Consider the following 55,237-nt stretch of genomic DNA (forward strand, 5'->3'; position numbering starts at 1 on the left):
GGTTGCTGCACAAGATCGCTGAAGAGTCCGAGCAAGGCATCCTCGTAACGGCAGACTGGCGGGCCCGTCCCTCAAAGCCGGCAACCGGGCCTCAGCCTGTTAACGTCAAAACGCCTTAGAACTTGCGATGGTTGGAGATAATAACAGGCCTTGGACGGAGGAAGACGATCGCCGGCTGCTTGAACTGCGAGACAGCGGGAGGTCTACACTATCGATATCCGTGGCTATGAGACGGTCGGTCTCTGCAATTAGAAATCGCCTGTGTATCGTCCGAGCCCGGGCTGCCCGGGCGAAATCCAGTTCAAGCCATATTGAGAGATGATGCGAAGCTCGTCGTTCGAACCCTGCATCCCGACCCGCGCCACCAAGGTCCCTACCTCCAAAAGCTGGCTCCATGAGGTCAAGCATGACGGTTACCGGCTGATCGTGCACCGCGAGGGCAAGCGCGTGCGCCTGTTCACACGGAACGGTTTCGACTGGAGCGACCGCTACCCGCTGATCACCGAGGCCGCGCTGCGCATCCGGTCAACGTCCTTCGTCCTGGACGGCGAAGCCGTGTTGCTTGGTGTCGATGGGATCTCCGATTTCGACGGCCTACACAGCCGCAAGCACAATGACGAAGTGCAGTTCTATGCCTTCGATATGCTGGTGGCAGACGGTGATGATATCCGCAAGCTACCGCTCACCATGAGGAAGACAAACCTCGCCCGACTCCTGGCGCGGCGTGTGGACGGCATCTTCATCTCCGACTTCGAGCGCGGTGAAATCGGCCCAGAGCTGTTCCGGCACGCCTGCATGATGGGGCTTGAGGGTCTGGTGTCGAAGCTCGCCGATCGACCGTACCGGCCGGGCCGGTCACCCAACTGGGTAAAGATCAAAAACCCCGCCTCTCCCGCTATGCTGCGGGCCAAAGATGCGTTCTCCTGAGGACGACAATCTCGCCGGCGCGATCTCAACATGAGTTCCATGCAGTGCGCGCATAGTGCTCATCAAAACCTGTCACGTTAGGCGAACGTACCTCGATGCGCTGGAGGAATTGCTAATCCAGGCCTAAAGCCCTCGTCGCCAAGCAATCGTATTTCAGGCTTGGCGGCGGGGTGTAACTAGAAACGGCTTTGTGTTGAACCGTTCGTCCCGATTTGAACAATCGCACCGATCCCACGTTTTAATAAGAGAGATGCTGGAACCGGTGCCGTGCCGTCAGAAAAGAAACGTGTCGAACTCCAAAGGGAGATCATGCGGTACCGGCAAATAGCGAGCCGGATCGCAGACGAAGAGTTTGTACGTCGCATCAATGAGCAGATCGCAGAAATGGGGCGGCAACTCCGCGAAATTAATGAGCAAGGCACCGAAGAGGGTTAGACAGGAAGTCGAAGTGGAGGTGTTTTGGAAACACCGAAATGAATACGAATGGCATCTGCGCGATGCAGAGAAAGAAGTGATCGCCAAAGGCCTAGCCAATAGCTATGCCGCCGCTCAAGCAGCGGGTGCAAAGCAGGCGAAACGTCTAACAAAGAAGAGGTAAGGCGTCTCAATGGGCGGCATCTTACGATAGTCTCGCAGAACTAGCCGACCCTCAAATTCTCCGCCGACATTTTTCCTCGGTTTTCCTGCACTTCATAACTTACCTTGGTGCCTTCGTTCAGATTGCTGAGGCCGGCCCTCTCCACGGCCGAGATGTGGACGAATACGTCATTGCCCCCGCCGTCCGGCTGAATAAAACCAAAACCCTTAGTCGCGTTGAACCACTTCACCGTACCTGTCGCCACGTCCGCTCTCCCATTGCAAAACAATGCAGGCACCCTAGTTCGGACGCCCCGTACCGCACAAGAGCAACGGCCCCAGTGCGGGCTAGCGCTGGGGCCGTATATGCGCGGCTGGGGCAGCAGGAGCCAGCGCAGGTTCGCAGGCTAATGTTCGGTTGCTGAGAAGACAAACCTATTCGATTCCGCAATGCAAACGGCCCCGGCGCGGAGAACGCCAACGCAAAGGCCGCCAATGGGATCTCCCGGTCAGGGCTGAGGAATCTACCGAGAGCGTCGGGCGCTCAGGAGTTCCATAGAAACGGCCCCAGCGTGCGCGCGGGCGGACACTGGGGCCGACATTTCCTCGAATGATGCTCGGGGGGACGTTGCAGTCACTCGGTCGTGCACAACTAAGCGATCCGGTCAGGAATTGTTCCGCTCCCTTTAGGGGGCGGCTCAATCGCAAAGCCCGCCGGCGCGAACCGGCGGGCTCGACCCCACGGAGCGGCCTTATCCGCCCATGCCCTTGAGCGCTGCGACCGCGCTTCGGAGCGCCGTCATATGCCACCATCGCGTATCGGTACTTAAGTCCTCATCGATGGCATACTCAATAAGCGCAGCTGCGCCGACCGGCGTGGCCGGGCGTATTGGCCAGCCGCTGCACATGTTGCCACTCCGCGTCTATGGCACGGTCGCGCTCGTCGCGGAGCCTGGCGAGCCCGGTACGCTCGTCCCAGGCCCGTCCGGCCTCTATTTTCGCTTCGTAGCGCGCCTTGGCGTCGAGATACTCCTGTTCGACCGTGGCCGGATCGATTTCGCCAGCGTCCAACAGGGTTTGCCGGCGAAGATCAATCTCACCGGCGCCGATGTGGTAGTTGCGCCAATGAATCAACTCTATGGGGCGTCGGCCGTACCGCTCTTCTGAAGGCCGGGCTCGATCTCGCGATGCGCGCGGTTGGATGGCTTCACGAGTTCGCCGCAAAGGAAACGGCCCCAGCACTCGGGGGCGGGGCTGGGGCCGCCTTGGATTGGTGCCGGAGGCGGCTCCGGCACGGAACCGAAACCTTTGGCCTGACCCCAAGGTTCCTAATTTTCGTTAGTGGGTCATTTTTTGCAGTAACTGAACCTTGTCTTGCGGCATGAGGGCATGATCGTGGATGAAGGCCCCTTTCGGGAAAACGACATCATGATCGCGACGATCGCCGCTTGTTAGCCTGGATGATCACGCTTGCTCTACGTACCGCTTTTGGCGGCTGAATTCCCATGCACCGACAGTAGCGTGCTCACAAAAACTCAACCATCAAAGCGCCTCCGGAGAGCACTAGGGCCGCTTCGGGGGTCGTCTGCTGGCACTACGCGCCGGGCTCCTCTTTGGTCTTTTGCGGAAGCTCGCCACGATTCTCGGCAGTCTCTTCCGGATCGCCGGGCTTTTTCCCGGCCATATTGCCGGGGTTGTAATGGAACTTACCTTCAGGGTTTTCGCCGGGGTGTTTCACATTTGGATTTCTTGTATTGTCGTCGGCCATCAGGCGTTCCTTTGAAGGAGGAACAACGTTCAACAGAACTGCTCTGGTTACGTTCCTAATACGAGTGGCCTGTTTCGACCCTTAGTGGCCAGTTTTGAAATCGCCAGCGGCCTGATTTACGTTGTTTACTACTTCGCGATGTGAGCTGTTTTGACCAGTATGTCGGCTGCCGGACGTGCCACGATGGGCAATCACATAAGGCCGCCTCAGTTGGCGGCCTCTTTCTTTGCGTAGTGTTGCGCTCCGCGATGAACTTATTTCGCATCCGGCCGTTGGGGCTCTGGCAGCCCAGCAAACGGGTAGTACGGAGTGCGGACATGCCTACAGCAGGTGTATCTACTAACAGCGTCCCACCAGTTTGCCCGCGTTGCCCGACATGCAACGAAAAAATGACGTTCCTGTCGGTTAGCCCGACCTGCCAAAGCGTGATCTATGGATTTATATGCCGTAACGACGGAGATCGTCTGAGTTGGGAGAGCCTTCAATCCCATCAGCCGAAAGCGGTTGCAGTTGCGGGGCCTCTTTCATTTTGACGCTGTACTGCGCAGCATCACCCAGCTACACGCTGACATCGATTGACGATTTGCCCAACCAGACATACCGCGCTTCAATAGTGCATGCCCGAACTCACCCGCCGCCCTCATCCCGAGCGCTCTGATTGCTGGCACGTCTACTACGGCGACGTTCGCGGTTCAGTCGGGGCTGCCGATCCACGCCAAGCAGTGGCGTCAGTTCCTTCATTAACTTTTCCGGGGTGAGCAATATTGACCACTGTGCAGGCTGCCGGACATGCCAGATTACCTGATCACCGCTCGGCCTTCGGCTTCCATCGGTGACTGAGAGTGTGTTGCGCTCCCGCCCGACCAAAGAGATGCACATCACTTGCCCCAACCTTATGCCCGTCCTGAACCGTCGCTGATCCCAATTGAGCGGCCCCGCTGCCCCCAATGTTTCAAACGAATGATGCTTACGAGGATCAGCCCAGCCTCCGAGGGCTATGACAGCCGCACCTTCGGGTGCGCCAATTGCAATCACACAATGACGCGCACCGTCCCGTGCGATCCGATGTCGGACAAGTCGGGCTGGCAATACAGCAACCTCAAAGCCTCGGAGTGAGCTATGCAGCGCCGCCGTTTCAGCCACAGCTCGACACTTGAAGAACGTCTGATCGATTTGGCTCGACGGGTTCGGTCTGACGTGGAGACGCTTGCGCCATGCAGCGAGCGCGACGAATTAGTCCAGAAGCTTCGGCAGATTGAAACGGCACTTGATATGAGCGAGTTCCTGTTATCCACTAGCTCCAATCGCCCGTAAGGCCGCCCAGCTGGCGGCCCTTTTCATTTCTGGGGCCGCAGAGAAGCTGGCCCCAAGGGCGGGAAGCTCGCTGGGGCCGGCCCACAGTAGTTTGAAATTTCATTCTAAGTGGTCTTTTTATCGTGGAGTAAAATTGTGAGTGACGTGCAAGAATTTAATAGGTTGGCCGTCGGCGTTCGCTTCAAGATCAGTGAACTCGGAGCTACTCGATTGCGATCGCTGGCCGGCAAGACAGGGATCGTGGTCGAGGTTTTTCGAAGCAATACAGGCGTCACCGTGTTGTTCGATGGTGCCCACAGACCAACTTGCCTGCACAGGGATTTTATCGCTCCGATTTCGCGGTAACGCACGGCTCCCGCACGAGCGGTAGAACTACGGACCTTTGTCTTGCCGTCATCTGCTTAGGTGATTGGTCCGTTGCCACTTTTTGGCCAGCCCTTTTTGATCTCGCGAGCGCCGCGATTTGACCGCGCTCTGTTCATGCTCCAGAGTGAGTAGTCCCGGAACAGAAAAAGGCAGCATTGCGCGGCTTCCTTCCTGACGAGCCGCGCAACGCGCCGATGGTCGTTAGACCAAACCTCAATTACTGGGTGCTGTTCTTAGGAATTGCCGGGCTTCCTGCTCCGCAGATTTCTCATCGGTCGCCGCTAGGTCATAGCGGGCAAGCGCGGTGCCGCTGATGTCCACGGCGCAGGCAATCGCTTTGCCGGCATCCCTTCCAGTGTGGGGAACGAATCAGCAGCGTTTCGCTTGGATCCCGGTTCTGTTGCGTAGGAGTTTTTGTGATGCGTACCCCCTCGATCGTGCCCGACGATCAGGCTCAGACCATCTATCTGGTTGCCAATGACTTCGGCAAAATTGGCCGCGCCTGGTGCGAAGCCGACTATGAAACGACTGATCTTGAAACGGTCATCCTGCTCACCGGCCAATACAGCAACCCGATCCGGGTCGTGGCCTTCAACACTGGCGAGCGGTGGTCCGAAGACGTTTCCGAAGATGTCGCGCGTGTGCGATCGAAAAAGTCCGTGTGGAGCTTATCAGCGTTGGCAACTCCTGCTAGGGCTTCGCGCAACGCGTTCCGGCGATTGCGAAGGACGCTGTCCGATGTGGAGCCGTGTGAGCTGACGATGACGTAGGCCCCCCTCATCGGCGAGTTCCTGAACGACAGGCCGGATAGTGCGTGCGCCCGCGGGCCGCATCTCGGTGAGGATGGCGGCTCTCGCCATATCCGGCGTCTTAACCTGGAAACCTGTGGAGGGACGAGGGAGAGCAAGGCGGGCCACTTCGAGCCAAAAAAATTCGAGGACCATTATGAGGCGGCCTTGCAAGAGCTTTTAGAGAAGAAGCAGAAGGGGCTGCCGATCACCGCGTCCAAGAAGGCCGCTCCGAACAACGTCTTCAACTTGATGGATGCACTCACGGCCAGCATTAAAGGCAGCACCCGCACCCCCGCCGCCGATGCGAAGCCGGCCAAGGCAGCCAGTAAGGCAAAAGTGGCCAAGCCGGCCAAGCGAAAAGCCGGTTAATCTGATCCCAACCGCCAGCGCTGACGATGAATAGGTTTGCACCCTGCCTTCCGACACGCGCCACGGCGGTCCCGTCGAGCAAGAACCGGATTCATAAGATTAAGCACGACGGGTACCGGATGATCGTCCAACGGGACGGCGCCCGCGTGAGGCTATTCCACTCGGAACGGCCACGACTGAACCGGCCGGTACCCCTTGATCCAAGAGGCGGCGCTGCGCCAGAGGTGCGTTTCGTTTGTCCTGGACGGGGAAGCGGTGCTGCTGGGTGTCGACGGTCGCTCGGACTTCGACGGCCTCCACAGCCGCCCCGACGCCTGAGGTTGGGTTTTCAGATCAAGAAAAAACCCGCCGGTTAGGGCGGGTTTCCTTCGCGAATCTTGTGGATCTCAGTTCAATGCGAAAAGCGTGAGCATCGGTATCCAGCTCCCGAATTTAGAAACGGCCCCAACCGGGGGGCCGCCAACCCGAAGGGTCCGGGTTTTCCTCCAGCAGTCGGGGGGCTACCTTGGCTGGCTGGAAGCTTCAGATATGACGTCCCGACAAGTCCGATTGTTCAAAGCTTAATAGAGGTCGCTCGGAGTACCCCTTTCGGCGTAAGAACGGAGCCCGGCAAGATCGCGGTACTAGTCAGGGCCAACGCCGCTGCTGGGGCCGCTTTTTTCGCGAAGCTACTGGTTGACGGCCACGACGTTGAGCTGTGGCTGGGGTACCAAGAAGATTGCCACCTTCCGCCGTCTCGAGAGCAGTACGCCGTCGATGAGTTAAAAGATAAGGCGCTCTGCACGGATCAAGCCTTCCCAATCGTTGAGGAGGAGTACCCCTACGGCCTGTGCGAGGTCATCGAAAAACTGCGCAGGAAATCTCTCAATTGAAGGCCGCCTCAGTTGGCGGCCTCTTTCATTGATCCCGCTTCAGCCTCCGCTTTCCCCAATGATGTTCTTGGCGTCGGGATTGAATTCCCGCACCCTCGTGTCGGTTGCAGCGTCCAGCCGGGCCCGTCCATCAAGGGTGCGTCTTCGATCCGTGACCTAGGTCACAGCGATCTGCGAACTAATCTGACATTTCGTTCTCGATCAATGGAACCCACAGTGGAGCTTTAGGAGAGGAGCGGTCGAAAATGGACATTATCGCCCGAAAGAACGAAATCGCCCGAGAGAACAAATCACCGCACGGCAACGGCGACATGGCGGTCTTGCGAGACGATGAGCTTGATGCCGTCACCGGCGGAGTCGGCAAGACCCTTGGAGCAAAAGCCAAAATTATAGACGGCCGGTTTACATGACCCTTGGTTTGCCCGCATTGAGCGCACCGCTTCCAGTCGGTTAAGCGGTGGGTGCGCATGCGTTCCTATGCGAACTTCTCGGCGCCGGCGTGAATTTCACGAAGGTTCCGGACTCGTCAGCAACAGCCGGCCGCGCGAGACGCGAGATCACTTGGTTAATGAAATGCTCTCCGGCATGCTCGATTAGCGTGACCAATTTTACCCACCCTTCACGTCGGTTGGTTAGCCTATCTCCAAATTACAGGGGCTACGGCAATGAAATCTAATTCGAGAAATTCGTTTGGACGGAGTTTGCTTCGGAAGTTTGGCGCTAGCAATCAGGGCAACATCGCAGTTCTGTTTGGGATCGCCGCCGTCCCGATCATCAGCTTCGTCGGCGCCGCGATCGACTATACCCGTGCCAACAGCGCCCGGTCGTCGATGCAGGCTGCCATGGACTCCACCGCCCTGATGCTGTCGAAAGACCTGGCGGACGGAACCATCAAGGCCTCGGACATCAACACCAAGGCGCAGGACTATTTCAAGGCGCTCTACACCAACACCGATGCCAGGGAGGTGACGGTCACGGCGGAATATACCGCCAACACCGGCAAGGGCTCGACCATCAAGATCAATGGCTCCGGCAACGTGCCCACGGAGTTCATGAAGGTCGCCGGCTTCCCGAAAATCGGCTTCGACACCAGTTCAACCTCGCTCTGGGGCAACGTGCGCATGCGCGTGGCGCTTGCGCTCGACGTCACCGGATCGATGAACGACGCCGGCAAGATGACCGCAATGAAGCCGGCCGCAAAGGCCTTGATCGATCAGATCGGCGCCCTCGCCAAGAACCCGGGAGACGTCTACATCTCGGTCATTCCGTTCGCCAAGGACGTCAACGTCGGTGCCAGCAACTACGAACAGTCATGGATCGAGTGGAGCGAGTGGGAGGCTGCGAACGGCAAGTGCAGCGGCAAGAACTCCGGGAACTACCCTACAAGAAGCTCCTGCGTGGCTGCCGGCAGGACCTGGACGGCGAAGAGCCACGATAACTGGAACGGCTGCGTGACCGACCGTGATCAGGACTACGATACCAAGAACACGACGCCGACTTCCGATCCCGCAACCAAGTTTTACGCCGAGCAATACGATGCCTGCCCCGCACAGCTGCTGCCTCTGACGACCGACATGGCCTCAGCCAAATCCAAAGTTGACGCGCTGACCCCGAACGGCGGCACCAATCAGCCGATCGGCTTCGCTTGGGGATGGCAGTCGCTCACCCAGGGCGCGCCGCTCCATGCACCGGCCGAAGATGCCAATTATACCTACAAAAAGGTGCTGATCGTGATGTCCGACGGTTTGAACACCCAGGATCGCTGGCCGTCATACGGTAACGGCCAAGTCCAATACAACGGCGCCATCGACGCCCGTCAGAAGATCCAGTGCGACAACATCAAGGCCGACGGCGTCATCATCTACACGATGCACGTCAACACTAACGGCGATCCGACCTCCTCCGTCCTGCAGTATTGCGCCAGCGGCTCGGACAAGTTCTCTACCGTGACGTCGTCGAGCCAGATCGCGACAGCCTTTAGCGCGATCGGTACGTCGCTATCCAAGCTGCGCGTCGCGAAATAACCGCAGCAAGCGAAGCAAATAAAGCGCCCGGCGCCAAATTGCCGGGCTTTTTTTTTACCGCAGCCACCCAATAGTAGGGGCAGTTCAGCTTCACAATTAGGCTATCAGCGATTTAAGCGAAAGCTTTAGCTTGTAAGCTCGATTGCGAACAGCCGAAATTGTTCGGCATAGTTCCGAGGCAATGATGCTTTCGTTGCAGCCAGCTAGGATCATGTCACGGATAAGATTATCCTCTTGGATAGTCCATGGCGGATGAGTCGAACGTCTTGAAGCCACGCAAATGGGCGTTCTCGATCCACGATTGGCTTTCCACGAAATTCTTAGTATCTCCGCACGCCGTCGAATTGCGCGCGTAGTCCTATTTAAATATAGAGCAATAGTCAGAGCGTCCTTGCCTGAGCAGATAAGAGTTTTGAGCAATGCATCTTCCGACTCCGGCCAGGCCCTCCCGGATCTAGACCTTAATCCCATGATATGCTCCGCTGTATGTCCGTATTCCCAAGGCGTTAATAGAGATTTACAAGACCTCTGGTCCTTCGGAGGTTAGCATCACCCTGTAAGCGAGGCCCGTTCTACACACGCTTAGGCCACTATCGCAGCCTGCCAACAATCGGAACGTTGGGGATAGGGGCGGCGGGTGAGTTCGGGCATGCGCTATTGAAGCGCGGCGCAGTGCTCCTACTGCAAATTATCAATTCCCTGGGGATCGGAACAGCGGCAGGCTACTCCAGATCGCGTCACCGACTCAGTGCGGTCCGCTTCGACTGTGGAAAGGCGATGGCAGCCATCGTCATCGGCCCGCCGCGACTCAGGTTTGCAATCTGCCGGCGCATTCCGCGCTGATGGAGCGGAGCCATGGAGATCGAGCGCTTAGCCGGAAAACATCGATAGGCGGCAGTCAAATTTCCAATTGGGTACTCGTTCTGGCGGCTCTCGTCATAGTCTGGATTATCTACTCATTCGCCGCGCGCTAAGGGCACTGTCGGTAAGAATGAAAGGGGCCGCCAAGTGAGGCGGCCTCCCACGCGAGACCCTTTTCGTGCGACTTTCCAACGCGCGCGCGACGCATTGCAAACCTAGCAGTGGCCGCCGCCGCCGTAAGCGGATTCCTTGCCACTGAGCCACACGGACCAGCATCCTGTCACTGTGTTGAGCTGGACACTGACTTGGCCTGGAAGGCGGATTTGAACGCGCGAACCGCCGCTCACCAGATCGAGTTCGGCAACATTCAACTCACGGATTTCGGTGGTGTTCATTTCAATCTCCTGTTTTTCGTGAAGAGACCATTCCCTTCTCAAGCCGAGTAGTCGCAGGAGTGCCGGTCGTGAACCTGTTCCCTAGGTGACAGGTCGCAATCCCTAGTGTGAGCGAGGTCACCGAGCGCGCGCCATGGTGAGCATGGGACCGGCGTTGGGTGCTGTCCTAATTAGAACACTCACATTCCGAATTAGGACACAGGATGGGCCATATCGAATGGTGAGTTTCTGGGCATCGTGCCCCGCCTTGGAAGGGGCGCGATATGGAATGGGGCCCCAGCCAAGCCCCGGCTGGGGCCCTTTCGTTTGGGCATCCGCAGAGGGGAATTAAGACATGAAGGTTTCGCGGCGCCGCAGAAATGCATCCGTCGCGGCAGGTCACTTTTTCCTCGCCTTCTTCAGAAAACTTTTCCGCGAATAAATGGCGCCGATGGAGCGCTTCATTTTCAGCGCGATCAAGGTGACGGCCATTCCGGAAACCAATAGTTTCCGCAGCTGATCGTCATCCGTAAATGTCCAGGGGCGGCCTGCTGGACGGGGACCGCTCATTTCCCCTTCGCCTTCAGCCCCACTTCGCGTGCTATCCGCTCGGCCTTTAGCCGCTCCCGATTTTCATCGAAGGACTTCTTTGCCTTCTCATGCTCGCTTGTGGCCGTTTTTGTCTCGACCTTCTTGAAGGCCTTTTCGGCCTCCCGCTCTGCAGCTGTTGTTATCTTTCGCTTCATCACTTCTTCGCCTTCAGCCCCAACTCTACAAGCCGCCGTGGGTAATTAGCTCGGCCCGGCTCGGGTTGCCTTCCACGATAAAGCCTCCGATGCTGACATCGACAAATCGTCCATCGCTCAATCTGAGTTGAGCTCCGCTCGCACTTTGCGCATACGTCAAAACGGCCGGACCGGCTTCGACCCAACCTTCCGCGCGTAAAATGGTATCAACCTCAAAGAGGGTAATTTCATACTCGACGGGCGATTCTTCAGCGCCCTTGACGAACAGCGTGCCCGTTCCGCGAAATCGGGTGGCGTCTGTCATTTCGTCCTCGCCCACAGTACAACAGGGGCGCGCATTGCAGCCCGTCCCAACTCAGTCAAACGGATCTCGGTTCGCGGTTTCATTCCGCGAAGTTCTATCCAACCATGGCGCCGTACCCGATCGAGCATACCAGGGCCAGCCGGCACAGGTAGGTGAGCCACCACCTTCCATTCAGTCAAACTGAGATGCTGCATCACCGCGCGTTGGCTCATGTTGGCGGCGACCGGAGTGTCTTTGGTCATTTGGTCTTGCTGTTGAGCCCCAGCTCCACAAGCCGGCGGATGGCTTCGGGGCGCTCGAGTTTCACATCCTGACGGGCGATCCACTCGTCAATTGAGCGCATTTCATACTCGGTCCACTCGGGGTTTGGACTGGTTGCTAGTGCCTTCTGTGCCATTCCTCCAGCAGCGGCTACGGCAGCCGTGATTTTGGCTTGAGTACTTTCCTTCATCGGGTCTTCGCCTTCTTGACTGGCTTCTCGCCTGTGTCTTTCGCGAGGATATTCAGCATGCGGCTGAGCGCCTTGTGAGGACCTACCTGATTGAGCCCGAGTCTAAATCGACGGCTCCGATACGGAGGATTGAAGCGAGGCCCCGCCGGTTCACCCCCGGCGGGTTGTTCTTGGTTTCACCAGTCAATTGCCATGCTGGAGACGATCAACGGCTACTATGAGTTCGGGCCGCGCAAGCACCTCAACCAGCCTATCCAGGAGGAGTTCGTTATTGTGCGGTCGGGGTTCGAGATACTCTTCAAGGATGCGCTGGGCTTCGCTGACAGCTTCGAGCGCTAATTGCTGGTCGGTCATCCGCAACTCCCACAAACAAAGGCTTTTAAGCAAAATAGTTGCAATTGGTTCCCCGCCAATTAACCTGACGCGCGGGCCTTACCTTGCGCTACGGTATTGGCCCTGCGGAAGTTAAAGGAACTGCACGCCGATCATCTTCCCTCGTCGCCAGATGACCTCGCAGAGCCGGTGCCTTCTGCCGCCCTCATTAAATGCTAGTTCAAACCGGCTCGGCACCTCGGACGGTATTTCCGGTAGGACCTTGGCTCCGTTCTTCGATACGTCCAAGATTTGACACGCTTGGTTTGCACGCCCTGTGAACACGATCCAAGCCGATAGATGGCGGACCCGCCGAACTTCCCGCAAATGTTTCTTGGGCGCTCGCATCGGGAAAGTGTGCGACTTTAAGATTGCGAAGAGTTTAACGATTTTTGATCAAGGAATACGCCAGGCCATCGGCAGCAGAGGCGAGGCCCTTATCCTGGCGAAGGGAGAGTTCTTTCGCGAGAGTGATGCGTAAGGAAACCCGCCGGGGGCAGTTACCGGCGGGTTTTTCTTGCCCGCACAAACCGACCATTATACGAGGCTGACAACGGCGAGGACTAATTCGGGGCCGAAATCGCTCGATGCCAGCGCGATCAATGTTCCGGCACAGACGGCTAAAATGGCGGTGACTGTGAGAGCAATCATTTTGAAAATCCCCTGTTGTCAGTGACGAGGAGACTGCTCCGGCTTCGTTTCCGGACGACTGCGTGGGGGAAGGCAATCGGTTTCGTTCACCGAGACGTTAACTCCCGTAGGAAAGTCTCGCCCGGGGTGACGGGACGCAATCAACGTGATCGGGAGGGCCGTTAAAAGGGAGAGGAACAATTCCTGACCGGATCGCTTAGTTGTGCTCGACCGAATGGAAGCAACGTCCCCCCCGCGCTTCATTCGAGGAAATGTCGGCCCCAGTGTTCGCCTGCCGCGACACTGGGGCCGTTTCTTTGGAACTCTTGAACGCCCCAAGAACGACTCGACGCTCCCGGTTGTCTCTCCTCAGCCTGCCACCGGGAGAAAACCCCCGTCCCCCGCGCCGGGGCCGTTTGCGCGATCGCGGCCCATCGAGACCTGACACCGATGGTGCGCAGGCGGGGGATTAGCGGTGCCGCGCTTCGGCTTCCTGCGCCATCTTTATCCAGTCTCCCGCCAGCTTCAGCCAGTGCTCTTGATCGAGCGGGTTTTTCGCCCGGTCGGCCTGATCGCGGCATTCGTCGGCTAGCTTGCGAAATCTGGCGGCGTCCTCGGACATGCCGGCGAGGATACAGGATTGTCCGGTTTCGCCAAATGAGGCGCCCCTTACGGATGCTATGCGGGTTTAGGAACCATGCGGCCATCGTGTATGCCGTGCGTGATGGCGTGGTCGCTGGTCGCTCCCGCCGCCAGCCGAACGATCAGATGGGGTCCGCTCTCCAGCGACCGGGCCACGGTTTGAAAGGCGTTTGGCCTTTTCCGTGGCCTCGCTGTCATCGGCGCAAACCATCGGCTCGTATCCGATGAAATGCCCGTCCTCGCCTACGATGTAAGCGCGATACTCTGGCATCAACGGGGCGCTTGCAGGCCGGGCGATGTTAGCCATTGCTGCATGTGGGCGGCAGTTTCGGCCTGCCGGGCTTTGCGGATTAACCGCTCCCGTTCGAAACTTGGACGGGTGCCTTGAGCCTGCTTCCGCAAGCGCCGCGCCTCTTCGATTAGGCGCTGATCTAGTGGGGCATCATGTTGGATACGGCGTCGTTGCATGGCGCTGCTCCATTCCTGAGGAAGGCGGGAGCGCTACGGTGCGTTCTCATCACCGATAGAAGCCGAAGGCCGGGCGGTGATTGGAACAGTCTGGCATGTGTTTTGGCCGACATACTGGTCAAAACAGCTCACCCTCGCGGAATCGTTAACAACTCAAATCAGGCCGCGGTCGCTTTTTTGCACCCGTTTCACAGCCAAGCCATCGATCCACCAGGAACAGCAGCGCGGTTATGACGATCACGGCCAAGACAACGGTGCCGAGCAACAACAACGGTGAAGAGCAAGCCTCTGCACACACGCCAAACAGCCCTCTGAAAGAACAAAGCGCGAAGCGCGATGTTGCGTCCGTGTTGCGTGGAACGGTTGGGAAGGGTTGGTAAGCCGTTGATTTCGTTAGTATGGCCTTGCAGCGTCTTGCAACACCAGAACAGGCAAGAGAACGGAGCCATAACGGGCAAGAGTGCTTATTCGCCAAGCACTTATAATGGCGCACTCGGAGAGATTCGAACTCCCGACCCTCGGAATCGAAATCCGATGCTCTATCCAGCTGAGCTACGAGTGCCTGTAGCCCGCCCGATTATCAGACTTGTCCGGGCAGGGCCAGCAGCGGAACGTTTAGTAACAGGGGTGCCGGCCGCCCTGGCCGAAGTAGGCGGCCGCGCCCTGGCGGCAATAGTTGGTCGAGGGGCCGTCATAATAGGCAAAAGTGCCGGGCTGGGCGCCGGGCCCGTAATTGTGCTGGTAGCTGATCGGATAGGGCAGCGGCCAGTGATGGCGGTGGTGGCGATTATGGCGGGCGTCCGCCAGGCTCGGCGCCAGGGCCGCGGCGGCAAAGAGGGCGGCGGCGATTAAAAACTTGGCTTTGGGCATTTTGATTCTCCGGAAGATCCCACCAGGAAACTAGACGTTTTTGGCCGGTCCGGGGGCCATTTTACGCAAAACGATTGGAAAAGCTGCGGAAAATTGGCCGAAGCTTGCCCATTTTTGGCCCCTAAAGGATGCTTAACGAAATCCCAACACAGTCCGGCCAAGGTTCTGCGGTGTGGTTCGGACTTCAAGGGCCACCCTCCGCTTTGACAAGGCTATCCGGTTCCCGATCGACCCATGCGCATCACGTCCCTCGCCCTGCTGTCCCTCTCGGTTCTGGTCGCGACCCCGGCGCGGGCCGATCTGCACATCACGCGCGACCATGGCGGCTACGTCGAGGAATACAAGGTCAAGTACAAGCGGATCCGCGACCGCAAGGAACGCGTCATCATCGACGGCATCTGCAACTCGGCCTGCACACTGGTGTTCGGCATCGTGCCGATGAACAAGATCTGCGTGACGCCGAAGGCGAGCCTCGGGTTTCACCTGGCCTATTACGACAAGGCCTTCACCTTCGGCATCAAGGTCACAAGCTCCGACGGCACGTCGGACCTGATGTCCTATTATCCGGATACCGTGAAGGACTGGATCCGTCGCAATGGCGGGCTCACCACCGAGATGAAGAAGATCAAGAACGGTGGCGAGCTCTGGAAGATCGTCGATCCCTGTCCCGAAGCGTTTTGAACCGAGCACAATCGCGCCGGCTCCGCGTCATCAGCACTCCCTAAAACGTCACCACGCCACGGATCGATTCCCCGCGCTTCATCAATTCGAATGCGTTGTTGACGATCTTCGGCACGTCGGTGCGGCCGCGCGTGGCGCGACGGATCCGCGCGATCAGTCCTTGCCGCATAGCATATGATCGGGCACTACGCTTCCGCAAATGAACCGTGACCTTGAAGATCTTGCCGCGCGGGCGGCGCCGGCGATTTTCGTCGTGCTGTGGAGCACCGGCTTCATCGCTACCAAATACGTCGTCAACAACGCCGATCCGTTGACCTATCTCGCGATCCGGATGGCGCTGGTGGTCGTTTTGATGGCTGGTATCGTCGCGATCGCGCGGCCACGCTGGCCGGATCGGATCGGCATCTTCCACAGCGCCGTCGCCGGCATTCTGGTGCACGGATTCTATCTCGGTGGCACCGCGATTGCGATTGCGCATTCGATTCCCGCTGGGCTGTCCGCGCTGATCCCCGGCCTGCAGCCGATCCTGACCTCGACCATCGCCAACCGCTGGCTCGGTGAGCGCGTCACGGCGATTCAATGGGCCGGACTCTTGCTCGGGCTCGCGGGCGTGGTGCTGATCCTGCACAATCGGCCGATGAGCGGCGACGCGGGTTGGGGGTGGCTTGCCTCCGGCGTGTCGCTGATCAGCATCACGCTCGGCACGCTCTACCAGCGGCGGTACTGCAACGCGATCGACTGGCGTGCGGGCAATCTCGTGCAATACATCGCGGTTACGATTTTCTTCGGGCTCGGGGCATGGCTGTTCGAGAACAATGTGGTGCATTGGACCACGGAGTTCGTGCTCGCGCTGAGCTGGCTGGTCGTGGTGCTGTCGATCGGATCGATCGGGTTGTTGTACTGGCTGATCCGCCGCTCGGCGGCGACGTCGGTGGCGAGCCTGTTCTATCTGGTGCCGGCGGTGACGGCGCTGATGGCCTATGTGCTGTTTGGCGAGCAGCTCGATGGAATCGCGCTTGTCGGCATGACCGCGTGCGCGGCGGCGGTGTTTCTGGTCAACCGGCGCGCTGCCTGAGGATGTTTAGCGATTGCGAATGCTCGCATAGGCCGCGAGCGCGCGTTCACGTCCCTTCTTGTGATCCATGATCGGCTGCGGATAGGTCTTGCCGAGTTCGATGCCGGCGCTTGCAAGTTCGAGCGGTGTCGCGGTCCAGGGTTGGTGGATCAGGTCATCGGGCAATTGGTTCAGCTCCGGCACCCAGCGCCTGATGTAGACGCCATCGGGATCGAACTTCTCGCCCTGCAGGATCGGATTGAAGACGCGGAAGTAGGGGGCGGCATCGGCGCCGCAGCCGGCGACCCACTGCCAGTTGGCAGGATTGCTGCCGGCATCGGCATCGACAAGCGTGTCCCAGAACCATTGCTCGCCCTCGCGCCAGTCGATCAAGAGATGCTTGACGAGAAACGAGGCCACCACCATCCGCACACGGTTGTGCATCACGCCGGTGTGCCAGAGTTCGCGCATGCCGGCGTCGACGATCGGATATCCGGTCCGCCCGCGCTGCCACGCGCGCAATGCCTTGGTGTCACCCTTCCAGGGAAACGCGTCGAACAATGCCTGCAGATTGCGCGTTGCGAGATCCGGCAGGTCGTAGAGCAGATGACGGCAGAATTCGCGCCAGCCGAGTTCGCTGAGGAATTTATCGATATCGGATGACAGGCGAGGGTGCTCGGCGGCAGCAAACTTTGCGGCGTGCCAGACCTGGCGCGGGCTGATCTCGCCGAAGCGAAGATGCGGCGACAGACGCGAGGTGCCCTCACGGTCGGGGCGGTCGCGGTCACCGGAATAGCCGGCGATACCGCCGTCGAGGAACGCCTTGAGCCGCGTCTGCGCCGCAGCTTCGCCGGGCCGCCAGCTTTCGCGCAAGCCGCCGGCCCAGTCGGGCCTGGTGGGTTCGAGATGCCAGTCTTCCAGCGCATCGCTGGCGATATCGGATACGCCGTTCAGCTTCTTCGGCGCCGGCAGCGGCTTTGGCGGATCGCCGAGGGATTGCACCCGCCGCCAGAACGGCGTGAACACGCGCAGGCCGCGGTTCTCCTTGTTGCGGATCTGGCTCGGCGCCACCAGCAGGTCGCCTGGAAATCTGTGAGTGGCAACACCACCGAGGGCAGCCGCGACCTGATCCGCCACCCGCTGGTGGGGTGCCTCTGCAATCTCGTTCCAATAGACGGCGCCGGCATCGACCTCGCGCGCGAGGGCGGCAATGACCGTGGAGGCCGTCCCCCGGCGCAACACCAGGGACGCGCCCCGATCCCGGAGGCTCTCCTGCAAGGCGCGCAGCGACCGCGCCAGCCACCAGCGGGCAGCGCCTCCAAGTGTGCGAATGCCCGGCGTCCTCTCGTCGAGTACGAAAATGCATACAACCGGCGCTTGTGCTTTGGCGGCCGCATGCAGGGCGGGATGGTCCGAAAGGCGCAGGTCCTCACGGTACCAGACGATGGCAGGGCGAGGACTCGTCATGCACGCATCAATTTCATCAAATTCCTGAACCTTTGCCTAGGGTTGCATCCATTAATGCGATCGTAAGCAAGAACCGTCAAATTGAGCGCGATTTTGGGGAAAATTGCACATGTCCTTGCCGTCGTTTGGAAAACTCCTGCCGTCGCTGAAACTTCGTCTCGGCACCAAGGCGGTCATTTCCGCCGTCCTCCTGATCGCGGTGAATACCGCGCTGGTTGTAGGCGCGGCCTATTGGTCGCTCAACTCTGAGTTCGGCGACCGGGCGCTGCGCGACATCGAGGTCAATCTGCGAACGCTGGCGCTGTCCTTTGCCGAGACCTACCCCGACGCCAAGATCACGCTGAAGGACGGCATGGTCGCCAAGGCCGAAGCGGCGAAGATGCCCGAATTCAAGGACCACGCGATCGTCGATCGCTCGGTCGGCTATGTCGGCGGCAACGCGACGCTGTTCGTCTATGACGAGGCCAGCAACCAATTCGTCCGCCGCTCCACCAATGTGAAGAAGGAAAATGGTGACCGCGCCGTCGGCACTCAGCTCGCGCCCGATCATCCCGGACAGCCGATCCTGCGTCGCGGCGAGGCCTATAAGGGGCCGGCCACGCTGTTCGGCAAGACCTTCATGACGGCCTATTACCCGATCGCGAATTCGGCCGGAAAGGTGATCGGCGTCCTCTATGTCGGCATTCCGATGGCGCAGTTCGAGACCATGCTGTCGCATGCCATACAGAACATGGCGATCGCAGCGGGCATTGCAGCGCTTCTCGTGATGCTGCTGACGATGCTGATCGTGCGCCGCGTGACCAAGCCGCTGACCTCGGTCACGGCGACGCTCACGGCCATCGCCAACGGCAACAGCGACGTCGAGGTGGGTCATCACGAACGCATGGACGAGATCGGCGAGATCGCGCGCACCGTCGCGGTGTTCAAGAACAACTCGCTCGAGCGCCGCCGGCTTCGCGACGAACAGACCGCGGCCGCTTCTGCCGCCGTCGAACAGCGCAAGGCTGAATTGCGCGGCTTCGTCGACGAGTTCCAGACCAGCGTCGGTGGTATCCTCGACAAGGTGCTGAATTCCTCGGGCGAATTCGAGCGCGTGGCCAAGCAACTCACCGAGACCGCGCGGACCACCGCCGGGCTGTCGGGCCAGTCGGCGGGCGCGTCGGAGACCGCCTCCGAGCATGTCCGCACCGCGGCCGTTGCTTCCGATGAACTCTCCAATTCGATTGCCGAGATCACCCGCCGCGTCCAGGAATCCAACGGGATCGCGGCCGACGCCGTCAAGCAGGCCGCGGCCACCGACCAGCGCATCAACGAGCTGTCGGAGGCGGGCGCACGGATCGGCGACGTGGTGAAGCTGATCACCTCGATCGCCGAGCAGACCAATCTCCTGGCGCTCAACGCGACCATCGAGGCCGCCCGCGCCGGCGATGCCGGCCGCGGCTTTGCCGTGGTGGCCCAGGAGGTCAAGAGCCTCGCTGGCCAGACCGCCAAGGCCACCGAGGAGATCTCGAGTCAGATCGGCAGCATGCAGCTTGCGACCGAAGAGTCGGTCAGCGCGATCAAGGCGATTGGCCAGACCATCGAGCGCATCAGCGATATCGCGACCTCGATTTCGGCCGCGGTCGAGCAGCAGCGCGGTGCGACGGCGAACATCGCCCAGAGCGTCCGGGCCGCCGCAAGCGGGACCGCCGACGTCGCCGTCAACATCCGCAACGCTGCGCAGGGCGCGGGCGAGACCGGCGAGACCTCCAGCCGCATGTTTGCCTCGGCGCAGGCGCTGTCGGGCGAGAGCCTGCATCTGAAGGCCGAGGTCGAGAAGTTCCTGGACCGCGTTCGCGCGGCCTGATCGCAATCTGGCTATCGCCAATCTTTCCGTGACGCCGGTTCTGATGACATCAGAACCGGCGTCATATTTTTCTGACGCCTTGAAAGCGCGATGAACCGTTACTGTTTCGGCTGCGGCACGATCCGGATGTACGGCTTCGGCGACTTCCAGCCCTGCGGATAGATCGTCTTGGCCTCGTCGTCGGTGACTGAGCCTGCGATGATGACGTCTTCGCCCTGTTTCCAGTCGGCCGGCGTCGCGACCCGATGCTTGGCCGTCATCTGCAGGGAATCGATCACGCGCAAGATCTCCTGGAAATTGCGGCCCGTGGTCATCGGATAGACCAGCACCAGCTTGATCTTCTTGTCCGGTCCGATGATGAAGACGTTGCGCACGGTCTGGTTATCGGCCGCGGTCCGGGTTGCGACATCCCCCGAGGTGGAAGCGGGGAGCATGTCGTAGAGCTTGGAGACGTTGAAATCGGTGTCGCCGATCATCGGATAGTTCGGCGCCGCGCCTTGCGTCTCCTTGATGTCCTCCGACCATTTCGAATGCTTGTCGACGGGATCGACGCTGAGCCCCATCAGCTTGACGCCGCGCTTGTCGAATTCGCCCTTCAACTTTGCGAGAGCGCCGAGTTCGGTGGTGCAAACCGGGGTGAAATCCTTCGGATGCGAGAACAACAGCGCCCAATTTGAGCCGATCCAGTCGTGGAATTTGATTTTGCCCTCGGTGGTCTGGGCTTCGAAGTCCGGGGCGACTGCGCCAATCTGGAGTGCCATGGTACACCTCATCTTATTCAAGTTGCAGGAGAATTTCTGTTAATCTGTATAAGCCCTAACGGGGTGGAAGTGAACCTCCCGCCAAAAAAGGCGAGATCCTTCTCCGCGAATAGGGAACTCCTAGCACCTTCTTTCGATCTGCGCCCCTGCGACGAAAAATCCACAGCGGCGGTAATCGCCCGGATTGCCCCGATATCGCCTTTTATGGTCCGCAAGACCCCGGTCCCGGTTGCCGGGGGCGTTCATCGGTCGTTCAACCGAACCGTGACATCAGTCACAGCGACTAACTGGAGTCACCGCGACTAAATGGCAACCATCTAAAAATCTCGGAATGCAAGTTCCGAATCGTTAACCACTCGTTTACGCCGGCGTCGCAATGCTGGACCAGAAAAAGAAATTGAGAAGTGCAAGCTATGTCTGCCCCTAGTACTACCAAATTGATTGAAGCGTCCGCCGTTCTCCAGCCCTCCTGCCGCAAGACCGCTGCCCACGCGCTCACCATCGTGCGCGACGGCGTCATCACCGGCGAGGGCCCGACCACCAAGGGCCGTATCCATTTTTCCCGCGCGCTCGATGCCGATGACGCCGCCTGGTGCGCGCGCATCTTGACCGCATCCGCTGTCGAGCATCAGCCGGTCAGCCGCGCCGAAGCCGAGGCGTTGTTCGAAATCAGCGACGCCGCCGCCGAGCGCAGCGACGATGGCCGTTTCGACGACCTGCTGGCCAAGGCGATCGCCCATCATGCAGCGTCCGAATCCGGCCTGCCGGTGCCGCCGCGCACGATTGCCCTGTCGCCGGACACCGACATCGAAAGCTGGGCCCCCGCCAAGGCCGTCAACATCGACACCAAGGTGCTGGAGTGGATTGCCGCCCAGATGCGCGGCAAGCGCCGCTCCAACCACGCGCTGGCCGCGATGGTCGCGACCCTGGTCGGCGCCGCCGCACTGCCGCTCGCGCAGCTGCCGGGCATGCTGGACATGGGGATGATGTAACGTCATTCTCGCATCGTTGAATTCAAAGCGGCGGGGATTTTCCCCGCCGTTTTTTGTTTGGCGGGGCAGGGGGGTCAATGGGACATTGCGAGCGCAGCAAAGCAATCCATCAGGCCACTTGCGGAGATATGGATTGCTTCGCTGCGCTCGCAATGACGGAGATACAGTTTCGCATTCTCGCGGCACGATCTGCCCGAGGTTTGCAGGTAATCTTCGCTCCCTCGAAGATCAGAGGGGGCAGGGAATGCCGGATGCGCGCTGCACCCGCGGTCTCGTGTGCGATTGTGCAACAAGATGGTGCACACGAGCATACAGGGCAGCGGAGAGCATCCGACATTCCCTGCGCAATGGCCTTACGGCTTATGACGCGCTCTCCCCGGTGAGACGGCCTCTATTGCCACCGTCACTCCTCGGAAGCGTTAGCTTCCTCAGAGCTTGACGCCGTTACGGGCGCCAGGACCACACGCTTTCGCCGTACGCCTTTGCCGCGACCGTCAATCGCAACATCAGCGTCCACCGCAACCCGTCCCTCGTTGTGACGATGGCCAACGCCCCTCTGAGTGGGACGGGATGGCTATTGATGTGCAGGTGATTTGGGGTCGAAGGAAAGGGAAATATTTTTGATTTACAGAAATTTGGGACTTGACATGGTTTCTGTAAATCGGAAGTAGTCTGCCCGACGGGCGACACTGAGCGGATTTTTGGCTCGGTGCGGTAATCGAAACCAGCCGCCAGAGAGTGTGACGTATATCACGCTAGCTGCTCGGCCTGTTGTGCATTGTGATCACGAGATTCGGTTGTTAGTGTCGGTTTTTACTGCCGATTTGGAAATTTTTTGATGCGCGCGTTGCTAGGCATCTTTTTGACGGCTGGGCTCATCTTCCTGGCTGGCCAGCCCGCGTTTGCGGACAAGCGCGTGGCGCTGGTGATCGGCAACTCCTCCTACCGGAACGTGGCCAAGCTCAACAATCCTGCGAACGATGCGGCGGCCGTTGCCGCGATGCTCAAGTCGGCAGGCTTTGACGCGGTCGAGTCCAAACTGGACCTGACCGTCGGCGAATTGCGCAAGACGCTGCGTGACTTCGGCAACAGGAGCCGCGATGCCGATGTCGCGGTCATCTATTATGCCGGCCACGGCATCGAGCTTGACGGCACCAACTACCTCATTCCGGTCGACGCGACGCTCGAGACCGATACAGATGTTCTGGATGAGGCGCTGTCGCTCGACCGTGTGCTGGTTGCGGTCGAACCGGCCAAACAACTGCGGCTGGTCATCCTCGACGCTTGCCGGGACAACCCGTTTACAAAAAGCATGAAGCGAACGATCGCGTCACGCGCGATTGGGCGTGGCCTTGCCAAGGTCGAACCTTCCAGCCCCAACACCATGATTGCATTTGCGGCTAAAGCCGGTTCAACCGCATCCGATGGCTATGGCAAGAACAGTCCATTCGCAGCCGCGCTGGTCAATTACCTTGCCAAGCCGGGCCTTGATCTTCGCAAGGCGTTCGGTTTCGTGCGTGACGATGTCTTGAAGGCAACCAATAATGCGCAAGAGCCGTTCGTGTATGGCTCCTTGGGCGGCAACGACGTAACGCTGGTGCCAGCCCCGCCTGCCGCTGTCGCTGCGCCGGTCGATCAGGACGCCACGATGCGGCGCGACTATGAATTTGCCGATCGGGTCGGGACAAAACCCGTATGGGATGCCTTCATCGAGAGGTATCCTTCGGGCTTCTTTACCGCGCTTGCCAAGGCACAGCGTGACAAGCTCGCGGCGGAAGCTGCGCGGATAGATGCAACCAACAAGGCCAAAGCCGCCCAGGAGGAGCAGGCCAGGCTTGCGGCCGAGGGAGCCAGAGCGGCCGAGCAAGTGAAGGCCGCCGAGCAAGCCAAGGCTGCCGAAAAGGCACGGCTCGCGGCGGAAGCGGCCAAGAAAGCCGAAGATGCCAAAGTTGCCGAAGCCGAACGCGTCAAAGCCGCGGCACAGGCCAAGGCAGCGGAAAAGGAAGCCGAACGTGTCAAGGCGGCCGCAGCCGTCAACGCTGCGAGAGAGGCGAAGCTGGCGGCCGAATTAAAAATCAGGGAAGAAAAGGCTGCTGCTGAACAAAAGGCCAAGGAAGAAAAGCTTGCCGCACTGACGCCACCGGCTGACAAATCGGACCAACAAACGGCAGTTGATCTTCCACGTTCCTTACAGGTCGAATTGCGGAGAGTTGGTTGCAACACAGGCGCGGTAGACGGCAACTGGAACGCGGCGTCGCAGCGGTCGCTTGATCTATTCAGCAAGTACGCGGGCGTGAAGCTTGATGTGAGGGTCGCCAGCGTCGACGCACTCGACCTTGTCAAGAGCAATACGGCGCGCGTTTGTCCGCTGATTTGCGAACACGGGTTCAAGGCCGATGGCGAACGCTGCACAAGGATTACGTGCAGGCCAGGCTACGAGGTCGGCGACGACAACATTTGCGAAAAGATTGAAGTGAAAAAGCCGACGGCAAAACGCGAAGAGCCGAAGCGTGAAAGGTCGGAACGTGCGAAGGCAGCAACTCCAGCAGAAAAGCCGCAGGCTTCGGGGCAAATCATTTGCGGTTCGGGGGGCTGCAGGCCTGTCCAAAAAGGGTGCAGAATTGTTCAGGGTAGTGGCCTGCATGGGGTTACCACCCTTAACAGCGGACAACGCGAGGAATGCCACTAGGGCGTAAGGACTGTTGCGCCGCTACGGCGCCGTGGGCGGGCCATTGAGTTGAGTTCCGGGCCTTTAATTCCCGACCCGGCACCCCATATAGAGTGCCATGGCACAATGGAAAGCATCTGTCGCGCGGCAACCACCGATGACCAAGGCGGAACTGCGGGAGATGCTGACCGACGCGGTCCGCAACACGCAGCCCGGTGCTGACCAAGAGCCGAAACGCTCCCCGAAGGTCGAGAACGATCGGCCCTGACGGGCCGCCCGACGATATATCCGCGGCAGTTGCGGTCGATCCGAACGTCTTGGCCTCGCAAGTTTCACAGGGAATAGCGTATGCGGCTGGTTGCCAAACCCACCGAACAAGAGATCATCGAGGGGCCGCAAGCGGTATCCTTTCAGATCGCGAACGGAAACGCGCGGCAGCGCTGCATTCTGCAAACCGATCTTCCGACGCAGGCGCAGGCCCACAAATATCTGCTCACCAATTGGCCCGTGATCGAGCGGATGGCGCGCGAGGCTCTCGCGACCGGCATCCTTGACGATGGTCAAATCAAACTGGCCATGGTCTAGATTCTTGTCTTGACGCGTTTTCTACGCAGATAAGTCTACGCAATCTGTGCGTAAGCTTGATTGCTATGCGAACCGCTGTCCACTTCGCTCGAAAACGCTATAGTCCGTTCAACAATCAATGTCGGTTTTGGTCTACAGGGAAAAGTCATGCTCAAGGATCGCGAGAATATCCTGAATGCGCTTCGCGAGAAGCCGCTCAAGGTCTACGAGATCATGAAACGCGCCAACCTTCCGAATGAGGAAGCCTGCCAGTCGCTGCTTCTGAAAATGCGCGATGAGGGTCTGGTGAAATTCGACATCCACAAGGGACGCTGGCTTGCCGGATGATGGCGCGGCGCGGCCGACACGCCGCGCCGAAAATCGATGCCGGCCCGAAGCTGGATCGCGGCTAATCTGGGCCGCGTGTGTCTCGAATGTCCCGCAAGAGCCAGGCGAGCACAAGAACCGATGGCGTCCACGCGAGTAGTGCTCCGATCAACATCGCTTGCGCGCTTGTCATGAGGGCTCCTCCACTTACGCTATAGACAATTTCCACCTCGACGGTTTCGGCTCATCTCGGTCCGAGAGACAGCCTCCAGTCCGGAGCTGCCGCATCGCTGGATCATTTTTGGTTTGCGACAGACGGCTCGGGGCATTTGTAGAGCCATCTCCAGTAGGCCTTGTTACGATCCCGCTGACGCTTGCTGTGCTCGCGGCACCTGGACGAGCAGAATTGCCCGAAGCGCCAGCTGAAACGGACCAGCCCGAACGGGCGGTCGCAGTTCGGATTGTCGCAACGATTTGTCATGATGCGGCCTCCGCATTCGATCGCAGGATCAGGCGAATGAATTTTTCCTGGCCTTGGCCGAGGCAAGAACGTCCGCAATAACGTTCACGCGCCGGATTTCGAAGACATACTATCTTGGGTTCTTCACTGTCGCATTCGGAACAGCGTGGGCCTGTACGCATGGCGACCTCCTCCTGAGGAATTGCCATTCACTGATCGTGGTGTACTGGTTGTCGTGCCGTCGGATTTACCGGAGGGCGACGATGCCTCACTCTCGTTCCGTCCCGCCCCATATTCAACTTGTCTAGATGGTTGATCGGCTTATCCCTAGGTATGACCGGCCCGAAACTGCCAATTTCGGTGGGATGGAATTGTTGTTCTGGCCCTGTTGCCGGACCGATCGGGATAGCGGCGCCAGATGCCGTGTTGACCCAATCGGATCGGGTCATCTGCTTTTTTTACTCGCCGTGCCCGCGCAGCGCGGCGTCGAGGCAGTTGATCAACGCCTCTCCCGTGAAGGGTTTGGTGAGAAAGCAGCTCGCGCCGGCCTTCAGTGCCTGCATGCGCGCGCTCTCGGTCGCGAAAGCGGTGATGAAAATGAATGGCAGCCGGTATCCGTCGGCAACCAGGTGAGCCTGCAGTTCGAGACCGCTCATGACCGGCATTTGAATATCTGCGATCACGCACGAGGTGTCATGCAGATGAGGCGACCGCAGGAACGCCCCGGCCGATTCAAAGGTGTGAACGACGTATCCAAGCGTTCGCACGAGATTGTAGGTCGCGGTGCGAACGGAGCCGTCATCGTCAATGATTGAAATCACGGGTGGGTTGGCCAAAGCGGTGCTTCCTGACGTGCCGGCAGAATGCCTCTTGCTGCAAGCCGCTTGAGGGCAGAGTGCGTCGCAAATCAGGGGCGGAAAATCATACTTAGGTTTGCAGGACGGGGGGTGGATCGCTCAACGACCCGCCGCTATTGCGGCGGCGCCGGGCGCTGTATTTCGAGCGCCTGGGCCATCTTCACCAGATCGGCCAGCGATTTCGCGGCCATTTTTCTCATGATGTTGCCGCGGTGTATCTTCACGGTGATCTCGGCAATGCCGATTTCGGCCGCGATCTGCTTGTTCATGAGCCCGGTCGTGACCAGTGCCATCACCTCGCGCTCCCGGGCAGTCAAGGTCGCGAACAGCGCGTGCAGGTCGGAGCGGATCTTTGCTTCATTCCGGCTGTTTCGATCGCGTTCGATGGCCGCCGTCACGGCATCCAGCATGTCCTGATCGCGGAATGGCTTGGTCAAAAAGTCGACAGCCCCGGCCTTCATGGCCCTGACCGTCATCGGGATATCACCGTGGCCCGTCATGAAGACGATGGGAATGTGAATGCCTGCCTTGGCAAGGTCGGCCTGAAAGTCGAGGCCGCTCAGCCGAGGCAACCTGATGTCAAGGATCAGGCAGCTCGGAACGTCCGGCAGCTTGCTCTGCAGAAATTCAGCGCCCGAACCGAACACTTCGACGCGCAAGCCCACCGAGCGGAAAAGATTCCGGAGCGCTTCACGCACCGACACGTCATCGTCGACAACATAGACGATCGGCTCGTCCGGGCCGCCAACGTTGCGAGGCGAGTTTGAGCGGGGGGTCACGGCGTATGGTCCTCTGGATGCATCGGCAGGCTGAACTGAAACGTCGCGCCGGGCCCGACATTGATGGAGGCCGACAGTCGCCCGCCATGGGACTCGACGATTGATCGGCAGATCGACAGGCCCATGCCCATGCCGTCGGATTTGGTAGTGAAGAAGGGGGCGAACAGCCGGTCGGCATTCTGAATGGCCAATCCGACACCGGAGTCTGTTACCGTGACCAGAATCTGGTGGGCGTCATCCTGGTGCGTCCGGATCGCCAGCTTGCGCGGTCGGTCGGTGACCGGTTGCATCGCTTCAATGGCGTTGATGACGAGATTGAGGATGACCTGCTGCAGCTGAATCCGATCGCCGAGGACCGGGCTGAGAGCAGGAGCGAGGTCCTTCCGCAGCACGATCCGGTGGCTGAACAGTTCGCGATGCAGCAAGGTGACCACCTCATTGACGACCGCATTGATGTCGAGAGGCGCTTTCTGATCGGCGGTCTTGCTTACCAGCCCGCGGACGCGCTGGATCACTTCGCCCGCCCGGTTGCCGTCATCGACAATCGAGGCCAGGGCGCTGCGCGCTTCCTGCAGTTCGGGAGTGTCGCGATCGAGCCAACGCAGGGCGGCCGAGGCGTTGGCAACGACGGCGGCCAGCGGCTGGTTCACTTCATGGGCAATCGACGCGGCCAGCTCCCCGAGCGCCGTCACGCGCGTGACATGCGCCAGTTCAGCCTGTGCCTCGTGCAGTTTCTCCTCCGCTCGCCTTCGTGCCGTGACGTCCGTCACCGCGCCGACAAATTCGATGCCATCAGATGCATCGGTTACGGCATGCGCCGTTGCGTGGACATATTTGACCGAGCCGCCGGGCATCAGCAATCGATATTCGTGATCGAAATCCCTGCCGTCGCGGGACGCCCGGTCGATGGTCTGTTGCGCGCCCGCTCGATCATCGGGATGAATGCGTCCAATGACCGTGTCGAGTGCGACAGAAGGCGACTTTTCAAAGCCGAATATCCTGAAGGTTTCGTCCGACCAGATGATTTCGCCGGTGGCGACGCGCCAGCCGAAGCTGCCAGTGTGGCTCAATCGCTGTGCTTCGGCCAAGTAGTTTCCACTCTGCCGCAAGGCGTTTTCGGCTTCCTTGCGCTCGGTGATGTCCTCGCATGCGATCAGCACGATCAGCCGGTCATCCTGCCGTCGCACGGCTTTCGCGTTTTCACGAACCCACAGCGCCGAACCGTCCTTGCGGACCTTTCGGATCTCCCAGCTATGGGTTTGCCCGATATGCGCCAGACAGATTTCAACGCTTTTTCGCACCGTGTCCCGGTCTGCTTCAAAGAAGACCCCGAGCACCGGTTGTCCCCGCAATTCGCTGACGAGATAGCCGAGCTGGGCGGCACCAAATGTGTTGACCGACAGGACGATGCCGTCCGCATCGACCATGAAATACATCACGGGGTTATGCTCGAAGACCTCCTTCCACTGCGCCTCGCTCTCGCGCAGGGCTTCTATTGCGCGCTGTTCCGCGCTTGCCCGGCTCTCAAGCGCGGCTTCCATCTGCCTGCGGGTGCTCCCTACCAGGTGCATCACGATCAATGAAGCGAGAAATAGGGCGAGGAGCAGCACGACGGCAATCAGATAGTCGGCAACCTCCGGGGCGGGACCGAGCACGAGCCAGATGCAAGCCGCCGTCAACGATGCCAGCGCCATGCCGCCGAGCAGCGATTGCTCGGCCGAGCGCCGGGATTTTAATATCTGGTTACGCATGGCATTCGGCCGTCCGGCCCCGCGCCGCGTCGTCAGGTGATCATCACCATCGACGGCAACACGTGGCCCCACGAGTGGGCCGTATCCTAACAGCTTTTCCAGGCCCGGAGGTATGGTGCATCGCGATACGCAGGTGGCTCAAAGCGCTTGACGGTCGCGGCCGTTCGTCGCGCCTGCAAGCCCCGGTTGACGATCGCGGAACGCGCAATGTCGACAACTGGATATCACTGCGGGAGGAGGTGGGCGCTCGTTGTCCCTCGCAAGGCTCAGGCCGCTGATCCTAAACCTAAGTATGCTCCTCTCACCCAAATGTAACGTGCATATCAACCTCCGTTCAATGGTTCGGCGATTCTCCGCGACTAGGCTGGCGCGATAGCCGAGCAGCAGCAGGTTTCTCGCGCCGTCGCTCTTGCTGATTGAACGTTGAACCTCGGCGCCGCTGTCCGGGATAGTCGCATTGTAAACATCGCTTGCGTAACGACCGCCGTCTCGTGCCGCCACAAATTCGGGGATTGAGATGCCAAAGCCAAGCCTGCAATTGATCCACTGTTCGAACGACATTCGCCCGGGCGCAAGACGCCGGCAGGACAGCACCAGCTTCCAACCATATGTTATTCCTGGAGGCGCGCGATCCGTGCCGGGCGAGCGTTCATGGGAGGCCGCGCTTGATCTGGTCGATTTTAGCGTTTTGGTTTGCTATGAAAACTATCTTGCCTTCCTTGAGGCGAGTGCAGCCATCCTCGCCGGCTCCAAGTGGACTAATCATGAAAAGACCCGCTAGATTGACCCGGCACGCCCGAACCATGCGTGGTGCATCGACAATCCCTTGCTCCGGGTCGTCAACGCCACCCGCGTCGGCCAGCTACGGTGTCCTACAACTTGTCCGCAGAGCCGAAGCTGGTCACTCTGCTGAGCTGCGCATCTCGAACTGGGGGGCTGGTGCCTGATGTTATCGTCCGACAGGATCGCGCTGTTTATCGATGGCGCCAATCTCTACTCGACCTGCAGAGCGCTTGGTTTCGATGTCGATTACAAGCGTCTGCTCAGGGAATTCCAGAGCCGCGGTACGCTGCTGCGGGCGTTCTATTTCACGACCATTATCGAGGATCAGGAATACACATCGGTCCGCCCCCTGATCGATTGGCTCGACTATAACGGCTACACCGTCGTCACCAAGCTCACCAAGGAGTTCATCGACCCCAGCGGCCGTCGCAAGGTGAAGGGCAGCATGAATATCGAGCTCGCCGTCCATGCGATGGAGCTTGCCGATCATGTCGACCGGATGTTCCTGTTCTCGGGCGACGGCGACTTCCGCTCGCTGCTCGAAGCGGTGCAGCGCCGCGGCGTCCACGTGACCGTCATCTCGACCATTGTCAGCCAGCCGCCGATGGTGGCGGACGACCTGCGGCGTCAGGCCGACGCCTTCATTGATCTTGCCGAATTGAAGCCAGTGCTGGGGCGTGACCCGTCGGAGCGGCCGGCGGCACGTGAGATACGCCAGCAATCGTCGCAAATCCCGTCGCACGTGACGATCAATGGAAATGACCTCAGGTCATGATGTCTCCGGGATGTCGTCCCGCTCATCCGTGCTGTGTTTGTTCTGATGACGAATCCCCGCGCGCAAAAGGGATTCGCGCACCGTCAAGAATTGACGGGATCGCGTCCCGATGCATCATTGTGCGATGTTCGGTTTCTTCAAAGGTTGCCGCCTGGCCCGCATGAGCAGCGGGCGCTTTTGCGTGGTGCGCGATCTCGGCCTCGTCAAGGGCGGCAAGGGCATGCGGTACCATGAGGTGGTGATCGCCTTCAGCGTCCGCGAGCTGCTGAAGTGGCTGCGCCAGCCGTCGGCGAAGCGGCTTGAGCCGGAGGCGGGTTCGCGAGCGAGCGTCTTGCCCCATGAACCAGAGGCGTTGGCTAACCTCGGACCACGCTCCTGAAGGCAGCCGAAAGCGCGGCAAGCGCATCGCGCGGCCGGCCGTCCTTGACCCTGGAGTGAAGCAAGACCGGCAAGCGCGGCAGATCGGGAAGCCCGAGCTTGGGGCCGACCTCGACGGCGCCGAATGGCAGCATGCGCGGCGCCAATGCCGCAACGCCGAGCCCGGCCATGACGGCGGCTGCGACCGCCGCAACGCCGCCGCCGACGAAGATTTCCGTCCAGGGCACGTTCGCCGCATCGAGCAGCCGCCCGGCCATCGCCCGCACGCCGCAGGGCTCGGCCATCGTGGCAAGCGGCAAGGGCTCGCCCGCGCGATGCTGCCAGCCGGGTGCTGCGAACCAGCCGAACTTCTCTTCGGCGAGAATTTCACCGTCGCTCCGGCCTGCCTCAAAGCGGACGATCACCGTGTCGAGTTCCCGCCGGTCGAAGCTTTGAAGCAGGTCGGCCGATGATCCGATCCGGATTTCGATCAGCAGCTGCGGGTCCTGCGCGTTCATGCGCGCGATCAGCGCGGATAGCTCAGGTCCGGCAACATGATCACTGATGCCGATGGTGAGGCGTTGCCGGGCACCGGCAAATACGGCGAGCGCGCGATCGTGCACCGCCAGGAGTTCGCGGGCGTGTTCGAGGAAGGTGGCACCGTGCGCCGAAAGCTGCACGTGGCGGGGCGTCCGCTCGATCAGCCGGCAGCCGAACCTCTCTTCGAGCCGCTTCAGCTTCAGGCTGACCGCGGCCTGCGTCGTCCGCATGGCCTCAGCCGCGCGCGTGAAACTGCCAAGCTCGGCGATACGGACGAAAGCCTTGACGGCATCGAGGTCGAGGGGGCGTTCGGTCATTTCCAGCCATTATAGCTGATATCCGTATCCATAGCATACCAAAATAGCCTGATGGCGTTTAGCGTTCGGGCCAGGACAAAATGGACCGGGACAAAATGGAAAGGATCAACTGTGCCGCTGCTTCGCATCTCACTGCGCGCCGGAAAGCCGGAAGCCTACCGTCAGGCGATCTTCGACAGCCTTTATCGTGCGATGCGCGAAGCGTTGAACGTGCCCGAAGACGACCAGTTCATGACCATCACGGAGCATGACGCAGCAAACTTCCGTTACGGCAATGCCTTTGGCGTCGTCCGGAGCGACGACCTCGTGTTTATCCAGATCACGGTGTTCGACACCCGCACCGCGGAACAGAAGAAGGCGCTGTTCCGGCGGATCGCGGCGTTGCTTGGCGAGCGCCCCGGCATACGGCCGGAGGACGTGTTCGTGAACATTCTCGACGCCGCGAAGGAGAATTGGTCCGTCGGCCACGGGCTCGCGCAATTCGCGTGACAGAGGATCGTTAGTCAGCTCGGAACCGTCTCGTATGCAGACGGAACCCATTCGCATGCAGATCTTTGATTGGCTCGGCCGGAAACATTGCTGCTTTGAGCCGTTCTCCATGGAAGGAGATTGCGATGAGCACCTTCCGAGAGATAGCAGAGGCGCAGACCGAGCGGGTGATTGGACAGATGCCCGGCGATGAGCTGCTGGTGAGAGAAGGCCAGTCGCGGTTGCGGACAGCGGAGAGTGAGGCTGAACCTTCCGAGGATCGGGCCAAAGATCGCGCCAAGGATCGCGCCAAGGGTGCGGACCAGGGCATCGTCCGTGATGAGCGCGGACAGGAGCAGCCAAAGGACAAGGCGCGCGCCCAGCAGGTGAGCCGTGTGGACAAGGGCAGCGATCCGCCCGGCAAGAAGGCCTAGGCGCTCGCTGGCCGATGAGAAGCCGTGCGCGGCGGCCCGAAACCAGGAAGTCGATATGAAAAACCAGCTTGTTTCCGACGACCCCGGTGGGCGGATCCACGTCATCATTCTGGATTCCGGCGAAGAAACGTTTGCGGCGCTGACGCGGTTTGCGAACGATGCAAAGATGACCGCGGCGTCCGTCACGGCGATAGGCGCCTTCGAAAGGGCTGTCGTCGGCTGGTTCGATTTTGCAACGAAAACCTACAAGAAGATCGAGGTCAACGAACAATGCGAAGTCCTGAGCGCGCTCGGCGACGTTGCCGTTGGCGATGACGGCAAGGCCAGTCTTCACGTCCACATCGTGCTCGGATTGTCCGACGGATCGACGCGGGGCGGCCATCTGCTTGCCGGCACGGTGCGGCCCACACTCGAGGTGGTCCTGACCGAAGTCCCCGCCAGGTTGCGGCGGAAGAAGAAGGCCGACCTCGGCATTGCCCTCATCGATATCGGCTGATCGCCACAAATGTTTGCCGCTGGACCCAGGCCGTAAGCAAACGTTTAGCCGAGGGCTATAAAATACCGGTGATCACGTCCTGTGTTAACCACCGGTTAGTCATGCGCCTCCTGCCGATGAGCTCCGACAAGTCTTGGCGTTCGATCAAGGCGCAATGGAAGAAGGACGCTGAAAGCGTCGGCGAAGACTTTTCCACGTTTTCGAACGGAAGCTACGCGGCGTTCGACGCCCTGACCAAGGACGGCGACAACCCGACGCTGTATTGCCTTTCGGACGGAGAGAAGATTCACGCGGCCTGTCAGGTCAGCCGGCTGATGATGAGCAAATTCCCGACCCCGATCCTGCGCGCGCGCTTTGTCGTGGTCTCGCCGCTCTATGAACTCGGGGTCGCTACATCAGGCCAATACGCGCAGACCATGGTCGCCCTGTTCTCCGGGATCGTATGGTTGTCGCGCGACACGCTGTCGGCGGGTCATGTCCGCTTCTTCCTCAAGAGCCCCGGCGATGCGCAGTTCTTCGCGGCGCTGCAGGTCGTGACAGAGCATTCGCCGTTCTCGGCATTCGCGATCGACGGGGCGTTGATCGAGTGCAGCTTGAAAGAGGCGGAAGTTCCGGAAATGGCCTGATCCGGACCCGCGCTTTAACCCCCCAATAACTGATTTTGCTAACGCCCTCTTGGGTTGTCTTCCCGTACAAAAGCGACCGTGGGGGCGGGCAAAATGCCGGGAAGTGCATCGAATAGCGTCATCGCGGGGAGCCTGCGGCGGTCAACCGCCGGCGTGCTGTCCCGGATACGCCTCGGCGTGGTGCAGTGGCTGATTCTGTGCGCCGCGGCGATGGTGATCGCGATCATGCTCGGCACCGGCTATTTCGCGCTGCAATTCCGCGAGCGTGCGCTGGAAGTCGCCGAGCGCGAACTCAACAACACCGCGCTGCTGCTGTCGCGCCATTTCGACCAGCAGCTCAGCGATCTCCAGCACGTGCACGACGACGTCCTGAACTATGTCCGGGCGGACGGGGTCAACACACCAGACGAATTCGAGAAGAAAATGTCGACCTTGAGCGCGCATGAGATGGTGCGCACAAGGCTTGCGACGTTGCCGCATGTCGGCGCCCTGAATCTATTCAATGCCAAGGGCTGGCTGATCAATACCTCGCAGATGTGGCCGGTGGGGGACGTGAACATTTCCGACCGGCGCTATTTCCAGGAATTCACGTCGGGAAAGCCGACGCCCGACATGATCGTCGAACCGGTCGTCAGCAAGGTCACAAAGGTCTGGACCACGGTGTTCGCGCGCAAGATCGTCGGCCGCGATGGCGAGATCATCGGTTTTGCCAGCCGCGGCGTCGAGCCCTCGCATTTCGAGGATTTTGTCGGCTCCCTGGCGCTGGACGGCGATACCGCGATTTCAATGATCCACCGTGACGGCACCATCATCGCCCGCTATCCGAAAGACCCAAAGCTGCTCGGCGTGAACGTCGCCAAGTCGCCGTCGTTTCAGCGGGCGCTCGTCCTGAACGGCAACATCTCGGGACGCTTCACCAGCTCGTCCCAGAATGAGGACAAGGTCGGTGCGGTCCGCTCGCTGATGCATTTTCCGATCCTGATCGTTGCGACGACCAAGACCGAGACCGCGCTGGCCGACTGGCGGGCGCAGACCAAGCTGCAGTTTTGCGCGGCGGCGCTGGCGATCATCGTCGTTGTCGTCATGATCTTCCTGATCGTGCGCCAGTTGCGCAGCCAGCATGCGGCAGCCCAGCACAAGCTGTCGGAAAAGACCCAGCATCTGGACGCCGCGATCAACAACATGACGCAGGGCCTGTTGCTGTTCGATTCCTCGGCCCGCCTCGTCGTCTGTAATCAGCAATATATCGACATGTTCGGCGTATCACCCGACATCGTCAAACCAGGTTGCCATTTGCGCGACATCATCCTGCATCGCCAGGAGCAGGGAAGCTTTGTCGGCGACGTCGACGCCTATTGCGCGAGATTTCTCAACCCCACGGACGACGGCGTCCGGATCGTCGAGACGACGACACCTGACGGGCGCACGATCCAGCTGATCTACCAGCGCTCGCCGGACGGCGGCTGGGCGACCACGCTGGAAGACGTGACCGAGAGGCGGCGCGTCCAGGCGAGGATCCAGCATCTTGCCCATTACGACTCGCTGACCAATCTGCCGAACCGAACGCTGTTCCAGCGCCATGCCGAGGCGCTGCTCGGGGAATCCGACGGCGCGCAATTCGCAATCCTCTACATCGATATCGACGAGTTCAAGCGCATCAACGATTCGCTCGGCCATCTGATCGGCGACGAATTCCTCAAGGGCGTCGCGGATCGCCTGCGCCAGTCGGTCGGGCCCGACGACTTCGTCGCCCGTCTCGGCGGCGATGAGTTCGCCGTCGTGCAGCGTGACGTCACGTGTGATAATGACGTCAGCATTCTGGTCGAGCGGATCTACGATCGGCTGCGGACGCCGTTCGATTGCAACGGCCATCGCCTCTCCAGCGACGCCAGCATCGGCGTCGCAGTCGCGCCGCGTCACGGCTCCGATCTGTTCGCGCTGCTGAAGAGCGCTGATCTGGCGATGTATGCGGCGAAGGCGGCGGGCCGCCGTACCTATCGCTTCTTCGAACCGACCATGGAAAAGCAGGCCAACCATCGCCGCGAGCTCGAGAGCGATATGCGCGCGGCGCTGGTCGATGGCGGGTTCGAACTGCACTACCAGCCGCTGGTCGATTTGCGCAACGACGAGGTCAGGGGCTGCGAAGCGCTGCTGCGCTGGCGGCATCCGCTGCGCGGCATGGTTTCGCCCGCCGATTTCATTCCGGTGGCCGAGGAGACCGGCCTGATCGAGGAGATCGGACAATGGGTGCTGCGGACCGCCTGCGCCGAAGCTGTCACCTGGCCCGCGCATGTGCGCATCGCCGTCAACGTCTCGCCGGTCCAGTTCCGCTCGCAGTCGCTGTCGCTGAAGGTCGCCGCCGTACTCGCCGACACCGGGCTCGATCCGCGCCGGCTGGAGCTTGAGATCACCGAGGCGGTCTTGATCGCGGACGATGACGCAGCGCTTGTTGCGCTGAACCAGCTCCGCGCGCTCGGGGTTCACATCGCGCTCGACGATTTCGGAACCGGCTATTCCTCGCTGCAATATCTGCAGCGCTTCCCGTTCGACAAGATCAAGATCGACCGCAGCTTCGTCAAGGAAGTCACCTGCAATTCGAGCTCGGCCTCCATCATCAAGGCGGTGGTGAGCATCGCCGCCGACCGCAACATGATCACGACGGCCGAAGGCGTCGAGACCTTGCAGCAGCGTGAAACCGTGCAGGATCTGGGCTGCACCCAGATGCAGGGATACCTGTTCAGCGCGGCGCGCCCCGCGCATGAAATCCGCGCGCTGCTGGCCGCGTGCCCGGCCGCGGTCGAGGATGCGGCGTAACGGCCGCCGATTGCCGGCAGGATTCTTTTTGACGCGTTTCCTTCACGCGAACCGGGATCCACTTCGCTCGGAAACGCTCTACAGCCGCGCGTCTGAAATTGCCTTCCGCAGGATGCGCGACAGCGACTCGACCGAATAGGGTTTCTGGATCAGCTCGAAGCCGCGATGGGCATTTTCCGCCAGTACGTTGCTGTAACCGCTGGTCAGCACCACGGGCAGGCCCGGATAACGTTCGCGAATGACGCCGGCGAGCTCGACCCCGTTCATACCGGGCATAATGACGTCGGAGAATACCAGATCGGCGGCAAACTCGTCTTCGGCCAGGATCGCCAGCGCGGTGTCGGCATTGTCGGCGCGGCGCACCATGTAGCCGAGGTCCTCCAGCAGCTCGGTGGAGAACTGTCCGACATCGTCATTGTCCTCGACGACGAGAACGCGGTAGCCGCGTCCGCGCGGGCCGGGCTCCTGGCCTTCGGCCGCGGCTTCCGCCGCCTGCGTCGGCATCGCGGCCTGCGGCAGGTAGATGGTGAAGGTCGCGCCCTGTCCGGGCTCGCTGATCACAGCGATATCGCCGCCGGATTGCTTGGCAAAGCCGAAGGCCTGGCTGAGGCCGAGCCCGGTTCCCTTGCCGACTTCCTTGGTGGTGAAGAACGGTTCGAAGATCGCCTCGATGTGCTCGGGGGTGATACCGAGGCCGGTGTCGGTCATGGCGATGGCGACGAAGTCGCCGCTGCGTGCGCTCTGGGCACGCAGGGCAGGGACGGAATGAGCCTTCCTGACGCTGATCGCGAGCCGGCCTTCGCCCTCCATGGCGTCGCGAGCGTTGACCGCGAGATTGATCAGCGCGGTCTCGAACTGCGCGATATCGGCAATCGCGAAGCAGTCGGGCGCGGAAATATCGACCTCGATCCTGATTCTAGGGCCGACAAGCGGACGAACCAGCTGGGCGACCGCTTCGACCTGGGCGCCGACATCGAACACCTGGGGCTTGAGCGGCTGCCGGCGGGCAAACGCCAGCAATTGCGCGGTCAGTTTCGAGGCGCGCTCCACGGTATCGGAAATCGCATCGATGTAACGCCGGCGCCGCTCATCCGGCAGGTCGCGGCGGCGCAGGAAATCGGTGGCCGAGCGGATGATGGTCAGGAGATTGTTGAAATCGTGCGCGACACCGCCGGTCAATTGGCCGACCGCTTCCATCTTCTGCGACTGCCGCAGCGCTTCCTCGCCCTTGCGGCGCTCGGTGATATCAATGGCTTCCGGAACCGCACCGATGACCGCGCCGTGCTGGTCGCGCAAGGGGCGCATCGCGAAGTCGAAATAGCGCTCGCCGACCGGCAGATGCAGCCGCATCTCGGTCTTCACCTCATCGCCCCTCATGACCGCGACGAAGGCATTGCGGACGGCGTCAGGCATGCCCTCGGTGGCGCCAAACCACGGCGTTTCCCAGAACGGCTTGCCAATGACGTCGGCGGCGTCGGCGCGAATCCCGTCCAGCGCCGTCTTGTTGGCGTAGAGCACATCGCCATGTGGATTGAGCAGCGCCTGGTACTGATGGCTGGTCTCGAAAATCGCGCGCATCTGGGCTTCGTTGGATTCCAGTTGCGCCGTCCGCTCCGTGATCCGCAGTTCCAGGGTTTCGTTAAGCCTCCGCAGATCGCTTTCGGCCTGCTTGGCGGCGGTGATGTCGTGGGCGACGCCGATGAAGCCGATGTGGTTTCCGGTCGGGTCCCAGCGCGGCTGGGATTCCGACCTCAGCCAGCGCCATTCGCCGTCGGCGCGCTTGTAGCGGGCCTCCAGCACGAACGGCTTCAGTGAGGCCTCGCCGGCGACCGATTCCTGCAGGATGCGCGGCAGATCGTCCGGATGCAGCACCTTGCGCCAGTCGAACCCGATCGCCTGCTCGAACGGCAATCCTAGGAAATCGACATAGGCCTGGTTGGCGAAAGAGCGCGTGCGGTCGAGCTTGGTGACCCAGATCGGGACGGGGGCGCTGTCGGCGATCAGGCGGAAGCGCTCCTCGCTTTCGCGCAGCGTTTCCTGGGCCAGCATTTGGCCTGACACGTCGAGATCGGCGCCGACCAGGCGCAGCGCGCGACCGTCGCGGCCGCGCTCGATCTTGGCAACGACGCGGATCCATCTGATGTCGCCGTCATTCGGCCGGATGATGCGGTATTCGGCCGAATAGTCCTGGCTGTCGCTCCGCAGCACGCCGAACAGATGTTTGACCGTCCGCTCGCGATCTTCGGGATGGATTCGACTGACCCAGTCCGAATAGGTCTCGCTGGCCGCCTCGGGTGGCAGCCCGTGAACGAGGAGGTATTCCGGAGAGCGGCGATTCTTGACGCCGTCGCGAAAATCGATTTCGAGGCCGCCGACACCGGCTATTCGCTGGATCCGCGCCAGCTCCGCCTCGCGTTCCTGCAGCGCGCGATGAGCCCGGTCGCGCTCGCGCGCGATTTCTTCGAGATGTTGACGCAGCCTTTCCGCAGCGGCTGCCTCGGGAAGTGGGTTGGAATGATCAGGAGGAGTCATACGCGCCCGCAAGCCTCTTGCGGCACTCTCACACAAGAGGCGCAAGGTTTGCCAGCATCATTTGCTTTCATTTGCTCTTGGCGGGGGGACGGCAATTATAGGCTCTGCGGAACCCGCCGGCCTGGGCGTCCTCTTCGGAGCAAAACCACCGGTCCGGATTGGTCAGTCCCGGATAGCTGCGGCAGGCCTGCAGATGATAGATGCCGAGATTGCCGGTGACACGGGCGCGGACCGCGAACTTGCCCTTGATGTTGCAGCCGGACGGCATCACGAAATCCTCGGGGAATAGGGCCTCGCGAATCTGGCGGTCGCGGTCGGCGCGGCATGCGGCGCCCAGCAGCGTGCCGTCCTTCTGGCCGCGGCGGAAATCTTGCGGCGCTGCGAAACAGCCTTTCCAAAGTCCCTGACGGTCGTCTTTGGCGCGGGCCTCGTCGGTCTTGAAACGCCCGGTTGCAGAGGCGTCGATATTCAGGGCGAAGCCCTGGCGGACCAGCAACTGGCTGAGGCTGGTGGGGTCGCCGCCCTCGATCTTGCACACGCCGAGGCGCCGCTTTTTGAAGGTGGGATCGACGCCGAGATCGTCGCAGCGGATCTGGCGGCCGCCGATCAGCTTGACCAGTTGATCGCGCGCCTCGATGCCGCAGGCCCAGCTGTCGGCGTGTTCGTCGATGCAGAGCTGATCGAACGCCGGGGCGTCGATCCCGTCGAGCCGGTAGGTCACGTTGCCCAATTGAACCGTGCCGCCATCCTTGACGGTCGCCGTGGCGGCCCAGGTCCGGGACGAGGAAAGTGAGACCAATAACAGCGCAACAATCAGAACAACCCGTGACCGCATGTGTCTCACTTCAAATCTCTTTCGTATCCGCGCGAACCTTCTAGCACATGCCGGCATCCCGGAACCAAGGGCGGCCAGCGTTACGATGTGTCACCATCCTTCAGCAACTCAATTTCTCTCGCCATATTGGCGCGGGCGCGCAGGTCGTATCGCGTTGCAAAACTGGGGTCAGGGAAGATCACGGGCCTCGCCATGAAGCGCTGGAGGACGTCGGAACGCCCGGACCGGTAGGCGGCATCCGGAACATGGGAAAATTCCTTCCGGATCGACGAGGCATAGGCGTCGTACCGGTCTGGTTCAGCCCCCAATATGCTGAGGTCGATCGAAATCAGGATCGCGCCGAGGCGGTCGCCGGGCGTGACCTGGTGGGACTTTGTCAGGCGGATCAGCCGGCCGACTTGCGCTCGGACATCCGATGACACGGCTTGCTCGGCAAGCAGGGCGCTCTGTTCTTCATTGTCCGATTTTGTGGGATCGTAAACCGCGTCGTGCCACCAGATGGCCTGAACGAGCAGATCACGCTCGGCCGCGGAAAGGTGATCGACGGACGACAATAGATCGAGGCAATCCTCGATATGCGCCAGATTGTGATAGTGGCGACCCGGAGCCGAATAGGCGGCGATCAATGCGTCGTTGGACATCCACAAGATGTAATGCAATGCGGATGCGGCGGAAATGGCTGGGGCCGTGCGGCTCCATCCACAAGCGAGGGACATCGTCTCATGCGCCGCGCATATTCATTGACTTCACAAGAACAAAATAGGAACATAACGCTCCGCCGTGAGATCAGCGCCATGCCTTGTTCCTCCCAGCCAGCCACCGAACCGAATGACGAGCTGGAAACGGCGGTCGATCAGGCCATTTCGGCCTGCGGCGGCGATATGCGCGCGACCATCCGCGCGCTGATCGTGGCCAACGAATATCTGGAAACCGAGGTCGGCGAACTGATGAAAGCGGTGTCGCACGCCTATACGCGCGGCCGGTTTCAAAGCTATTCGGGCTGACGGGCTGCAGTCGGCCGCTGCCTGAGCAGGCGGCTCGAAACTGGACCGTTGCCTCGGTCGATTTTTGCTGTACGGGTTTGTTAGCCGCGTCTCCGCATGTCACATTGCGGGTGAGGATCCTGCCCCAGGCCTTAAAACAGCAAGCCTTAAAATAAAGCTCAAGCAAGAAGCACATGTTCAAACGAATTCTGATCGCAAATCGCGGCGAGATCGCCTGCCGGGTCATCAAGACTGCGCGGCGCATGGGGATCGAAACGGTAGCCGTGTATTCCGAGGCCGACCGAGATGCGGTCCATGTCGAAATGGCCGATGACGCGGTGCTGATCGGCCCGCCGGCCGCGTCCGAGAGTTACCTTGTGATCGAGAAGATCGTCGAGGCCTGCCGCAAGACCGGGGCGCAGGCCGTGCATCCCGGCTACGGCTTCCTGTCCGAGCGCGAATCCTTTCCGCGCGCGCTGGCCGAGGCGGGCGTCGTCTTCATCGGTCCGAACCCCGGCGCCATCGCCGCGATGGGCGACAAGATCGAATCCAAGAAGGCCGCCGCCAAGGCCAAGGTCTCGACGGTGCCGGGACATCTCGGCGTCATCGAGGACGAAAAGCATGCGGTGAAGATCGCCGACGAGATCGGCTATCCCGTGATGATCAAGGCGTCCGCCGGCGGCGGCGGCAAGGGCATGCGCATCGCGCATTCCAAATCCGAAGTCGCCGAAGGCTTCAATCTCGCCAAGGCCGAGGCCAAATCCTCGTTCGGCGACGACCGCGTCTTCATCGAGAAATTCATCGTCGATCCCCGCCACATCGAAATCCAGGTGCTGGGCGACAAGCATGGCAACGTGATCTATCTCGGCGAGCGCGAATGTTCGATCCAGCGCCGCAACCAGAAGGTCATCGAGGAGGCGCCGTCGCCGCTGCTCGACGAGACCACCCGCCGCAAGATGGGCGAGCAGGCGGTCTCACTGGCAAAAGCCGTGAATTATGATTCCGCCGGCACGGTGGAATTCGTCGCCGGCCAGGACAAGAGCTTCTACTTTCTGGAAATGAATACCCGCCTGCAGGTCGAGCACCCCGTCACCGAACTGATCACGGGCATCGATCTGGTCGAGCAGATGATCCGCTCCGCCGCCGGCGAGAAGCTCATCATCGCGCAGAAGGATGTCACGCTGACCGGCTGGGCGGTGGAATCGCGCGTCTATGCCGAAGACCCGTTCCGCAATTTCCTGCCCTCGATCGGCCGGCTGGTGAAATACCGCCCGCCCGCGGAAGCGAGCCATGACGGCATCACGGTTCGTAACGACACCGGCGTGCAGGAGGGCGGCGAGATCTCGATCCACTACGATCCGATGATCGCCAAACTCGTGACGCATGCGCCGTCTCGGGCGGCCGCGATCGAGGCGCAATCGGCGGCGCTGGATTCGTTCTATATCGACGGCATCCGCCACAACATTCCGTTCCTGTCGGCGCTGATGAGCCATCCGCGCTGGCGCGAGGGCAATCTGTCCACCGGCTTCATTGCCGAGGAGTTCCCGAAGGGATTTGCGGCGCGGCCGCCCGAAGGCGAGATCGCGCGGCGGCTGGCGGCGGTCGGGGCTGCGATCGATCACGTGCTCGGCGAACGCAAGCGGCAGATTTCCGGCCAGTTGAACGGCCGGCCGGTGCAGCGCGAGCGCCGCCGCGCGGTATGGCTCGATCGCGCGGAAATCGCGCTCGACGTCGCGCGCGAGGCCGATGGAATCGCGGTGCGCTTCATCGGCGCCGACGATCTGCCGGGCAATCCGCATCAACTGGTCTCGAACTGGACGCCGGGCGTGCCGGTCTGGCAGGGCACCATCGACGGCCATTACGTGGCGATGCAGGTGCGCGCGATCCCGAACGGCATCCGCCTGGCGCATCAGGGCTTCGAGGTTCCGGTCAACGTCTTCACCGAGAGTGAGGCGGCGGCGGCCCGGCTGATGCCGGTGACGTCGGCGGCCGATACCGGCAAGAAGCTGCTGTGCCCGATGCCCGGGCTCATAGTGTCGATCGCGGTTGCCGAAGGGCAGGAGGTCAAGGCCGGCGAAACGCTGGCCGTGGTCGAGGCGATGAAGATGCAGAACGTGCTGCGCGCCGAACGCGACGGCACGGTAAAGAAGATTCACGCCGCCGCCGGCGCCACGCTCGCGGTGGACGCGCTGATTTTGGAGTTTGCGTAAGCAGGCAACACATACACCGTCATTGCGAGCGCAGCGAAGCAATCCATAGCGCGGCATAAAGAAAGAATGGATTGCTTCGCTCCGCTCGCAATGACGGTGGATAGAACTGAGGTAGCCCGATGGCCTTCCGCCAACGCCGCGAAAAATTGCGTGCCATCCTCAACGGATCGACCTGCATCCGGCCGGGATCGGTTTACGATCCGGTCTCCGTCCGCATCGCCGAGGACCTCGGCTTCGAACTTGGCATGTTCGGCGGCTCGGTGGCCTCGCTGGCGGTGCTCGGCGATCCCGATATCACGCTGATCACGCTCACCGAACTCGCCGAACAAATGCGCCGGATGTCGCGCGCCGCGGCGTTGCCGGTGCTGGTCGACGCCGACCATGGTTACGGCAATGCGCTCAATGTCCGGCGGACCGTGCAGGAACTGGAGACCGCGGGTGCTGCGGGCCTCACCATCGAGGACACGCTGCTGCCGCAGGCCTTCGGCGTCTCGGAGCCGCAGCTGATTCCGCTCGAGGAGGGCGTCGGCAAGATGCGGGCGGCGCTCGACGGGCGCCGCGATCCCGCGCTGGTCATCATGGGCCGCACCGGAACGCGCGGCGGTGGCCCGTCGGCGGCGAGCTTCGAGGAATGCCTGGTCCGCGCCAAAGCCTACAGCGCCACCGGCGTCGATGCGCTGTTCTTCACCGGGCTGACGACGCGCCGGGAAGTCGAGGCGATTGCAGCGGTGACGACGCTGCCGATCGTGCTCGGCAACCCCCAGGGCGAACTCGATGACGCGGCCTTTCTCAGTAGTCAGCGGGTGAAGATTGCACTGCAGGGACACACGCCTTTCGCCGCCGCCACGCAAGCCGTCTACGAGACGCTGAAAGCACTGCGCGAGGGAGCCTCGCCGAAGAACCTCAAAGGCCTCGCATCGTCAGAGTTGACCGGGCGAGCCATGCGCGAAGCCGATGTGAAGGCGCGCAGCGCCGAATTTCTCGGGCTGAAGAAATAGATGACCAGTGCGATCCGCCATGTGACGGTCACGGGCCGGGTACAGGGCGTCGGCTACCGTGCCTGGGTCGCGGACGAGGCGATGACGCGTGATGTCGAGGGCTGGGTACGCAATCGCAGGGACGGCAGCGTCGAGGCATTGTTCGCGGGGCCTGCGGACGTCGTCGCCGACATGATCGCAGCGTGCCGGCGTGGCCCGTCGATGGCGCGGGTCGACGCGGTGAGGGAAGAGGACGCCCATCCTGACGCGTTGAAACTGCTACGGAGAGGGGAGCGGTTCTCGCTGTTGCCGACGATCTGACATTGGCGCGGATCAAGTTCGTTGCCATAGTCGGCACTGGCCGAAACCCGCCAACGAGGTGATCCATGAAGCCGCCAACTTCCGAACGCGATTGGAGGCGTGTCCATCATTCGCCGATGTTCTGGGTCGGCCTCGTGCTGTGCCTTGCCGCGATCGCGATCTACCTGTGGTCGGATGACCTGTCGTGGCGGCCGGGGACGCGATAGCGAGGGGGAGTTAGGCCAAGCCCGGGTCAGTGGGCCTTGCCCATGTAAAGCTGATACAGCGTGATGACTTCGAACGCAATCAGCCCGACGATGATGAGTTCGAGGCGCAGGGTTCGGCGCGTGTCGATAATATCGGCAAGGGTGTTGGCCCTCTCCGCGACCACAGCAAGTTTCCGGTTGAGCGCATCGAGCCGCTCCTTGAGCTCGTATTCGTCTTCAAGCCGGGCATAAAGCCGCTCGAGGTCGGGACGATCCCACAATGCGTCAGGCTTTTCACCGATCGCAACGCGGCCGGAGACCCTGTGCTGGACCAGCAGGGCGCTTCCGATCAGTTGTAGGACGCCCTTTCGATCACGCCTGGTTCGTCCGTGATCTGCCAGCTCCTTGGCAAACGGTTCGATGATCTCGAACACCTTCGCCACTTCGCGTTCGTCGTGCGCCAGTACGACGCTCTTGGCCAGCACGTCGGCCACGACAAGAAGCCTTGCCGGCGACATGTCGCGCAACTGTATGGGTCCGCCGGACAGGACCTGATCCTCGGTCTCACCCTCACCGGCGAAGGCGAGAATGGCGGCTTCCTCTTCACGGCGCGCCAGCTTGCCGTCGATCCGGGGTTTCAGTGTTTCCAGGAAGCGGCTTTGTTCGTCCGACCCAAGGCCGATCAGGACCGCCACCCCGTAGCGGAACAGAACCGCGACGCCGCTCGTGCCAACCCTGATCGCGAGCGGGATCGCCGAGAGCGCCTCTGTTTCGAAGCCGATCGTATTGATGCGGTCGCCGACATGCAGCGCGTGCGCCGTGACCCGCGTCCCGATTTCAGCGGGAATGAATTCGGGTTTGGTCATCTCGCCGTCTCCTCAAGGCCGATGCCCGGAGGTTACGCGCGTTCCATGACAGGCGCGATGCGATCGCCAGTCTATGCGGTCGCGCGAATCGGAGAGGGCGGCGCATCGATGTGCCGGTACTTGTGTTCCGACGACATCACCAGCCGATAAGCTCGCAGCTTGGAATCCTGCCAGACATCGAGAAGTTGGCCGCAGGTCGTACATTCAATCCGGCCCGGCCGTCCAATCGGTGAACTTGATTCCGCGACTTCGTAAGCTGACGCGCAGGATGGGCAGGTGAAATCGGATATTTTCATTGGCGGAACCTGTGGTGTTTTGAGCAGGACGATTGTTCTGGATCAATGTGGCACCAGAAGGGTCCAGGCTGACGCGGGCCGCATATAATTTGTGCGCACGCGCTAAATCCGGTCGTCATGGCAGCAGGGCTGACATGCAGAACTGATATGTGGACGGTCTCGCCGAAGACCTTGATCCGTGATCACGCGCGCTAATGCGCCAGCTTGCGTTCGACAGGCGCCAGTTCTGGATCGTGCTGGATCGACCCGGCCTCGACATAACGCAGGACCGGCGATGAATAGACGAAGCTGCGATTGCGGCCGAGCCGCTTGGCCTCATAAAGCGCGGCGTCGGCTTCGCCGACCAGCGCCGCTTCGCCAGGCGTCGAACGCGTCCGGGTGGCAATGCCGGCGCTGATGGTGACGAAGCCGCGGTTGGCGGCGGTGTTGGGAAGGCCGAGGGCGCGCACGGTCAGCCGGATCGATTCGGCGACTTTCAATGCATCGTCTTCGGAAATGTTCGGCAGCACGACGGCGAATTCCTCGCCGCCATAGCGTGCGGAGAGGCCCGATGTATTCGAGGTCGCATCGCCGATGGCTTTGGCTACGGCCTGCAGGCAGCGGTCGCCGGCCTGGTGTCCATAGGTGTCGTTGTAACCTTTGAAGTTGTCGATGTCGAACAGCAGCACCGAAATCTCTTCGCAGGCCTCAAACTGGCGTGCCAGAAAACCATCGAAGGTGCGGCGGTTGGTCAATCCGGTCAGGCCGTCGGTGGCCGCAAGCTGGGTCAGGCGGCGGTTGAGCAGGTTCAGCTCATCTTCCATCCGCTTGCGTTCCGTGATGTCGCGCAGCACGCCGACAAACTCCGCCTCGGCGGGATTGTCGCGTTCCGATGCCTGCTTGAAGTTGCTTTCGACCCACACGATCGATCCGTCGGCACGGTAGGTCCGGAACTCGGCTGTGCTGACGGCGCCCGAACCGTTCAGCCGCGCGCTCGCGGTCATCACGCCTTGCTTGTCCTCGGCGTGAACCATGTCGAAGCAGGATTTGCCGACGAGGTCCTGCGGGCGAACGCCCAGCATCTGTTCGACCGAGTGGGACACATAACGAAGCGTGCCGCGGCCATTGAGCAGGATAACGACGTCGGCGATATTGTTCGCCAGCAGGCGATAGTGCGACTCGCTCTCCCGCAGCGCGCGCTCGGTCCTGGCTCGAAAATTGAACTGCGCCGAGAGCAGGGCTGCGAGCAGGATGATCACGCACAGCAATACCACTGCCACGATCGCATCCGTGCGCAGGTCCATCGACCAGGCCGACAGCAGCCAGTCTTCGGACATCGCCACCGTGACGACCAGCGGATAACGCGGCGCCGCCTCGTATCCGAAATACTTTACGATGCCGTCGAACGGTGAAATGATCTTGTAGTATCCGGCCGAGCTCCGTTTGAGGTGCGTCGTGAACAGGTCCAGTCTGGAAAGGTCAGTGCTCTGGCTCGAGAACGGCCAGCGGGACAGGACGGCACCGTCATTGCGCAGCAGGCTGATGCCGCCGTCGGGTCCGAGCTGGAATGCGCTGTAGAAAGCGCTGAAGTAATCGCTATCGATCGCGGCTGTCAGCACGCCGCCAAAGCTGCCGTCCTGTTTGGTGACACGCTTTGAGAGCAGGATGGTCGGTCGCCCGGTGAGGCGGGATTGAAACATTTCGCTGATGCGTAGCGCCTTGCCGGCGGTGTCGCGATGGTAGGCGAAGTAGGGCCGGTCGCCATTGTTGTAGCGTGGTGTTTCCGGCAGCGATGAATAGCGCCAATTGCCGTTGGTATCGAGCACGCCGATCTCGCGTATTTGCGGCAGCGCGGCCACGGTGTCGGCCATGTATTTGTTGAACCGCTCCGGCAGGGGGGTTTGATACATGAGCAGATCGACCATGCCACCCATCGCGATGTCGGCGGCTTGAATGGTGTGCCCGGCGTGCTCGGCCAGCGAGTGGGCGAGGTTCTTGATGTCGGTGGAGCCGCGCGACAGCGCGGCCGATTTGGCTTCGAGCGCCTTCCAGACCACGACGCCCAGGATGCAGGCCGTCATGACCAGCGCAAAGAAGACCACGACCATTCCCGGCGTGATCCGCCGCAGGAGGCCGTTTTGGTTTGCGAGGTGTCGATCGGGCATCTTCCGCCTTGATGGGGGAGTGCCAAATCATTCTGACCGGCAAGCGAAATGCGTGGCCGGAATCTACCGGCCAATAGGTGGCGATGCGGTTAATGAATCGGTCAGGAAAACAACGGAGGAACCGGGATTTCGGCCGGGATCCGGTGGAACCGGGACAGGCGCGGCCCGCCGGTCACCGCGGCAATTTTGCGATCGCCTGGCTCAACTGATGGATCTCATAGGGCTTGCGGAGGATGGGAAAATCGCCGCGCACGTTCAGGGCGGCATCGCTATAGCCGGTCGCCAGCAGAATCGGCAGCTGGGGCCGCATCGCCTTGAGGCGGCGCGCCAGGCCGAGGCCGTCCATTTTGCCCGGCATCACAATGTCGGAGAATACGAGGTCGATCCCGTCGCTCTCGATCTCGCGCAGGGCGGCCTCGGCATTCGCTACCCTGCGGACGGTGTAGCCGAGTTGTTCGAGCAGGCTGGTGCTGACCGCGGCGACTTCCGGATTGTCGTCGACCAGCAGCACGGTGCCGCTTCCACCGGATTCGGTTACGCTGACATCGTCAACCGCCAGGCCGCCATGCTGTCGCGGCAGCAGGATCGTGATCTTCGTACCCTTGCCGAGTTCGCTGGCAACCCTGATCGTTCCGCCGGCCTGATGGGCGAAACCGTGCACCTGCGACAGACCCAAGCCGGTGCCCTTGCCGACCGGTTTGGTCGTAAAAAAGGGATCGAATATCTTGCTCAGCACGTCTGGCGCGATGCCGGTGCCGGTATCCGTCACGGAGATGGCGACATAGTCGCCGCTATGGGCGTCATCACTCAGCCTGGTGTTATCGGCGGCAACCTTGATGATGCCTCCGTCGGACATGGCGTCGCGGGCGTTGATCACAAGATTGACCAGCGCGGTCTCGAGTTCGGTGATATCGACCATGACCGGCCAGACGCTGCGGTCGAGGTCGAACTGCAGTGTCACCGTGCCGCCGACGCCGGTGTGGAGAACATCGCGCACCGCCTTGATTCTTTCGGTGACATCGACCGTTTGCGGATTGACGCTTTGTCGCCTGGCGAATGTCAGCAGCTGGCTGGTCAGTGCGGCGCCGCGCTTTGTCGCCCCGTCGATAGCGGCCAGCGCGCGCTGCATCTTGGGATCGTCGGAGGCTCCCTTCCTGAGCGTATGCAGGCTGCCGCTGACGATCATCAGGAGATTGTTGAAATCGTGCGCCACGCCGCCGGTCAGTTGGCCGAGCGCGTCCAGCTTCTGGGATTCCGCCAGTTGCGCCTGCATCTGATCGAGCTTGAGCTGGGCCTCACGGCGTTCGGAGATGTCGCGGGTGATCTTGGCAAAGCCGACCAGCCTGCCGTCCTCGTAGATCGGGTCGATGACAACGCTGGCCCAGAAGAAGGTGCCGTCCTTGCGGACGCGCCAGCCGTCCTCCTCATAGCGGCCGGTTTCGCGCGCGATGCGCAACGCGCGGGTTGGCTTGCCGTTGGCGCGGTCAGGTTCGGTGTAGAAACAGGAGAAGTGCCGGCCCAGGATCTCCGCCGGCGAATAGCCCTTGATGCGTTCACCGCCGATGTTCCAGCTGGTGATGATGCCGGTGGGGTCGAGCATGTACAGCGCGTAGTCGGCGACCCCCTCCACCAGAAGCCGGAAACTGCGTTCGCTCTCGAACAGATCCCGCTGCTGTCGTTGGTCTATTTCGGCCATCTGAACCCCTAACCTAGTGGCCGAAACGCGCGGGATGCCGGATGGTTCCGGCAATGGACAAGTTTTAGGCACATTTTAGCCGGGGGCGCGATCGGGCAGGGCACGGCTCGCCTTGGCGAATATGTCCGGTCCGATGAAGAGGCTTGACGTCGATCCAGAAATGTCAGATATTTCTGTCATGACAGAAACAACCGAAAAGAAGAAACTCCCGGCCGCCGTCGAGCGGTTCATCCTGCACTGGGGTGACATGGGGGACGAGTGGGGCGTCAACCGCTCGGTCAGCCAGATCCACGGCCTGCTGTACCTCGCCGAGGCGCCGATGACGGCCGAGGATATCGCCGAGACGCTCGGCATGGCCAGGTCCAACGTCTCCAACTCCATCAAGGAGCTGCTGTCCTGGAACCTGATCCGCCGGGTGCCGATCCTGGGCGACCGCCGCGATCATTACGAGGCCGAGACCGACATCTGGGAAGTGGCGGCGCGGATCGCGTCCCGCCGCAAGGAGCGCGAGATCGACCCCGCGGTCGATGCGCTGCGCGCCTGCGTTTCCGATGCCGCCGATGATCCGACCATCAGCGCGGTCGCGAGCAAGCGGCTGAGGGAGATGCTGGAATTCACCGAGCTGGTCGACCGCTGGTACATGCAGATGCTGAAAGTGCCGCGACCGAGATTGGTCGCCCTGATCAAGCTTGGCGAGAAGATCGTCAGCTTCCTGCCGATGGGAAAATCCAAATAGCGCGGGGCAAATAATACTGGGAGCGGGTGGGAGTAACGGAGCGTTCGATGGCATCAGCAATCAGGATCTCAAGACTTCCGGCGTCCAATCCGCATCACAAGCCTTCCAGCGATATACTGCTCGACGATAACAGGTTCCACGCGCTGCTCTCCGATGCCGACTGGGGACGTTTGCCGCTGGCGATCTGGCGGCGTTTCTCCAAGCGCCACGTTGATGGTGCAACCGTCGTCTATGTCGGCGAGGTCGAGGAGGCCTATTTCAACAGGATCGGCTGGTGGCTCGCGCAGCTGGCGCGGCTGGTCGGCGGGCCGCTGCCGACCGGAGCCGAGACCGGCGTCCCGATGGTGGTGACGGTGACGGAGGATGCGGCGAGCGGCGGCCAGATCTGGACCCGCATCTGCGCCCGCTCGCACGGATTTCCGCAGGTCATTCACTCCTCGAAACGCTTCGCCGGGCCGACCGGGCTCGAGGAATATGTCGGCCACGGCATCAGCATGGCGCTGCGGATCTTCGTCGAGCACGAAGCGCTGGTGTTTCGCAGTGTCGGTTACTCGTTCCAGGTCGGACCGCTACGTCTGGAGTTGCCGGATTGGCTGACGCCGGGCGATCTCACCGTCACCCATTCCGATCTCGGCGGCGGCACGTTCCGCTTCTCGCTCGATATCGTTCATCCGCGCTTTGGCAGGCTCATTCGTCAGTCCGCCGTGTTCCGGGAGGCCGCGTCATGACTTCGTTGCTATGGACCCTGATCGCCATTCAGATCGTGATGGGCGTGTTCGACACGTTCTATCACCATGAGCTGACCGAGCGGCTGGCCTGGCGCCCGTCGCAGCGCTACGAGCTGCAGCTGCACGGCGTGCGCAACATGATGTACGCGTTCCTGTTCCTCGTGCTCGGCTGGCTGGAAGTGTACGGCATTCTCGCGATGGCCATCATCGCGGTGCTGGTTGCGGAAGTCATCATCACCCTGATGGATTTCGTCGAGGAGGACATGAGCCGTAGACTGCCGGCGAGCGAGCGCATCAACCATACGCTGCTGGCGATCAATTACGGCGCCATCCTGGTGTTGCTGCTGCCGGTCCTCATCGCATGGGCAGTCGAGCCAACCGGGATCAATTCCGCCTATACGGGCTGGCTGAGCATGACAGCGGCGGCGGCCGCCGTCGGCGCGGCACTGTGCGGTATCAGGGACTTTGCCGCGGCTCGGCGTCTCGGGCGGATGAACAGCGCGCCTGCGGCTGGCCTCGTGGAGAAACTGCCTGATAGCCAGACCGTGCTCGTCACCGGCGCCACCGGCTTCATCGGCAGCCGTCTGGTCGCGAGCCTGACCGCGTCGGGCCATCAGGTGATTGCGCTGGTCCGTAACCCGACGAAAGCGGAACTGTCGCCGCCAATCACCCTGATCACCAGCCTCGACCAGATTCCAGCAGATGCCAAAATCGACACCATCGTGAATCTCGCCGGCGAGCCGATCGGCAACGGGCTGTGGACGGAGGCAAAGCGCCGCAAGATCCTCGATTCCCGGATTCAGATGACCGGCGATGTCGTTGATTTGATTGGCCGTCTCGAACGCAAGCCAAAGGTGTTGGTGTCCGGCTCCGCGATCGGCTGGTACGGTCTGTGGCAGGATCAGGTGCTGACCGAGTCCGCGAAATCTCACGCCTGCTTCAGCCATGAATTGTGCGACGCCTGGGAGCGTGCGGCGAGCCCGGCGGCCGAACATGGCGTGCGTGTAGCTTACTTGCGGATCGGCCTCGTCATCGGAACCGATGGCGGCTTCATCACGCGGATGCTGACGCCGTTCGAGTTCGGCCTCGGCGGGCCGCTCGGCTCAGGCAAGCAATGGATGTCCTGGATCGAGCGCGACGATCTCGTGCGGCTGATCGCCCATGTGATCGCCAGCCCCGGCATCTCAGGGCCGATCAACGCCACCGCGCCGATCCCGGTCACCAATCTGAAGTTCACCGAAGAACTCAGCCGGCGGCTGCATCGCCCGGCGGTGTTCCGGATTCCGGATGCATTGCTGCGCTGGGTCGGCGGCGATTTTGCTAACGAGCTTCTGCTCGGCGGGCAGAGGGTGTTGCCGAACAAGGCGTTGATGAACGGATTCAAGTTCCGGCATGAGACATTGCGCAGCGCATTCGACGCGATCTTGTGAGGGGACAACCATGCTAGGTGCCGCAATCCGACCTTGCGCACTGCCAGCCGATGCGCTGTTGGCCAGATATGCGGGCGCTGGAGCTTACACGGACTGCTATGCATTGGACGTGGCGGGGGCCGTGTCCCACGCAGCGTATGTCGAGGCGTTTTACACGGGCACGGCGTTCAAGATCGAACGGTTCCTGCTGGGTTTGTTCTTGTCCAAGCCCTCGACGGATCTTGAGGTCAATCAGCTGGCGATCGGAGAAATCGATCACTTCTCGGGCTGGCGAGTGGAAGACCGAAGCGCCAATCAGGTGCTGTTGCGCGATATCATCAGCGGCAAAACGAGGTCGTGGCTCATGGTTGCATCGCAAGTGGGAGGGGCCACACCTGCAACCCGTCTGTTTTTCGGGTCTGCCGTCCTGGCAGAAACGACCGAAGCGACCGGAGAGCCACGCGTCGACATACTGTTCGCGTCGTTGCTCTGGTTTCACAAGCTCTACTCGCGAATTCTCCTGGACGGTGCGCGTGCACGCCTCGCGCAGGTCAGCAACAACGATCGCGCCTAGGCCATGGTCGAGTTGCGGACCTTCGAGCGTAACATCACCTTGAGCGGCCAAGCCTTGGCAGTTTCTGCGCTATCCTGATGCCCGAGAGGCCGGAGGAGCGATCCTAGATCATCGCTTCCGGCAGGCGGGCCTTGGTCGCGCCGAACACGTCCTCAAAGGCCTGCCGGAGCGCGACGTCGACGTCTTCCATCGTCACGGGCAGGCCGAGATCGACCAGCGAGGTGACGCCGTATCTGGCATCGACGACGCCGCAGGGGATGATCGCGGAAAAATGCGACAGTTCCGGCTCGACATTGATGGCGATGCCGTGGAACGAGACCCAGCGCCGCAGCCGCACGCCGATCGCTGCGATCTTGTCCTCATGGCCGGGTCCCTTGTCCGGCCTGTTGACCCAGACCCCGACGCGGTCCTCGCGGCGTTCGCCGCGCACGTTGAAGGCGGCGAGCGTGCGGATGATCCATTCCTCCAGGCCAGCGACATAGGCCCGCACGTCCGGCCGCCGGCGCTTCAAATCGAGCATCACATAGGCCACCCGCTGGCCGGGGCCGTGATAGGTGAGCTGGCCGCCGCGCCCGGTCTCATACATCGGAAAGCGCGGGTCCAGCAGATCGCCGGCCTTGCCGCTGGTTCCGGACGTGTAGAGCGGCGGATGTTCCAACAGCCACACCAGCTCGGGCGCTTGCCCGTCCGCGATCGCGGCCGCCCGCATCTCCATTTCAGCCACGGCGTCGGGGTAGGGCACCGGTTTGGCCGCAATCCGCCATTCGACATCGCTGCCATCAGGGGACTGCGCGAAGGTCGTCAAATCAAGGCTTTGGCGGTCATTAACCATTGGCTAACCATAACGTGGTCAGGTGAAACCACCCAATTTAGTCCAAGATCTAGTCCAAGTTTGGCGGTTTCGTAGTGGCCACCCTCGATAAAGTCAGCGTCGATCTCATGGTGGTGCTCGGCACCACCACGATGCCTATCCACCAGGTGATGCGGCTTTCCCGCGGCGCCATCATCGAACTGGACGCCACCGAGGCGGACGAGGTCAAGATCCTCGCCAACAACCTTCCGGTGGCTTCCGGCGTGGTCCTGGTCGATCGCAACCGGATCGCGGTCGAAGTCAAGCAAATGCTGCCGAAATTACCGGGTGTTAGGTAGTTATTCGGTCGCAAAACCGCCTTGTCCCTCCATCTCTGATTTGTTACATCGGCGCCGTTGATCCGGCAGGCCTTAAATCCTTCCAGCCGGTATCCCAAGCGCTCGTGGCGGAATTGGTAGACGCGCTGCCTTGAGGTGGCAGTGAGTAAAATCGTGGGGGTTCGAGTCCCTCCGAGCGCACCACAAAATCATGCAGTTTGGGTCCAACCCATTCGATTCGGTGAGAAACGCGTGATTCTACGCAGTGCCGCAGGGGCGAAACAGCTGGGGATCGCCGGGGCAGGCGGAAGCAGCCTTGCTGTTACACCGTTCGCGTAGAACAACAGGACATCGCCGGCTACCCGGTCCGATGACCGTAATTCGGCACTTCCAAATCCATCCGGGGCACGTGAATGATTTTCCTGGGCTACGCCTATCGATTCGTCTCCAATTTCGTGTTCCTGGCGCTGGTCTATTTCGCCCTTAACTTCCTGGACAAATATCCGCAGCGCGCGGTGGTGGCGATCCTCGTGCTGGTTTATGCCGCCATGCATGCCGCCTCGGCGTTGCGTTCGTTTTATTTCTTTCAGCGCATCGAGCGGCTGGAGATCGAGGCGCGGCGTCTGGCCAAGGTCGCCGCCGAGGGGCCGAGCACCGCCGCTGCCGCCGCGGCCTCGCGCAAGCAGATCGTCGCTGAGGTCAGCGGGCTTCGCCACGCCGGCGAGATCAAGGCCTATATCGACCTGCTGTTCCTCGCCCTCGTCATCCTGCTCTGCATCGCCAAGATCGTGACGAACTGATCCCCAATCTCGCGCACTGCTTTTGACATCCTCGATCTACGTCGCATGGTTGTCGGCAGCTCTGCCGGCATGCCATGCATGCGGTGAATGTTGCGCGGCATAGAACTTGCTGCGATCACAGCACAAGAATTGCGAGGAGTGCCCGACCCGATGCTGGCCGTCTATTCCGATGACAACGCGCTGCACGATCCCGATCATTTCATCTCGCGCGGCGTGAAAATCGCAGTGCGGGAATCGCCCGAGCGCGCCAACCAGTTGCTGGCGGCGTTGCGCGA

General features: G+C 61.1%; 59 protein-coding genes and 2 tRNA genes (1 of these 61 cut by a window edge). 34 read left to right on the forward strand and 27 right to left on the reverse strand.

Annotated elements, in window-relative coordinates; genetic code table 11:
* The first annotated feature begins 321 nt into the window (after positions 1-321).
* Together JQ575_RS19515 and JQ575_RS19520 are read left to right on the forward strand one after the other, a co-directional pair.
* On the forward strand, positions 322-927 hold the full coding sequence (locus tag JQ575_RS19515) for an RNA ligase family protein (protein ID WP_212034840.1): 606 nt from the start codon (positions 322-324) through the stop codon (positions 925-927).
* 367 nt (positions 928-1,294) lie between these two features.
* On the forward strand, positions 1,295-1,525 hold the full coding sequence (locus JQ575_RS19520) for a hypothetical protein (RefSeq protein WP_212034841.1): 231 nt from the start codon (positions 1,295-1,297) through the stop codon (positions 1,523-1,525).
* Between the two features lie 40 nt (positions 1,526-1,565).
* Here the strand turns inward: JQ575_RS19520 and JQ575_RS19525 are convergent, their stop codons facing one another.
* From JQ575_RS19525 to JQ575_RS19535, 3 genes are all read right to left on the reverse strand, one after another.
* A complete protein-coding gene (locus JQ575_RS19525) occupies positions 1,566-1,769 on the reverse strand; it encodes a cold-shock protein (RefSeq protein WP_212034842.1) in 204 nt (67 codons plus the stop codon).
* Between the two features lie 583 nt (positions 1,770-2,352).
* Complete coding sequence (locus tag JQ575_RS19530; RefSeq protein ID WP_212034843.1) at positions 2,353-2,637, reverse strand: hypothetical protein; 285 nt, start codon at positions 2,635-2,637, stop codon at positions 2,353-2,355.
* Between the two features lie 460 nt (positions 2,638-3,097).
* Complete coding sequence (locus JQ575_RS19535) at positions 3,098-3,271, reverse strand: hypothetical protein (protein WP_212034844.1); 174 nt, start codon at positions 3,269-3,271, stop codon at positions 3,098-3,100.
* Between the two features lie 2,099 nt (positions 3,272-5,370).
* Here JQ575_RS19535 and JQ575_RS19540 point away from each other — a divergent pair.
* The 4 genes from JQ575_RS19540 to JQ575_RS19555 all read left to right on the forward strand — a co-directional run bounded on the left by JQ575_RS19540 (position 5,371) and on the right by JQ575_RS19555 (position 9,007).
* Positions 5,371-5,721 (forward strand): hypothetical protein, encoded by a 351-nt coding sequence (locus JQ575_RS19540; protein ID WP_212034845.1) that lies wholly within the window; start codon positions 5,371-5,373, stop codon positions 5,719-5,721.
* Positions 5,722-5,907: 186 nt separating this feature from the next.
* Positions 5,908-6,111 (forward strand): hypothetical protein, encoded by a 204-nt coding sequence (locus tag JQ575_RS19545; RefSeq protein WP_212034846.1) that lies wholly within the window; start codon positions 5,908-5,910, stop codon positions 6,109-6,111.
* A gap of 1,117 nt (positions 6,112-7,228) precedes the next feature.
* On the forward strand, positions 7,229-7,393 hold the full coding sequence (locus JQ575_RS19550) for a hypothetical protein (protein ID WP_212034847.1): 165 nt from the start codon (positions 7,229-7,231) through the stop codon (positions 7,391-7,393).
* Between the two features lie 255 nt (positions 7,394-7,648).
* Positions 7,649-9,007, forward strand: coding sequence for a pilus assembly protein (locus tag JQ575_RS19555; RefSeq protein ID WP_212034848.1), 1,359 nt, complete (start codon positions 7,649-7,651; stop codon positions 9,005-9,007).
* Positions 9,008-10,083: 1,076 nt separating this feature from the next.
* On the opposite strand, the gene JQ575_RS19560 is transcribed toward JQ575_RS19555, so the two are convergent.
* The 9 genes from JQ575_RS19560 to JQ575_RS19600 form a co-directional block, all read right to left on the reverse strand.
* Positions 10,084-10,263 (reverse strand): hypothetical protein, encoded by a 180-nt coding sequence (locus JQ575_RS19560; RefSeq protein WP_212034849.1) that lies wholly within the window; start codon positions 10,261-10,263, stop codon positions 10,084-10,086.
* A 545-nt stretch (positions 10,264-10,808) separates the two neighbouring features.
* A complete protein-coding gene (locus tag JQ575_RS19565) occupies positions 10,809-10,988 on the reverse strand; it encodes a hypothetical protein (RefSeq protein ID WP_212034850.1) in 180 nt (59 codons plus the stop codon).
* Between the two features lie 25 nt (positions 10,989-11,013).
* Positions 11,014-11,292 (reverse strand): hypothetical protein, encoded by a 279-nt coding sequence (locus tag JQ575_RS19570; protein WP_212034851.1) that lies wholly within the window; start codon positions 11,290-11,292, stop codon positions 11,014-11,016.
* A gap of 238 nt (positions 11,293-11,530) precedes the next feature.
* Positions 11,531-11,743, reverse strand: a complete 213-nt coding sequence (locus tag JQ575_RS19575; RefSeq protein WP_212034852.1) for a hypothetical protein — start codon at positions 11,741-11,743, stop codon at positions 11,531-11,533.
* Positions 11,744-11,926: 183 nt separating this feature from the next.
* On the reverse strand, positions 11,927-12,097 hold the full coding sequence (locus JQ575_RS19580; RefSeq protein WP_212034853.1) for a hypothetical protein: 171 nt from the start codon (positions 12,095-12,097) through the stop codon (positions 11,927-11,929).
* A 111-nt stretch (positions 12,098-12,208) separates the two neighbouring features.
* Positions 12,209-12,463, reverse strand: a complete 255-nt coding sequence (locus tag JQ575_RS46480) for a PilZ domain-containing protein (protein ID WP_409364806.1) — start codon at positions 12,461-12,463, stop codon at positions 12,209-12,211.
* Between the two features lie 751 nt (positions 12,464-13,214).
* On the reverse strand, positions 13,215-13,367 hold the full coding sequence (locus JQ575_RS19590) for a hypothetical protein (RefSeq protein ID WP_212034855.1): 153 nt from the start codon (positions 13,365-13,367) through the stop codon (positions 13,215-13,217).
* A 973-nt stretch (positions 13,368-14,340) separates the two neighbouring features.
* Positions 14,341-14,417 (reverse strand) — tRNA-Arg (locus JQ575_RS19595).
* A gap of 53 nt (positions 14,418-14,470) precedes the next feature.
* Positions 14,471-14,725: a hypothetical protein gene (locus JQ575_RS19600; protein ID WP_212034856.1), complete on the reverse strand. Its 255-nt coding sequence runs from the start codon at positions 14,723-14,725 to the stop codon at positions 14,471-14,473.
* A gap of 234 nt (positions 14,726-14,959) precedes the next feature.
* Between JQ575_RS19600 and JQ575_RS19605 the strand changes: the two genes are divergently transcribed.
* Positions 14,960-15,406 (forward strand): hypothetical protein, encoded by a 447-nt coding sequence (locus JQ575_RS19605; RefSeq protein WP_212034857.1) that lies wholly within the window; start codon positions 14,960-14,962, stop codon positions 15,404-15,406.
* Between the two features lie 40 nt (positions 15,407-15,446).
* Here JQ575_RS19605 and JQ575_RS45740 read toward each other — a convergent pair whose 3' ends face one another.
* Complete coding sequence (locus JQ575_RS45740; RefSeq protein WP_283842631.1) at positions 15,447-15,575, reverse strand: hypothetical protein; 129 nt, start codon at positions 15,573-15,575, stop codon at positions 15,447-15,449.
* Positions 15,576-15,605: 30 nt separating this feature from the next.
* Here JQ575_RS45740 and JQ575_RS19610 point away from each other — a divergent pair, with 30 nt between their 5' ends.
* A complete protein-coding gene (locus JQ575_RS19610; RefSeq protein WP_212034858.1) occupies positions 15,606-16,481 on the forward strand; it encodes a DMT family transporter in 876 nt (291 codons plus the stop codon).
* Positions 16,482-16,487: 6 nt separating this feature from the next.
* On the opposite strand, the gene JQ575_RS19615 is transcribed toward JQ575_RS19610, so the two are convergent.
* Positions 16,488-17,927, reverse strand: coding sequence for a deoxyribodipyrimidine photo-lyase (locus JQ575_RS19615; protein ID WP_212034859.1), 1,440 nt, complete (start codon positions 17,925-17,927; stop codon positions 16,488-16,490).
* Positions 17,928-18,036: 109 nt separating this feature from the next.
* Here JQ575_RS19615 and JQ575_RS19620 point away from each other — a divergent pair, with 109 nt between their 5' ends.
* Positions 18,037-19,773, forward strand: a complete 1,737-nt coding sequence (locus JQ575_RS19620; RefSeq protein WP_212034860.1) for a methyl-accepting chemotaxis protein — start codon at positions 18,037-18,039, stop codon at positions 19,771-19,773.
* Between the two features lie 98 nt (positions 19,774-19,871).
* Here JQ575_RS19620 and JQ575_RS19625 read toward each other — a convergent pair whose 3' ends face one another.
* Positions 19,872-20,534: a peroxiredoxin gene (locus JQ575_RS19625; protein ID WP_212034861.1), complete on the reverse strand. Its 663-nt coding sequence runs from the start codon at positions 20,532-20,534 to the stop codon at positions 19,872-19,874.
* Positions 20,535-20,947: 413 nt separating this feature from the next.
* On the opposite strand from JQ575_RS19625, the gene JQ575_RS19630 reads away from it, so the two are divergent.
* The 4 genes from JQ575_RS19630 (at position 20,948) to JQ575_RS19645 (ending at position 25,106) form a co-directional block, all read left to right on the forward strand.
* Positions 20,948-21,526 carry a hypothetical protein gene (locus tag JQ575_RS19630; protein WP_212034862.1) on the forward strand — a complete coding sequence of 193 codons (579 nt, stop codon included), beginning with the start codon at positions 20,948-20,950 and terminating at the stop codon, positions 21,524-21,526.
* An 838-nt stretch (positions 21,527-22,364) separates the two neighbouring features.
* Positions 22,365-24,215, forward strand: coding sequence for a caspase family protein (locus tag JQ575_RS19635; protein ID WP_212034981.1), 1,851 nt, complete (start codon positions 22,365-22,367; stop codon positions 24,213-24,215).
* Positions 24,216-24,542: 327 nt separating this feature from the next.
* Positions 24,543-24,779, forward strand: coding sequence for a hypothetical protein (locus tag JQ575_RS19640; RefSeq protein ID WP_212034863.1), 237 nt, complete (start codon positions 24,543-24,545; stop codon positions 24,777-24,779).
* A gap of 147 nt (positions 24,780-24,926) precedes the next feature.
* On the forward strand, positions 24,927-25,106 hold the full coding sequence (locus JQ575_RS19645) for a hypothetical protein (RefSeq protein WP_192733787.1): 180 nt from the start codon (positions 24,927-24,929) through the stop codon (positions 25,104-25,106).
* An 897-nt stretch (positions 25,107-26,003) separates the two neighbouring features.
* On the opposite strand, the gene JQ575_RS19650 is transcribed toward JQ575_RS19645, so the two are convergent.
* The 3 genes from JQ575_RS19650 to JQ575_RS19660 all read right to left on the reverse strand — a co-directional run bounded on the left by JQ575_RS19650 (position 26,004) and on the right by JQ575_RS19660 (position 29,004).
* Positions 26,004-26,381 (reverse strand): response regulator transcription factor, encoded by a 378-nt coding sequence (locus JQ575_RS19650; RefSeq protein ID WP_249166764.1) that lies wholly within the window; start codon positions 26,379-26,381, stop codon positions 26,004-26,006.
* 134 nt (positions 26,382-26,515) lie between these two features.
* A complete protein-coding gene (locus JQ575_RS19655; protein ID WP_212034864.1) occupies positions 26,516-27,181 on the reverse strand; it encodes a response regulator transcription factor in 666 nt (221 codons plus the stop codon).
* Positions 27,178-29,004, reverse strand: a complete 1,827-nt coding sequence (locus JQ575_RS19660; RefSeq protein WP_312015973.1) for a PAS domain S-box protein — start codon at positions 29,002-29,004, stop codon at positions 27,178-27,180. Before JQ575_RS19660 ends, JQ575_RS19655 begins: the two co-directional genes overlap by 4 nt.
* Before the next feature lie 445 nt (positions 29,005-29,449).
* Between JQ575_RS19660 and JQ575_RS19665 the strand changes: the two genes are divergently transcribed.
* From JQ575_RS19665 to JQ575_RS19675, 3 genes are all read left to right on the forward strand, one after another.
* The gene (locus tag JQ575_RS19665; protein WP_212034865.1) at positions 29,450-29,713 is read left to right on the forward strand and encodes a hypothetical protein; all 264 of its coding nucleotides are present in this window, start codon (positions 29,450-29,452) and stop codon (positions 29,711-29,713) included.
* 165 nt (positions 29,714-29,878) lie between these two features.
* The gene (locus JQ575_RS19670; RefSeq protein WP_212034866.1) at positions 29,879-30,490 is read left to right on the forward strand and encodes an NYN domain-containing protein; all 612 of its coding nucleotides are present in this window, start codon (positions 29,879-29,881) and stop codon (positions 30,488-30,490) included.
* A gap of 124 nt (positions 30,491-30,614) precedes the next feature.
* Entirely contained in the window at positions 30,615-30,869 is a 255-nt protein-coding gene (locus tag JQ575_RS19675) for a hypothetical protein (RefSeq protein WP_212034989.1), read from the forward strand.
* Here the strand turns inward: JQ575_RS19675 and JQ575_RS19680 are convergent.
* Positions 30,847-31,704, reverse strand: coding sequence for a LysR family transcriptional regulator (locus JQ575_RS19680; protein ID WP_212034867.1), 858 nt, complete (start codon positions 31,702-31,704; stop codon positions 30,847-30,849). The genes JQ575_RS19675 and JQ575_RS19680 overlap by 23 nt on opposite strands.
* Before the next feature lie 111 nt (positions 31,705-31,815).
* Here JQ575_RS19680 and JQ575_RS19685 point away from each other — a divergent pair, with 111 nt between their 5' ends.
* The 5 genes from JQ575_RS19685 (at position 31,816) to JQ575_RS19705 (ending at position 36,542) form a co-directional block, all read left to right on the forward strand.
* Entirely contained in the window at positions 31,816-32,193 is a 378-nt protein-coding gene (locus JQ575_RS19685; protein ID WP_212034868.1) for a tautomerase family protein, read from the forward strand.
* 125 nt (positions 32,194-32,318) lie between these two features.
* Entirely contained in the window at positions 32,319-32,606 is a 288-nt protein-coding gene (locus tag JQ575_RS19690; RefSeq protein ID WP_212034869.1) for a hypothetical protein, read from the forward strand.
* 55 nt (positions 32,607-32,661) lie between these two features.
* The gene (locus JQ575_RS19695) at positions 32,662-33,102 is read left to right on the forward strand and encodes a PPC domain-containing DNA-binding protein (protein WP_212034870.1); all 441 of its coding nucleotides are present in this window, start codon (positions 32,662-32,664) and stop codon (positions 33,100-33,102) included.
* A 116-nt stretch (positions 33,103-33,218) separates the two neighbouring features.
* Entirely contained in the window at positions 33,219-33,728 is a 510-nt protein-coding gene (locus JQ575_RS19700; RefSeq protein ID WP_212034871.1) for a hypothetical protein, read from the forward strand.
* 93 nt (positions 33,729-33,821) lie between these two features.
* A complete protein-coding gene (locus tag JQ575_RS19705) occupies positions 33,822-36,542 on the forward strand; it encodes an EAL domain-containing protein (protein WP_212034872.1) in 2,721 nt (906 codons plus the stop codon).
* Positions 36,543-36,620: 78 nt separating this feature from the next.
* On the opposite strand, the gene JQ575_RS19710 is transcribed toward JQ575_RS19705, so the two are convergent.
* The 3 genes from JQ575_RS19710 to JQ575_RS19720 form a co-directional block, all read right to left on the reverse strand.
* Complete coding sequence (locus JQ575_RS19710) at positions 36,621-39,074, reverse strand: PAS domain-containing sensor histidine kinase (RefSeq protein WP_249166766.1); 2,454 nt, start codon at positions 39,072-39,074, stop codon at positions 36,621-36,623.
* A gap of 67 nt (positions 39,075-39,141) precedes the next feature.
* Positions 39,142-39,909 carry a thermonuclease family protein gene (locus JQ575_RS19715; RefSeq protein ID WP_212034874.1) on the reverse strand — a complete coding sequence of 256 codons (768 nt, stop codon included), beginning with the start codon at positions 39,907-39,909 and terminating at the stop codon, positions 39,142-39,144.
* 80 nt (positions 39,910-39,989) lie between these two features.
* Positions 39,990-40,550, reverse strand: coding sequence for a phosphohydrolase (locus JQ575_RS19720; RefSeq protein ID WP_212034875.1), 561 nt, complete (start codon positions 40,548-40,550; stop codon positions 39,990-39,992).
* A gap of 153 nt (positions 40,551-40,703) precedes the next feature.
* Between JQ575_RS19720 and JQ575_RS19725 the strand changes: the two genes are divergently transcribed.
* The 5 genes from JQ575_RS19725 (at position 40,704) to JQ575_RS19745 (ending at position 44,606) form a co-directional block, all read left to right on the forward strand.
* Positions 40,704-40,913, forward strand: coding sequence for a hypothetical protein (locus JQ575_RS19725; protein ID WP_212034984.1), 210 nt, complete (start codon positions 40,704-40,706; stop codon positions 40,911-40,913).
* A 173-nt stretch (positions 40,914-41,086) separates the two neighbouring features.
* Entirely contained in the window at positions 41,087-43,102 is a 2,016-nt protein-coding gene (locus tag JQ575_RS19730) for an acetyl/propionyl/methylcrotonyl-CoA carboxylase subunit alpha (protein WP_212034876.1), read from the forward strand.
* Positions 43,103-43,221: 119 nt separating this feature from the next.
* Positions 43,222-44,100 (forward strand): oxaloacetate decarboxylase, encoded by an 879-nt coding sequence (locus JQ575_RS19735; protein WP_212034877.1) that lies wholly within the window; start codon positions 43,222-43,224, stop codon positions 44,098-44,100.
* Entirely contained in the window at positions 44,101-44,400 is a 300-nt protein-coding gene (locus tag JQ575_RS19740) for an acylphosphatase (protein WP_212034878.1), read from the forward strand.
* A gap of 65 nt (positions 44,401-44,465) precedes the next feature.
* Positions 44,466-44,606: a hypothetical protein gene (locus JQ575_RS19745; protein WP_212034879.1), complete on the forward strand. Its 141-nt coding sequence runs from the start codon at positions 44,466-44,468 to the stop codon at positions 44,604-44,606.
* A gap of 26 nt (positions 44,607-44,632) precedes the next feature.
* Here the strand turns inward: JQ575_RS19745 and JQ575_RS19750 are convergent, their stop codons facing one another.
* The 4 genes from JQ575_RS19750 to JQ575_RS19765 form a co-directional block, all read right to left on the reverse strand.
* Positions 44,633-45,451: an RMD1 family protein gene (locus tag JQ575_RS19750; RefSeq protein WP_212034880.1), complete on the reverse strand. Its 819-nt coding sequence runs from the start codon at positions 45,449-45,451 to the stop codon at positions 44,633-44,635.
* Positions 45,452-45,522: 71 nt separating this feature from the next.
* Positions 45,523-45,747: an MJ0042-type zinc finger domain-containing protein gene (locus tag JQ575_RS19755; RefSeq protein ID WP_192733766.1), complete on the reverse strand. Its 225-nt coding sequence runs from the start codon at positions 45,745-45,747 to the stop codon at positions 45,523-45,525.
* Positions 45,748-45,938: 191 nt separating this feature from the next.
* Positions 45,939-47,891: a diguanylate cyclase domain-containing protein gene (locus JQ575_RS19760; RefSeq protein ID WP_212034881.1), complete on the reverse strand. Its 1,953-nt coding sequence runs from the start codon at positions 47,889-47,891 to the stop codon at positions 45,939-45,941.
* Between the two features lie 172 nt (positions 47,892-48,063).
* Entirely contained in the window at positions 48,064-49,587 is a 1,524-nt protein-coding gene (locus JQ575_RS19765) for a PAS domain-containing sensor histidine kinase (protein WP_212034882.1), read from the reverse strand.
* A gap of 178 nt (positions 49,588-49,765) precedes the next feature.
* Here JQ575_RS19765 and JQ575_RS19770 point away from each other — a divergent pair, with 178 nt between their 5' ends.
* The 4 genes from JQ575_RS19770 to JQ575_RS19785 all read left to right on the forward strand — a co-directional run bounded on the left by JQ575_RS19770 (position 49,766) and on the right by JQ575_RS19785 (position 53,034).
* Positions 49,766-50,323, forward strand: coding sequence for a GbsR/MarR family transcriptional regulator (locus tag JQ575_RS19770; RefSeq protein ID WP_212034883.1), 558 nt, complete (start codon positions 49,766-49,768; stop codon positions 50,321-50,323).
* Positions 50,324-50,370: 47 nt separating this feature from the next.
* Positions 50,371-51,051, forward strand: a complete 681-nt coding sequence (locus JQ575_RS19775; protein WP_212034884.1) for a DUF4166 domain-containing protein — start codon at positions 50,371-50,373, stop codon at positions 51,049-51,051.
* Positions 51,048-52,481 carry a TIGR01777 family oxidoreductase gene (locus JQ575_RS19780; protein WP_212034885.1) on the forward strand — a complete coding sequence of 478 codons (1,434 nt, stop codon included), beginning with the start codon at positions 51,048-51,050 and terminating at the stop codon, positions 52,479-52,481. Before JQ575_RS19775 ends, JQ575_RS19780 begins: the two co-directional genes overlap by 4 nt.
* Positions 52,482-52,602: 121 nt before the next feature.
* Positions 52,603-53,034, forward strand: coding sequence for a hypothetical protein (locus JQ575_RS19785; RefSeq protein WP_212034886.1), 432 nt, complete (start codon positions 52,603-52,605; stop codon positions 53,032-53,034).
* 103 nt (positions 53,035-53,137) lie between these two features.
* On the opposite strand, the gene lipB is transcribed toward JQ575_RS19785, so the two are convergent.
* Entirely contained in the window at positions 53,138-53,866 is a 729-nt protein-coding gene (lipB, locus tag JQ575_RS19790; protein WP_212034887.1) for a lipoyl(octanoyl) transferase LipB, read from the reverse strand.
* A 74-nt stretch (positions 53,867-53,940) separates the two neighbouring features.
* Here lipB and JQ575_RS19795 point away from each other — a divergent pair, with 74 nt between their 5' ends.
* The 4 genes from JQ575_RS19795 to JQ575_RS19810 all read left to right on the forward strand — a co-directional run.
* Positions 53,941-54,183: a FliM/FliN family flagellar motor switch protein gene (locus JQ575_RS19795; protein ID WP_074276133.1), complete on the forward strand. Its 243-nt coding sequence runs from the start codon at positions 53,941-53,943 to the stop codon at positions 54,181-54,183.
* A 98-nt stretch (positions 54,184-54,281) separates the two neighbouring features.
* Positions 54,282-54,366: transfer RNA gene (locus JQ575_RS19800), tRNA-Leu, on the forward strand.
* 209 nt (positions 54,367-54,575) lie between these two features.
* Positions 54,576-54,962 carry a hypothetical protein gene (locus JQ575_RS19805; RefSeq protein ID WP_212034888.1) on the forward strand — a complete coding sequence of 129 codons (387 nt, stop codon included), beginning with the start codon at positions 54,576-54,578 and terminating at the stop codon, positions 54,960-54,962.
* Between the two features lie 150 nt (positions 54,963-55,112).
* A protein-coding gene (locus tag JQ575_RS19810; RefSeq protein WP_212034889.1) for a histone deacetylase family protein crosses the window boundary here: on the forward strand, positions 55,113-55,237 show its beginning. The gene runs 910 nt beyond the window's last position; the window shows 125 of its 1,035 coding nt (coding positions 1-125); it begins with the start codon at positions 55,113-55,115; its stop codon lies beyond the right edge, outside the window.

This window comes from Bradyrhizobium sp. JYMT SZCCT0428 (assembly GCF_018131075.1).
GTDB lineage: Bacteria > Pseudomonadota > Alphaproteobacteria > Rhizobiales > Xanthobacteraceae > Bradyrhizobium.

What these genes read in the sequence shown, in the direction of transcription:
- JQ575_RS19730 (WP_212034876.1), top strand. Translation starts at nt 41,087, where the DNA reads ATGTTCAAACGAATTCTGATCGCAAATCGCGGCGAGATCGCCTGCCGG.
- JQ575_RS19780 (WP_212034885.1), top strand. Translation starts at nt 51,048, where the DNA reads ATGACTTCGTTGCTATGGACCCTGATCGCCATTCAGATCGTGATGGGC.
- JQ575_RS19605 (WP_212034857.1), top strand. Translation starts at nt 14,960, where the DNA reads ATGCGCATCACGTCCCTCGCCCTGCTGTCCCTCTCGGTTCTGGTCGCG.
- JQ575_RS19635 (WP_212034981.1), top strand. Translation starts at nt 22,365, where the DNA reads ATGCGCGCGTTGCTAGGCATCTTTTTGACGGCTGGGCTCATCTTCCTG.
- JQ575_RS19535 (WP_212034844.1), bottom strand. Translation starts at nt 3,271, where the DNA reads ATGGCCGACGACAATACAAGAAATCCAAATGTGAAACACCCCGGCGAA.
- JQ575_RS19620 (WP_212034860.1), top strand. Translation starts at nt 18,037, where the DNA reads ATGTCCTTGCCGTCGTTTGGAAAACTCCTGCCGTCGCTGAAACTTCGT.
- JQ575_RS19680 (WP_212034867.1), bottom strand. Translation starts at nt 31,704, where the DNA reads ATGACCGAACGCCCCCTCGACCTCGATGCCGTCAAGGCTTTCGTCCGT.
- JQ575_RS19575 (WP_212034852.1), bottom strand. Translation starts at nt 11,743, where the DNA reads ATGAAGGAAAGTACTCAAGCCAAAATCACGGCTGCCGTAGCCGCTGCT.
- JQ575_RS19755 (WP_192733766.1), bottom strand. Translation starts at nt 45,747, where the DNA reads ATGAAAATATCCGATTTCACCTGCCCATCCTGCGCGTCAGCTTACGAA.
- JQ575_RS19740 (WP_212034878.1), top strand. Translation starts at nt 44,101, where the DNA reads ATGACCAGTGCGATCCGCCATGTGACGGTCACGGGCCGGGTACAGGGC.
- JQ575_RS19600 (WP_212034856.1), bottom strand. Translation starts at nt 14,725, where the DNA reads ATGCCCAAAGCCAAGTTTTTAATCGCCGCCGCCCTCTTTGCCGCCGCG.
- JQ575_RS19625 (WP_212034861.1), bottom strand. Translation starts at nt 20,534, where the DNA reads ATGGCACTCCAGATTGGCGCAGTCGCCCCGGACTTCGAAGCCCAGACC.
- JQ575_RS19540 (WP_212034845.1), top strand. Translation starts at nt 5,371, where the DNA reads ATGCGTACCCCCTCGATCGTGCCCGACGATCAGGCTCAGACCATCTAT.
- JQ575_RS19710 (WP_249166766.1), bottom strand. Translation starts at nt 39,074, where the DNA reads ATGACTCCTCCTGATCATTCCAACCCACTTCCCGAGGCAGCCGCTGCG.
- JQ575_RS19745 (WP_212034879.1), top strand. Translation starts at nt 44,466, where the DNA reads ATGAAGCCGCCAACTTCCGAACGCGATTGGAGGCGTGTCCATCATTCG.
- JQ575_RS19670 (WP_212034866.1), top strand. Translation starts at nt 29,879, where the DNA reads ATGTTATCGTCCGACAGGATCGCGCTGTTTATCGATGGCGCCAATCTC.
- JQ575_RS19705 (WP_212034872.1), top strand. Translation starts at nt 33,822, where the DNA reads ATGCCGGGAAGTGCATCGAATAGCGTCATCGCGGGGAGCCTGCGGCGG.
- JQ575_RS46480 (WP_409364806.1), bottom strand. Translation starts at nt 12,463, where the DNA reads ATGCGAGCGCCCAAGAAACATTTGCGGGAAGTTCGGCGGGTCCGCCAT.
- JQ575_RS19580 (WP_212034853.1), bottom strand. Translation starts at nt 12,097, where the DNA reads ATGACCGACCAGCAATTAGCGCTCGAAGCTGTCAGCGAAGCCCAGCGC.
- JQ575_RS19560 (WP_212034849.1), bottom strand. Translation starts at nt 10,263, where the DNA reads ATGAACACCACCGAAATCCGTGAGTTGAATGTTGCCGAACTCGATCTG.
- JQ575_RS19775 (WP_212034884.1), top strand. Translation starts at nt 50,371, where the DNA reads ATGGCATCAGCAATCAGGATCTCAAGACTTCCGGCGTCCAATCCGCAT.
- JQ575_RS19645 (WP_192733787.1), top strand. Translation starts at nt 24,927, where the DNA reads ATGCTCAAGGATCGCGAGAATATCCTGAATGCGCTTCGCGAGAAGCCG.
- JQ575_RS19520 (WP_212034841.1), top strand. Translation starts at nt 1,295, where the DNA reads ATGAGCAGATCGCAGAAATGGGGCGGCAACTCCGCGAAATTAATGAGC.
- JQ575_RS19735 (WP_212034877.1), top strand. Translation starts at nt 43,222, where the DNA reads ATGGCCTTCCGCCAACGCCGCGAAAAATTGCGTGCCATCCTCAACGGA.
- JQ575_RS19610 (WP_212034858.1), top strand. Translation starts at nt 15,606, where the DNA reads ATGAACCGTGACCTTGAAGATCTTGCCGCGCGGGCGGCGCCGGCGATT.
- JQ575_RS19590 (WP_212034855.1), bottom strand. Translation starts at nt 13,367, where the DNA reads ATGTCCGAGGACGCCGCCAGATTTCGCAAGCTAGCCGACGAATGCCGC.
- JQ575_RS19630 (WP_212034862.1), top strand. Translation starts at nt 20,948, where the DNA reads ATGTCTGCCCCTAGTACTACCAAATTGATTGAAGCGTCCGCCGTTCTC.
- JQ575_RS19750 (WP_212034880.1), bottom strand. Translation starts at nt 45,451, where the DNA reads ATGACCAAACCCGAATTCATTCCCGCTGAAATCGGGACGCGGGTCACG.
- JQ575_RS19555 (WP_212034848.1), top strand. Translation starts at nt 7,649, where the DNA reads ATGAAATCTAATTCGAGAAATTCGTTTGGACGGAGTTTGCTTCGGAAG.
- JQ575_RS19725 (WP_212034984.1), top strand. Translation starts at nt 40,704, where the DNA reads ATGCCTTGTTCCTCCCAGCCAGCCACCGAACCGAATGACGAGCTGGAA.
- JQ575_RS19550 (WP_212034847.1), top strand. Translation starts at nt 7,229, where the DNA reads ATGGACATTATCGCCCGAAAGAACGAAATCGCCCGAGAGAACAAATCA.
- JQ575_RS19640 (WP_212034863.1), top strand. Translation starts at nt 24,543, where the DNA reads ATGCGGCTGGTTGCCAAACCCACCGAACAAGAGATCATCGAGGGGCCG.
- JQ575_RS19770 (WP_212034883.1), top strand. Translation starts at nt 49,766, where the DNA reads ATGACAGAAACAACCGAAAAGAAGAAACTCCCGGCCGCCGTCGAGCGG.
- JQ575_RS19695 (WP_212034870.1), top strand. Translation starts at nt 32,662, where the DNA reads ATGAAAAACCAGCTTGTTTCCGACGACCCCGGTGGGCGGATCCACGTC.
- JQ575_RS19765 (WP_212034882.1), bottom strand. Translation starts at nt 49,587, where the DNA reads ATGGCCGAAATAGACCAACGACAGCAGCGGGATCTGTTCGAGAGCGAA.
- JQ575_RS19700 (WP_212034871.1), top strand. Translation starts at nt 33,219, where the DNA reads ATGAGCTCCGACAAGTCTTGGCGTTCGATCAAGGCGCAATGGAAGAAG.
- JQ575_RS19570 (WP_212034851.1), bottom strand. Translation starts at nt 11,292, where the DNA reads ATGACAGACGCCACCCGATTTCGCGGAACGGGCACGCTGTTCGTCAAG.
- JQ575_RS19675 (WP_212034989.1), top strand. Translation starts at nt 30,615, where the DNA reads ATGTTCGGTTTCTTCAAAGGTTGCCGCCTGGCCCGCATGAGCAGCGGG.
- JQ575_RS19760 (WP_212034881.1), bottom strand. Translation starts at nt 47,891, where the DNA reads ATGCCCGATCGACACCTCGCAAACCAAAACGGCCTCCTGCGGCGGATC.
- JQ575_RS19565 (WP_212034850.1), bottom strand. Translation starts at nt 10,988, where the DNA reads ATGAAGCGAAAGATAACAACAGCTGCAGAGCGGGAGGCCGAAAAGGCC.
- JQ575_RS19690 (WP_212034869.1), top strand. Translation starts at nt 32,319, where the DNA reads ATGAGCACCTTCCGAGAGATAGCAGAGGCGCAGACCGAGCGGGTGATT.
- JQ575_RS19665 (WP_212034865.1), top strand. Translation starts at nt 29,450, where the DNA reads ATGCCAAAGCCAAGCCTGCAATTGATCCACTGTTCGAACGACATTCGC.
- JQ575_RS19615 (WP_212034859.1), bottom strand. Translation starts at nt 17,927, where the DNA reads ATGACGAGTCCTCGCCCTGCCATCGTCTGGTACCGTGAGGACCTGCGC.
- JQ575_RS19715 (WP_212034874.1), bottom strand. Translation starts at nt 39,909, where the DNA reads ATGCGGTCACGGGTTGTTCTGATTGTTGCGCTGTTATTGGTCTCACTT.
- JQ575_RS19515 (WP_212034840.1), top strand. Translation starts at nt 322, where the DNA reads ATGCGAAGCTCGTCGTTCGAACCCTGCATCCCGACCCGCGCCACCAAG.
- JQ575_RS19720 (WP_212034875.1), bottom strand. Translation starts at nt 40,550, where the DNA reads ATGTCCAACGACGCATTGATCGCCGCCTATTCGGCTCCGGGTCGCCAC.
- JQ575_RS45740 (WP_283842631.1), bottom strand. Translation starts at nt 15,575, where the DNA reads ATGCGGCAAGGACTGATCGCGCGGATCCGTCGCGCCACGCGCGGCCGC.
- JQ575_RS19805 (WP_212034888.1), top strand. Translation starts at nt 54,576, where the DNA reads ATGATTTTCCTGGGCTACGCCTATCGATTCGTCTCCAATTTCGTGTTC.
- lipB (WP_212034887.1), bottom strand. Translation starts at nt 53,866, where the DNA reads ATGGTTAATGACCGCCAAAGCCTTGATTTGACGACCTTCGCGCAGTCC.